Annotated in this window: 49 protein-coding genes (2 of these 49 cut by a window edge); 32 read left to right on the top strand and 17 right to left on the bottom strand. The window is 42.9% G+C overall.

The window, feature by feature from the left end; translation table 11 throughout:
* Together CYCME_RS09420 and CYCME_RS09415 are read left to right on the top strand one after the other, a co-directional pair.
* Window positions 1–307: the 3' end of an SAM-dependent methyltransferase gene (locus tag CYCME_RS09420; protein WP_041932952.1), read on the top strand. It extends 989 nt beyond the left edge of the window; only the last 307 of its 1,296 coding nucleotides appear in the window; its start codon lies beyond the left edge, outside the window; its stop codon occupies window positions 305–307.
* 71 nt (window positions 308–378) lie between these two features.
* Window positions 379–810: a DUF2878 family protein gene (locus CYCME_RS09415; protein ID WP_041932951.1), complete on the top strand. Its 432-nt coding sequence runs from the start codon at window positions 379–381 to the stop codon at window positions 808–810.
* On the opposite strand, the gene CYCME_RS09410 is transcribed toward CYCME_RS09415, so the two are convergent.
* The 6 genes from CYCME_RS09410 to CYCME_RS09385 are packed head-to-tail and all read right to left on the bottom strand — an operon-like array spanning window position 807 to window position 5,454.
* A complete protein-coding gene (locus CYCME_RS09410) occupies window positions 807–1,187 on the bottom strand; it encodes a sirohydrochlorin chelatase (RefSeq protein WP_020932864.1) in 381 nt (126 codons plus the stop codon). The genes CYCME_RS09415 and CYCME_RS09410 overlap by 4 nt on opposite strands.
* Window positions 1,187–1,642, bottom strand: coding sequence for a phosphate-starvation-inducible PsiE family protein (locus CYCME_RS09405; protein ID WP_020932863.1), 456 nt, complete (start codon window positions 1,640–1,642; stop codon window positions 1,187–1,189). The genes CYCME_RS09410 and CYCME_RS09405 overlap by 1 nt, the downstream gene beginning before the upstream one ends.
* Window positions 1,643–1,670: 28 nt before the next feature.
* The gene (locus tag CYCME_RS09400; RefSeq protein ID WP_020932862.1) at window positions 1,671–2,198 is read right to left on the bottom strand and encodes a lipocalin family protein; all 528 of its coding nucleotides are present in this window, start codon (window positions 2,196–2,198) and stop codon (window positions 1,671–1,673) included.
* A 7-nt stretch (window positions 2,199–2,205) separates the two neighbouring features.
* Window positions 2,206–3,666 carry a deoxyribodipyrimidine photo-lyase gene (gene phrB, locus CYCME_RS09395; protein ID WP_223253181.1) on the bottom strand — a complete coding sequence of 487 codons (1,461 nt, stop codon included), beginning with the start codon at window positions 3,664–3,666 and terminating at the stop codon, window positions 2,206–2,208.
* Window positions 3,618–4,520, bottom strand: a complete 903-nt coding sequence (locus tag CYCME_RS09390) for a MerR family transcriptional regulator (RefSeq protein WP_020932860.1) — start codon at window positions 4,518–4,520, stop codon at window positions 3,618–3,620. The genes phrB and CYCME_RS09390 overlap by 49 nt, the downstream gene beginning before the upstream one ends.
* Window positions 4,510–5,454, bottom strand: coding sequence for a YbgA family protein (locus CYCME_RS09385; protein WP_020932859.1), 945 nt, complete (start codon window positions 5,452–5,454; stop codon window positions 4,510–4,512). The genes CYCME_RS09390 and CYCME_RS09385 overlap by 11 nt, the downstream gene beginning before the upstream one ends.
* A gap of 115 nt (window positions 5,455–5,569) precedes the next feature.
* Here CYCME_RS09385 and CYCME_RS09380 point away from each other — a divergent pair, with 115 nt between their 5' ends.
* Together CYCME_RS09380 and hemH are read left to right on the top strand one after the other, a co-directional pair.
* Complete coding sequence (locus CYCME_RS09380) at window positions 5,570–6,478, top strand: TIGR01777 family oxidoreductase (protein ID WP_020932858.1); 909 nt, start codon at window positions 5,570–5,572, stop codon at window positions 6,476–6,478.
* Between the two features lie 14 nt (window positions 6,479–6,492).
* Window positions 6,493–7,512, top strand: coding sequence for a ferrochelatase (gene hemH, locus CYCME_RS09375; RefSeq protein ID WP_020932857.1), 1,020 nt, complete (start codon window positions 6,493–6,495; stop codon window positions 7,510–7,512).
* A 102-nt stretch (window positions 7,513–7,614) separates the two neighbouring features.
* On the opposite strand, the gene CYCME_RS09370 is transcribed toward hemH, so the two are convergent.
* The 3 genes from CYCME_RS09370 to CYCME_RS09360 all read right to left on the bottom strand — a co-directional run bounded on the left by CYCME_RS09370 (window position 7,615) and on the right by CYCME_RS09360 (window position 11,739).
* Window positions 7,615–9,066, bottom strand: a complete 1,452-nt coding sequence (locus CYCME_RS09370; RefSeq protein WP_020932856.1) for an NAD-dependent succinate-semialdehyde dehydrogenase — start codon at window positions 9,064–9,066, stop codon at window positions 7,615–7,617.
* A 348-nt stretch (window positions 9,067–9,414) separates the two neighbouring features.
* On the bottom strand, window positions 9,415–10,692 hold the full coding sequence (locus CYCME_RS09365) for an ISL3 family transposase (protein ID WP_000610830.1): 1,278 nt from the start codon (window positions 10,690–10,692) through the stop codon (window positions 9,415–9,417).
* Window positions 10,693–10,704: 12 nt separating this feature from the next.
* Complete coding sequence (locus CYCME_RS09360) at window positions 10,705–11,739, bottom strand: permease (RefSeq protein WP_000098298.1); 1,035 nt, start codon at window positions 11,737–11,739, stop codon at window positions 10,705–10,707.
* Between the two features lie 111 nt (window positions 11,740–11,850).
* Between CYCME_RS09360 and CYCME_RS09355 the strand changes: the two genes are divergently transcribed.
* From CYCME_RS09355 to CYCME_RS09340, 4 genes are all read left to right on the top strand, one after another.
* Entirely contained in the window at window positions 11,851–12,165 is a 315-nt protein-coding gene (locus CYCME_RS09355; RefSeq protein WP_000349485.1) for an ArsR/SmtB family transcription factor, read from the top strand.
* A 208-nt stretch (window positions 12,166–12,373) separates the two neighbouring features.
* Window positions 12,374–13,336: a dihydrodipicolinate synthase family protein gene (locus CYCME_RS09350; protein WP_016389700.1), complete on the top strand. Its 963-nt coding sequence runs from the start codon at window positions 12,374–12,376 to the stop codon at window positions 13,334–13,336.
* Window positions 13,337–13,341: 5 nt separating this feature from the next.
* A complete protein-coding gene (locus CYCME_RS09345; protein ID WP_020932854.1) occupies window positions 13,342–14,355 on the top strand; it encodes a ketopantoate reductase family protein in 1,014 nt (337 codons plus the stop codon).
* 93 nt (window positions 14,356–14,448) lie between these two features.
* Window positions 14,449–15,354, top strand: coding sequence for a DMT family transporter (locus CYCME_RS09340; protein WP_015005483.1), 906 nt, complete (start codon window positions 14,449–14,451; stop codon window positions 15,352–15,354).
* A gap of 210 nt (window positions 15,355–15,564) precedes the next feature.
* On the opposite strand, the gene CYCME_RS09335 is transcribed toward CYCME_RS09340, so the two are convergent.
* Window positions 15,565–16,434 (bottom strand): bile acid:sodium symporter family protein, encoded by an 870-nt coding sequence (locus CYCME_RS09335; protein WP_015005484.1) that lies wholly within the window; start codon window positions 16,432–16,434, stop codon window positions 15,565–15,567.
* Between the two features lie 216 nt (window positions 16,435–16,650).
* On the opposite strand from CYCME_RS09335, the gene htpG reads away from it, so the two are divergent.
* Window positions 16,651–18,555, top strand: a complete 1,905-nt coding sequence (gene htpG, locus CYCME_RS09330; protein ID WP_020932853.1) for a molecular chaperone HtpG — start codon at window positions 16,651–16,653, stop codon at window positions 18,553–18,555.
* A gap of 605 nt (window positions 18,556–19,160) precedes the next feature.
* Here htpG and queF read toward each other — a convergent pair.
* Window positions 19,161–19,550: a preQ(1) synthase gene (gene queF, locus CYCME_RS09320; protein ID WP_016389693.1), complete on the bottom strand. Its 390-nt coding sequence runs from the start codon at window positions 19,548–19,550 to the stop codon at window positions 19,161–19,163.
* A 134-nt stretch (window positions 19,551–19,684) separates the two neighbouring features.
* Between queF and smc the strand changes: the two genes are divergently transcribed.
* The 17 genes from smc (at window position 19,685) to CYCME_RS09235 (ending at window position 41,431) form a co-directional block, all read left to right on the top strand.
* Window positions 19,685–23,185 carry a chromosome segregation protein SMC gene (gene smc, locus CYCME_RS09315; RefSeq protein ID WP_020932852.1) on the top strand — a complete coding sequence of 1,167 codons (3,501 nt, stop codon included), beginning with the start codon at window positions 19,685–19,687 and terminating at the stop codon, window positions 23,183–23,185.
* 32 nt (window positions 23,186–23,217) lie between these two features.
* On the top strand, window positions 23,218–23,913 hold the full coding sequence (locus CYCME_RS09310; RefSeq protein ID WP_020932851.1) for a cell division protein ZipA C-terminal FtsZ-binding domain-containing protein: 696 nt from the start codon (window positions 23,218–23,220) through the stop codon (window positions 23,911–23,913).
* Window positions 23,910–25,931 (top strand): NAD-dependent DNA ligase LigA, encoded by a 2,022-nt coding sequence (gene ligA / locus CYCME_RS09305; RefSeq protein WP_020932850.1) that lies wholly within the window; start codon window positions 23,910–23,912, stop codon window positions 25,929–25,931. Before CYCME_RS09310 ends, ligA begins: the two co-directional genes overlap by 4 nt.
* A 16-nt stretch (window positions 25,932–25,947) precedes the next feature.
* Window positions 25,948–27,081, top strand: a complete 1,134-nt coding sequence (locus CYCME_RS09300; protein WP_020932849.1) for a sensor domain-containing diguanylate cyclase — start codon at window positions 25,948–25,950, stop codon at window positions 27,079–27,081.
* 257 nt (window positions 27,082–27,338) lie between these two features.
* Complete coding sequence (gyrA, locus tag CYCME_RS09295) at window positions 27,339–29,915, top strand: DNA gyrase subunit A (protein WP_020932848.1); 2,577 nt, start codon at window positions 27,339–27,341, stop codon at window positions 29,913–29,915.
* A 19-nt stretch (window positions 29,916–29,934) separates the two neighbouring features.
* On the top strand, window positions 29,935–31,017 hold the full coding sequence (serC, locus tag CYCME_RS09290; protein ID WP_020932847.1) for a 3-phosphoserine/phosphohydroxythreonine transaminase: 1,083 nt from the start codon (window positions 29,935–29,937) through the stop codon (window positions 31,015–31,017).
* Between the two features lie 32 nt (window positions 31,018–31,049).
* Window positions 31,050–32,213: a phosphoglycerate dehydrogenase gene (locus CYCME_RS09285; protein WP_020932846.1), complete on the top strand. Its 1,164-nt coding sequence runs from the start codon at window positions 31,050–31,052 to the stop codon at window positions 32,211–32,213.
* Window positions 32,214–32,222: 9 nt separating this feature from the next.
* Window positions 32,223–33,305 (top strand): prephenate dehydratase, encoded by a 1,083-nt coding sequence (pheA, locus tag CYCME_RS09280; RefSeq protein ID WP_015005495.1) that lies wholly within the window; start codon window positions 32,223–32,225, stop codon window positions 33,303–33,305.
* Between the two features lie 37 nt (window positions 33,306–33,342).
* Window positions 33,343–34,464 (top strand): histidinol-phosphate transaminase, encoded by a 1,122-nt coding sequence (gene hisC / locus CYCME_RS09275; RefSeq protein WP_020932845.1) that lies wholly within the window; start codon window positions 33,343–33,345, stop codon window positions 34,462–34,464.
* A 1-nt stretch (window position 34,465) separates the two neighbouring features.
* Window positions 34,466–35,335, top strand: coding sequence for a prephenate dehydrogenase (locus tag CYCME_RS13185; protein WP_020932844.1), 870 nt, complete (start codon window positions 34,466–34,468; stop codon window positions 35,333–35,335).
* A gap of 6 nt (window positions 35,336–35,341) precedes the next feature.
* Window positions 35,342–36,643 (top strand): 3-phosphoshikimate 1-carboxyvinyltransferase, encoded by a 1,302-nt coding sequence (gene aroA / locus CYCME_RS13180; RefSeq protein ID WP_020932843.1) that lies wholly within the window; start codon window positions 35,342–35,344, stop codon window positions 36,641–36,643.
* Complete coding sequence (gene cmk / locus CYCME_RS09260; protein ID WP_020932842.1) at window positions 36,640–37,314, top strand: (d)CMP kinase; 675 nt, start codon at window positions 36,640–36,642, stop codon at window positions 37,312–37,314. The genes aroA and cmk overlap by 4 nt, the downstream gene beginning before the upstream one ends.
* Window positions 37,315–37,448: 134 nt before the next feature.
* Entirely contained in the window at window positions 37,449–39,116 is a 1,668-nt protein-coding gene (rpsA, locus tag CYCME_RS09255; protein WP_016389683.1) for a 30S ribosomal protein S1, read from the top strand.
* Between the two features lie 60 nt (window positions 39,117–39,176).
* Window positions 39,177–39,479: an integration host factor subunit beta gene (locus CYCME_RS09250; RefSeq protein WP_015005501.1), complete on the top strand. Its 303-nt coding sequence runs from the start codon at window positions 39,177–39,179 to the stop codon at window positions 39,477–39,479.
* A 120-nt stretch (window positions 39,480–39,599) separates the two neighbouring features.
* Entirely contained in the window at window positions 39,600–39,890 is a 291-nt protein-coding gene (locus CYCME_RS09245; RefSeq protein WP_020932841.1) for a LapA family protein, read from the top strand.
* A 4-nt stretch (window positions 39,891–39,894) separates the two neighbouring features.
* Window positions 39,895–41,034, top strand: a complete 1,140-nt coding sequence (gene lapB / locus CYCME_RS09240; protein WP_015005503.1) for a lipopolysaccharide assembly protein LapB — start codon at window positions 39,895–39,897, stop codon at window positions 41,032–41,034.
* Window positions 41,035–41,167: 133 nt separating this feature from the next.
* Window positions 41,168–41,431, top strand: a complete 264-nt coding sequence (locus CYCME_RS09235) for a ComEA family DNA-binding protein (protein ID WP_041932949.1) — start codon at window positions 41,168–41,170, stop codon at window positions 41,429–41,431.
* 63 nt (window positions 41,432–41,494) lie between these two features.
* Here the strand turns inward: CYCME_RS09235 and CYCME_RS09230 are convergent, their stop codons facing one another.
* Genes CYCME_RS09230 through CYCME_RS09220 form a run of 3 tightly spaced genes read right to left on the bottom strand, consistent with a single transcriptional unit; the run spans window position 41,495 to window position 46,307 of the window.
* Entirely contained in the window at window positions 41,495–43,279 is a 1,785-nt protein-coding gene (locus CYCME_RS09230; RefSeq protein WP_020932839.1) for an acyl-CoA dehydrogenase C-terminal domain-containing protein, read from the bottom strand.
* 2 nt (window positions 43,280–43,281) lie between these two features.
* Window positions 43,282–45,606, bottom strand: a complete 2,325-nt coding sequence (locus tag CYCME_RS09225) for a 3-hydroxyacyl-CoA dehydrogenase/enoyl-CoA hydratase family protein (protein ID WP_020932838.1) — start codon at window positions 45,604–45,606, stop codon at window positions 43,282–43,284.
* On the bottom strand, window positions 45,606–46,307 hold the full coding sequence (locus CYCME_RS09220) for a thiolase family protein (protein ID WP_020932837.1): 702 nt from the start codon (window positions 46,305–46,307) through the stop codon (window positions 45,606–45,608). The genes CYCME_RS09225 and CYCME_RS09220 overlap by 1 nt, the downstream gene beginning before the upstream one ends.
* 68 nt (window positions 46,308–46,375) lie before the next feature.
* Here CYCME_RS09220 and CYCME_RS09210 point away from each other — a divergent pair.
* A protein-coding gene (locus tag CYCME_RS09210; RefSeq protein WP_420480295.1) for an IS3 family transposase occupies window positions 46,376–47,502 on the top strand; the annotation gives its coding sequence in 2 pieces (ribosomal slippage) (window positions 46,376–46,643 and window positions 46,643–47,502; 1,128 coding nt in all).
* A 33-nt stretch (window positions 47,503–47,535) separates the two neighbouring features.
* On the opposite strand, the gene CYCME_RS09205 is transcribed toward CYCME_RS09210, so the two are convergent.
* From CYCME_RS09205 to CYCME_RS09195, 3 genes are all read right to left on the bottom strand, one after another.
* Window positions 47,536–48,012, bottom strand: a complete 477-nt coding sequence (locus tag CYCME_RS09205; protein WP_020932836.1) for an acetyl-CoA acetyltransferase — start codon at window positions 48,010–48,012, stop codon at window positions 47,536–47,538.
* 486 nt (window positions 48,013–48,498) lie between these two features.
* On the bottom strand, window positions 48,499–50,160 hold the full coding sequence (locus tag CYCME_RS09200; RefSeq protein WP_020932835.1) for a long-chain-fatty-acid--CoA ligase: 1,662 nt from the start codon (window positions 50,158–50,160) through the stop codon (window positions 48,499–48,501).
* A 75-nt stretch (window positions 50,161–50,235) separates the two neighbouring features.
* Window positions 50,236–51,477, bottom strand: a complete 1,242-nt coding sequence (locus CYCME_RS09195) for an OmpP1/FadL family transporter (RefSeq protein WP_020932834.1) — start codon at window positions 51,475–51,477, stop codon at window positions 50,236–50,238.
* Window positions 51,478–51,695: 218 nt separating this feature from the next.
* On the opposite strand from CYCME_RS09195, the gene CYCME_RS09190 reads away from it, so the two are divergent.
* The 5 genes from CYCME_RS09190 to rpsF form a co-directional block, all read left to right on the top strand.
* Window positions 51,696–52,490 carry an enoyl-CoA hydratase/isomerase family protein gene (locus CYCME_RS09190; protein WP_041933048.1) on the top strand — a complete coding sequence of 265 codons (795 nt, stop codon included), beginning with the start codon at window positions 51,696–51,698 and terminating at the stop codon, window positions 52,488–52,490.
* Window positions 52,491–52,508: 18 nt separating this feature from the next.
* Entirely contained in the window at window positions 52,509–53,774 is a 1,266-nt protein-coding gene (locus CYCME_RS09185; protein WP_020932832.1) for a nucleotide sugar dehydrogenase, read from the top strand.
* A 179-nt stretch (window positions 53,775–53,953) separates the two neighbouring features.
* Window positions 53,954–56,206 (top strand): ribonuclease R, encoded by a 2,253-nt coding sequence (gene rnr, locus CYCME_RS09180; protein ID WP_223253180.1) that lies wholly within the window; start codon window positions 53,954–53,956, stop codon window positions 56,204–56,206.
* On the top strand, window positions 56,206–56,961 hold the full coding sequence (gene rlmB / locus CYCME_RS09175) for a 23S rRNA (guanosine(2251)-2'-O)-methyltransferase RlmB (protein WP_015005513.1): 756 nt from the start codon (window positions 56,206–56,208) through the stop codon (window positions 56,959–56,961). Before rnr ends, rlmB begins: the two co-directional genes overlap by 1 nt.
* A gap of 317 nt (window positions 56,962–57,278) precedes the next feature.
* A protein-coding gene (gene rpsF / locus CYCME_RS09170; protein ID WP_016389668.1) for a 30S ribosomal protein S6 crosses the window boundary here: on the top strand, window positions 57,279–57,671 show its 5' portion. 36 nt of this gene lie beyond the right edge of the window; only the first 393 of its 429 coding nucleotides appear in the window; it begins with the start codon at window positions 57,279–57,281; its stop codon lies beyond the right edge, outside the window.

Raw genomic sequence — 57,671 nt, 5'->3', positions numbered from 1 at the left:
TAGTTGTATACCGTCTATTAACGCGATTAGCCACAGCCTAACTAAGTCGAGTGATTTGCGAATGACCAATATGGATGATTTCGGTATGCATTACGCAAGAACTTTAAATGAATGGCACAAGTCGTTTAAAAACAATATTCAAGCAGTAAAGGCTCAAGGCTTTAGTGATGAGTTTATTAGGATGTGGGCATATTATTTCAGTTATTGCGAAGGTGGCTTTAAAGAACAGGTAATCAGTGTATCGCAGTTGCATTTAGTTAAGCCTATGGCGCGGGTTCCAATGTCATTAGTAGCACTGGAGACATAACAATCAAGCTGTGGCAAACTGTTTTATTATTTCAGACTGGTTGGCTAGTCCTCGTTTCATGCCACGACAGTTTGCTTTACTTAATCTCAATCGCTTTGATTTTACTTTATTTGCTGCTCGACCTGTATAAGGCAAAGCAGAAAGATTATTTATCGTACGCCTTGCCGAAGCTTTTAATGTTTATAAGCGGTTGCCTGGCAGATTGGAGTTTAGCCAAGCTTGAGTTTATTCACTTTGCTGCTGATGGCCCGACTCTACCTTTTTGGTTAGTGTTACTTTGGCTGCTTTTTTCTATTACGTTTGAACAGTGTTACCGCTGGTTAAGCGGTAAGCTAAAGGTTGCCGCTTTATTGGGAGGCTTATTTGGCCCAGCTTCATATTGGGCTGCCAGTAAACTGTCCTCAGTCAGCATACAGATGCCGGTTGAATTTACTTTATTAAGTGCTGTTTTTTGGGCCGTGCTGTTTGTTGCTTTTATTAAAAAAAGATCGCTGGCCGCTTAAGCGCTCACTAATGTCGAGTTAACCGCGGTTGAAATCAATAAATCCACCATTAAATCAGAAGCGCCTAAGTGAGGCGAAAGGCTAATATTGATGTTTGCATGCCGAGCTGTACACCTATTAATAATATTAGGAATATCTTCTACTACATGCCGACCAGAATTAAGAAAGTAAGGCAAAACGGTAATTGATGTTGCACCCTCTGCAATACACTGCTCAATACCTTCAGGAATCAATACATCGCTTAGCTCCAAAAATGCCGGCTTAACAATATCGTATTGTTCAGCGCAGTTCTTTTTAAGCTTTTCGGCTAGATGGGCCACCTCATCATTCGATTGTTTGCGTCGGCTACCATGCGCAACCAGTAATAATGCATTCATTATTTAATACCCTCATCATCATTTTTTCCTAGTAAATAGTAAGTGAAGCCTAACGCTAAAATAATGCCAGCGAGGGCAAACATATGCATGGGTATGACAAACTTAAAGTCAATAATAATGACTTTTCTTGCCATCGCCATTAAGGCGGTGGCGATCACAAGTCTTAACGGAAAAACATCGGTTCTGAGGTATAAAACAATATTTTGGAAGATCTCAATGGCGATTAAAACCGCTAGAAATGCCGCGAAGGTCTTAAAAATATCCGATAGGTTTAACAATAAAAAAGGAGGTGCTAACAGTTGGTTGTATATCACATAAAAAACATCTGCGACGCCCCAAAAAATGACCAGCACCATCAAGACAGCTAGTATTTTAATAGCCGCTTTTATGGCCTTATGCAAAATGGAGATTAAAGGGTCGTGGTGCTCAGTAGGCAGTTCATCATGTTGTTCCATAATAGGTCTCTTTAAATATATAGGGCTATTACTGGTTAACGAAAATTAACGCTGAGGTGTCGAACCCAATAGATTTTGACATTGATATAAACTGGTTTATCACCTCTGGTTTAACGGTAGGGGTTCTTGCTAACAACCATAAGTAGTCTTTATCTGGGCCCGATATAAAGGCATATTGATAGCCTATGGTATCCAACTCAAAAACAATATACGAACCATAAAAGGGGCCAAAAAATGATACCTTTAAATGCCCTTCATCGGCGTCATTCACAAAATAAGCTTTACCTTGAGCTTCTTGCCAAGCATTATTGTCGGCTGAAAACCCACGGTTAACAACGTTAATACCACCGTCCTCTCTTAAGCTATAGTCTGCGGTAACTTTGCTAAGCCCTCTTTCAAAAGAATGGTCTAGCCGCGCAATTTCATGCCATGTTCCTAAATATCGTTCAAGCTGAAAATTTTCAACCGGTTTTACCCCCTCTGGTATGCCAACACATCCGGACAGGATAAAAACAACACTGAAAAAAAGATAAGCTATGGTTTTTTTTCTAAACATAGAGTGACTATACACCTTTAAAAGCAGACAGCGCTCTTAAGCGACCCCGCTTTAAATCAACAATCGGGCTAGGGTAATTCTCCGGTCTATTCTTGGCGCTGGGTAAATGAATGTCTTTATCTGATAAGTGTGCCAGCTCAGGCAGGTAGTGGCGAATAAAGATACCCTTTGGATCAAACCGTTGTGATTGAGTGACCGGATTAAAAATTCTAAAGTAAGGCACTGAATCAGAGCCTGTTGAGGCACACCATTGCCAGCCCCCATTGTTTGCCGACAGATCACCATCAATTAAATGTTGCATAAACCAACGCTCACCTAAGCGCCAGTCTATCAATAAGTGTTTCGTTAAAAACATAGCCACTATCATCCGCAAACGGTTATGCATCCATCCCCTTGTTAATAGCTGCCGCATGGCCGCATCAACAATAGGAATGCCGGTTTTACCATCCTGCCATGCTACTAATTGCTCTTCATCATGTCGCCATTCAATCTGTTCTGTTTGCAGCTTCAAGGGCTTATGTTTAGACACTTGCGGAAAATCAATCAGGGTGTGTTTATAAAATTCACGCCACAGCAATTCGTTTTGCCAAATATGTACGCCATCACTCATTTCACAATGCAAGGTTGCGTGCCAACATTGTGCAGCGGAGAGTATTCCACTGGCTAGATACGGCGAAAGTCGGCTGGTGCCAGCTAACGATGGCGTATCCCTATCGGTTTTGTAGTGTTGAATAGGCTGCTGACAAAATTCAGTCAATCGAGTTAAGGCTTCCTGTTGACCGGCAGGCCAAAAGGTTTGTATTTTTTTTGAAACCGTTGGCCAGTGTATGTCTGCAAACTGACACTGTCCACTCAACCTCTTCGTTGCGTTGTCGCTTATTTTTTTGCAAGGATTAGGTACAGGGTAGAGGCTAGGCGGGGTCGCAAGCCGCTGCCGAGCTTGTGTTGAAAACGCTGTAAATACTTTATACGGCGTGCCGGTTTTAGTCCGTATACTTGCTGGTGGAAGCAGCAATTGGTCGTGATGCTCTTGATAGGCCACGCCAATGTCTTGGCATCGTTCAATAACGTTTGCATCTCTTTGACTTTCGTTAACGGCCAGCTCCGCGTTAACGTGCACTTGATTTACAGCCCACTGCTGACAAATAGTGGCGATTAAATCAGGAATTTGCTGGTAGTTATCATGCTGAAAAAAGTGCAATTCAATATTTAGCTCAGCTAACTCTTTTTCAAGTTGAACGAGATTGCGGTGCCAAAAGTCCAGTTTTACCGCAGCATCATCATGCTGATGCCATTGTTGTGGTGTGGCAATATATATTGCAATAACCGGCTGTGTCGATTGGCAAGCATGGTAAAGCGCAGGGTTATCAATGGTGCGCAAATCATTACGAAACCAAACTAATTCATGCTGTGCCGACATTAGCGTTTTGTTTTTTCTAGCCAAGTTTTCATCGCAGCGGATTGCCAAGCGTTACTGCTATGGCCGCCTACACAGGCAATACCTAGGCTAGTTAATTGCTCATGGTGAATATCCGACGCCAAGCCAAGGCAGATAATATCGTCTTTCCACAGTGTGCCAAGTTTAGCTAACGGCTTAAATGCTGTTTGCTCTAGGCGTTGATCTGCATATACTATTAATGGCCATTCAGCATTATTATGTAAGCGTGTTAAACCCGCTAAATCCTCAACTTTACCAAAGGCATTAACACGAAGGCCGCTTTGCAAAAGCAGGCTATGCAGCAAATAATAACCCAATGATGTCCCATCAAGGTCTAGGCTTGCTAGATAGCAATGTCCTTGTGGTTTTTGTTTTTCTGTACGCAAGGTCATTATTAGCATTTGCCGTTGCCAACTTTGTTGCCATAGCTGTTGTTCCAGCTGATAGCCCAGTGGTTGCAGTTGCCAGCGCTGGACTAATGTTACCTGCAAAGGGTGGTAGACGTATTCACAGAGTGTAGTAAACGGCACAGATTTGTTTAATCGGTCCAGCATCTGGTTTACACCATGCTTGTTAAGCTCTGTGATGCTCGACAACAATTTATTTTGCTCCACTAACCATTGTTCAGCAACCGGATCAGCCGCAGCATATGACTTACCGCTGGCAAGCAAAGTAGCCACCTTGCTGATCGCTACACCACGGTTTAGCCACGACAATATGTGTTGAATATCCTGAATATTGCCTTGGTTATACACACGATGGCCCTTCGCTGTTCTTTGTGGCTTAATTAAGCCATAACGCCGCTCCCATGCGCGCAAGGTGACCGAGGCCACCCCGGTTTGTTGGCTAACATCACCAATCGTATAAGTTTTTTCAGATAGCATTACGTAAACTCAAATCGTCTGGGTAAGGTTGCAAATATGCCTGTTTTTCAATGTAGGGGTCGGGGTGGTTGTTAAAATGATGCTTCAGCAAGGTAATGGGCACAATTAGCGGCACCTGATTAGTACGGTATTGTTCGATAAGGTTACCTAGCTCTAGTTTCTCTTTAGCGGATAACACTTTTTTCAAATAACCCTGTAAGTGCATTAACACATTGGTATGCGTTTTACGGGTGGCAAGAACGCTTAAATTTTCCATTAACAAACTAAAATAGTGCTCAGCCAAGTCATCAATATCGTGCTTACCCGCATCGGCCAATAATCGACCAAGCTCAACATAATGCGTGGGGGTACGCGCCATTAAGCAATACTTATAACTCGCGTGAAATTCAAGAATGCCTTGATAACTAAGCCCTTGTTTCTTTAGTTGTTGCCAATTGTGATAAGCATAAACCCGCGTGATAAAGCTTTCCCTGAGCACCGCATCTTCTAATCGGCCAGACTCTTCAACGGGTAATAATGGCTTAGCCTCCATAACGGCTTTAGCATAAACCCCACGACCGGGTTCAGCCGCAGGATAACCACCTTCTTGATAGACTTTGACCCGAAACACCCCACAACTAGGTGACTTTTGCATAAATACATAACCGCATAATTCATCTAGCTGTTGCGCTTTATGTTCACTATATGTCTTCAGCTGATCGGTGTAATCTACGCTATTATCGTGAACAGCCACCACCTTAGGCGCCTGCACCTCGCCAATAAGGCGGATGGGTTTTCTAGGAATAGACATGCCGCTGGCCACTTCAGGGCATTCAGGTACAAACTCAAAATAGCGAGAGAGACTATCGGTACAAAGACGAGAGTGCTTATGACCGCCGTCAAAACGCACCTCATTACCCAGTAAGCAACTGCTAATTCCTACTTTTATTTTCATTGTTAATATCCCTTATAAACTGTAAGCAAGAATAGCAGCTTATAAAAAGTTGTACAAGAATGTTATTTTGTACAAATATATGCCATTATAAAGCCATCAATTAAAGGTCATTTCTATGAAACATGTTCTTATAACTGGTGGTACAGGCTTAATTGGCTCGGCTTTGTGTAAATTATTGCTAAGCCGGCAGCATCAGGTCACCGTGCTTAGTCGCCAGCCCGACACAGTGCCCGCTAAATGCGGCCAACAGGTTAAAGGTATTCAGTCGTTAAGCGATATTAGTAATGAGACACCGATTGATTGGGTTTTCAATTTAGCAGGCGAACCCATTGCCGATAAGCCATGGACAAAAAAACGCAAAGCCTTGCTGGAAGCAAGCCGAATTGAGCTAACACAACAGCTTGTTGACTGGATCGCCCAGCGCAAAACCGCGCCAGACTGTTTAATCAGTGGTTCGGCCATCGGCTGGTATGGCAATGGCAAAGACACGGTAATAACAGAGCACAGTGATTTTGTGGATGAATACACCCACCAATTGTGTGAGGCATGGGAGCAACAAGCACTGCGCGCCAAAGAATTTGGTGTACGCGTGTGCACTATACGAACCGGCTTAGTGTTAGCATCAACGGGTGGCTTTTTACATAAAATGCTGTTGCCCTTCAAATTAGGCCTTGGGGGAAAGCTCGGCTCTGGTCAACAATACATGCCTTGGGTGCATATTAACGATATGGTACGCTTGCTGGCGTTCCTTGCTGATAACGAGCAAGCCCAAGGGCCATTTAATGCGTGCTCTACTAACCCAGTACGTAACGATGAACTTACCAAAACCTTAGCGCAGACCCTACATCGTTATGCGTTTATTCCAATCCCTGCTTGGTTACTTAAAGGCGTATTAGGTGAAATGTCTGGCTTATTATTAACAGGGCAACGAGCCATTCCCGAGAAAGCTCATGCAATGGGTTTTAACTTTGCTTATTCTGATTTACAAACAGCGTTAACAGATATTTTACAAACCAAACACTAACAGCGGACGACATAATGACAAACAAAGCAGTATTATTGGCTAACTTAGGATCACCAGACAATACCGATACAGCCTCAGTTCGGCGCTATTTAAATCAATTTCTAATGGACCCCCACGTTATTCAGTTACCGTGGTTATTGCGCCGAATGATTGTTAGCCTGTTTGTATTGCCAACGCGGCCAAAAGCTTCTGCTGAAGCTTATAAAAGTGTCTGGATGGATGAAGGTTCGCCGTTGATTGTTTTATCAGAGCGGCTTAAAAACGCATTGCAATCTCAATTAGATATGCCTGTTGCAATGGCCATGCGCTATGGCAAGCCCAGTATTGAGACGGAATTATTAGCGCTCAGTCAACAAGCCGGTATAGAAGAAGTCCTGTACATCCCACTGTATCCACATTTTGCCGATAGTACCGTCACCACCTCTATTGAAGAAGCCGAGCGGGTTATTAAAGAACACGATCTAAACATCAAGCTTAACGTTGTTGCACCGTTTTATGACCAACCTGACTATATTAATGCCTTAGTAAACAGCGCCCAGCCTTATTTAGAGCAAGCCTACGATCACATCGTTTTTAGTTATCACGGCCTACCCGAATCGCATATTACAAAACGTGACCCAACGGGCCAACATTGCCTGCAAAGTGCAGACTGTTGCCAACGCCCAAGCGAAGCGCATAAAACCTGTTATCGCCACCAAGTGATGCGCACCACGCAATGTTTTGTAGAACAGGCGCAAATAGCACCCGAAAAATACTCGGTTAGTTTCCAGTCTCGGCTTGGCCGCGCTAAATGGTTAGCGCCTAATACAGAGGACCGCTTGCGCGAACTGGCCCAATCAGGCGTTAAAAAAGTATTGGTGATTTGTCCCGCTTTTGTCACAGACTGTTTAGAAACACTCGAAGAAATAGCCATTCGTGCAGACGAGGTGTTTAAGGAAGCAGGGGGGGGCGAGTTACAGTTAATTCCGTGTCTTAATGATCACCCTGCATGGGTTAATACGCTAGGGGCGTGGTGCGAAGCGAAGGAGGGATAAAAAGCTTAAGCTTGGAACAATATCCTTGTATTTAATCGCAGTTTCAATAATGGGTGACTGAGTAAAAGCGACATTAATACTTTAACCTTGGCCCCGAATTGTTTACATGTTGCCTAGGCATAAATACTTGATTTCTACAAACTCATCGATACCATATTTAGAGCCTTCGCGGCCAATACCAGACTCTTTAACGCCTCCAAATGGCGCGACTTCTGATGAAATAATGCCCGCATTGATGCCAATAATACCTACTTCAAGCGATTCAGCAACTTGCCACACACGCTTAATGTTTTGTGAGTAAAAATAAGCGGCTAAGCCAAAAGGTGTATCGTTAGCAAGCTCAATGGCTTGCTGGTCTGTTGTAAAGCGATAGAGCGGGGCAACGGGGCCAAATGTTTCTTCATGAGTGATTTTCATCGCCGGAGAGACATTGCTTAATACGGTGGGTTGAAAAAAGAGCCCGCCTAATTCATGCGACGCTCCACCGGTTAGCACAGAAGCGCCTAATTGAACGGCGTTATCAACGTGTTCTTTAACTTTATCAAGTGCTGCGGTGTTAATCAGAGGTCCTTGCTCTGCGGTCGGCTCAATACCATTTGCAACAGTGAGTTGACGTACTGTTGCGGTTAGCTTTTCGGCAAATTCATCATATATACTGTCTTGAACAAATATTCGATTTGCACAGATACAGGTTTGCCCTGTGTTCCTAAATTTACTGGCCATCACGCCTTCAATAGCGGCATCTAGGTCGGCATCATCAAAGACAATAAAGGGTGCATTTCCACCTAATTCAAGGCTTATTTTTTTGATCGTATCTGCGCATTGGCGCATTAAGGTTTTGCCAACCTCTGTAGAGCCCGTGAATGAGAGTTTACGTACGATGGGGCTTGATGTTAGTTCTTCACCGATGGTGCTGGCTTGTCCGGTGACGACATTGAACACGCCAGGTGGTATTCCAGCTTGATCGGCTAATTCAGCCAGCGCGAGTGCAGAAAAGGGCGTTTCCGATGCTGGTTTAATGATAACGGGGCAACCAGCTGCTAGAGCCGGTGCGCATTTACGTGTGATCATCGCATTTGGGAAATTCCAAGGTGTGATCGCTGCAACAACGCCAATAGCCTGCTTGATGACGATGATTCTTTTATCATTACTGGGGGCGGGAATGGTGTCGCCGTATACTCGTTTTGCTTCTTCAGCAAACCACTCAACAAAACTAGCTCCGTATAATATTTCTCCACGTGCTTCGTTGATAGGCTTGCCTTGCTCTGTTGTCATTATGGTAGCAAGGTCTTCTTGATTGTCGATAATTAATTCAAACCATTTTCTTAGAATACTAGAGCGGTCTTTGGCGGGGCGTTTTTGCCATTTTTCCCATGCAGATTGAGCGCATAAAATAGCGTCTTGAGTTTGTTTTGCAGTAAGCAAAGGGACATGGCCTATAAGCTCATTATTTGCTGGGTTATAAACAGCAAGCCTTTGGTGGTCAGTACTATCTACCCATTGCCCGTTGATAAACGCGTGTTGTTTGAAAAGCTTTCTATTTTCAATGTGCATGATTTTATAGCGGCTTTATAAGACAGAAGATCATAGTAATATAAATTTAAAGGATTAAAAGCTTAAAGCAAATATTATTAGCATCGCGTTTTTAATTCTTACTACTGCAAATATTTAAGGGTAGGCCATGGCTTAATGCTCAATCTTGCAGTAAGGGAGTGTCAAGCTGATTGATTAAATATGAGCTGGGGTTATGATGTTAGAACACCTTGCAAATATCAAATAAAGGAGTAATGGTGAAGCAGTAATAAAAACAGTGGTAGATGTCATTGTGAAGTGCTAAAAAAATAGGGTATACGGATTTAATGGTTGATGGGGCACCTTTACCCCACCAACCTGATACCATTATCAGATGGTTGATAGATCGACTCCGTAGTTGAGTTCCTCTGCGAAGTCCGGCAGTCCGTAACCGATGGTTTTCTTGTAGAAAGGAGAGACCTTCGCAGTCGGTGCCTTCTTCTTGTGCTTCGTGGTGTAGAGCATTCGTGCCCGCATCACCTCGAAGGAGTAACCGCGCCCTTCACGGTTCTTGTCCTTGGCCAGTCGGTTGATGGACTCCGTGTAAGCGTTGGTGACGGGCATGTCCGTCTCGAAGTAGGTCATGGTCTCTTCGCGCCAGTTTCCCACTGCCCTGACCAGATCGCTCCAGACTTCCTTTTGGCCCTTCGGGATGGTGGCTATCCACTCGTCCAGGGCGGCTTCTGCCTGGAGCCGTGTGGTGGCGTCCCAGATGCCGTAGAAGCGCTCCTTGTGCTCGTAGGCGGCCAGCAGTTGCGGGAACGCGCCTGTCCAGGTCTCCATGATGAGGCGCTCCCGGTCTGAGACTTCGTGAGCGCGTTTCAGCAGGATTTTCCGGTCTCCCTTGAGAGTCCGGCTCTGGGACGGTTTCAGCTCCTTTCTGAGGCCCTTGCGCACTCTCTCTAGGGCATCGTTGGCCATGCGCACCACATGGAACTTATCGACCACGATACGGGCCTGGGGCAGCACAGCCTTGACCGCTGCCCGGTAGGGGTTCCACATGTCCATGCTGACGATCTCGACCTTCTGCCGGTCTTTCAGCTTCATCAGGTAGTTGGTCACCACGTCCTGGCGGCGGGTGGCCAGCAGGTCGAGCAGGGTTCGCTCCTCAATGTTGGTCAGAATGCAGCGGTAGCGCTTGTTCAGGTATAGCTCGTCAATGCCCAGGATGCGGGGCGTCTCGAAGCGGTGCCAGCGCCCCAGGAACTCGGCGCGGGCGTTGAAGATGTCGCGCACCGTCTTCTCGTCCAGGCCGGTCTGTGCCGCCACAAAGGTGTAGGGGTGGTTGAAGGATTCCTTCTCCACGTACTCATGCAGCCGCAGTGTCATACGGAATCCGTCCACCATCTCCGGTAGCTGGGGCCTGAATGTTGTCTTGCAGGCCCGGCAGGTGTATCGGCGGCGGACCACCCAGAGAGTGACCCGCTTGCCGTGGATGGGCAGATCACGATAGGGAACGTCACGCTTGCCGAACCGCACGAACTCACCCTGCACGCCGCACCCCTCGCAGGCTACTGGTGTAGGTGCTTCAAGCCGAAAATGTATGTCTTCATTCTGCTCATCAGAATCCACCAACTGGTACCCAGGAAGGCTTAACGAATTAATCATCTCCCGCCTTGATCAGAAAAACAGGTAGGTGGCGTAACCGGCAATCATCGCCATAGCAAAAATGACTGCTAAAAACGCCGCTAAAAGCTTCAGCGTGAACAAAGAGCGCAACAGAATGAGCTCAGTCAGGCTGGCTCCGGCACTGCCGATGATCAACGCTAGCACCGTCCCGGCACCCACGCCTTTGGCCATCAGAGCCGCTGCCAGAGGTATGACGGCTTCAGCGCGAATATACAACGGCACGCCGATGACAGCGGCAACTGGAATGGCAAAGGGATTATCTGGGCCTGCATACTGCTCCAATAAGTCAGTGGGCATGAAACCATAGATCACGCTGCCAATCGCAATACCGATGAGCAGGTAAGGCAACACATCGATAAAGTCCGACCAAGCTTCCCGCCACACACCACTGTACTTCCCTTCTTTCTTAACCGTGACAGTGGGTTGACTGTCACAGCATTCGCTAGACGTAGAGACTGTTGTCTTCCTATCAGCCCCGCAAGAAGCCGTCTTCGGAGTGGTGTCGCAGCTGTTGGTGCCGCAACTCGATGCGGTCGATGTAGCACTGCACGGGCTTGCTGATGAACTACATCCACTGCTCTCTTGTGTCGCCGTCCGGCGCACATAACGCTCGAAGCCAAGCGTGTGAAGCAGCCATCCGGCACCTACCGCGACCACCAAAGCGGCGAGCACATAGATAGCAGTAAGTGTCCATCCAAACGTGGCAACCAGCAGGCCGACGACGATAGGATTCAGCAACGGAGATGAGAAAAGAAACACCATCATCGGCCCAAAACCGGCCCGTGCCCGAATCAACCCTTTCAACATGGGGATAGTCGAGCAACTACAGAAGGGCGTTATAGCTCCTAAACCAGCAGCAAGAAAATAGCCTCGCTTCCCACTGGAAGTCAGTAACGCTTCCACCTTGGATGGTGGGATGTGACGTTGAAGAACTCCGACCAGCAAGCTAATGCCAATGAATAAAACCGATAGCTCGATAGCGAGAAAGGCGAACATGCCTAGAGCGTCTTGGAGTTGAGATGACATTCAATATTACTCCTATATTTCTAGTATTGTCGAAATGATGTACGCAGCCTACTTGCGTTTATCCGACCTGTCAACTATAATTCTAGAAACATCGAATTATTGGGGCGTGCTATGGATCACGAAAAGGTTGCAGCCAGCTTAGCTGAGCTAGGGAATAGTCACCGACTGTCCGTGTTCCGCTTTCTGGTCAAAGCTGGCCATGATGGGGCTTCGGTCGGAGATATCCAGAAGGGGCTGGGTATTCCTGCTTCGACGCTATCACATCACCTTGCGCGCATGGCCAAGGTAGGGCTGATCCGGCAGGAGAAACATAGCCGCACGATTGTCTGTATACCCGAGTATGGGCACCTAGAGAATTTGATCGGTTTCTTACAAGAGGAATGTTGTGCAGGTGTCCGGATTGCGCATGAACCAGAACCGCTTTGACGCTTGCCCAGCTCTCGCTGTCCTCCCTAGTCAGCATCGCTATGAAGACTCAGGCGAAGGTGGAAACAGAAAATTGGCAGTAGAGTAGGCTGAAGAGGATCAATCAGATAATCCGCTGAGAAAGATTTTCTTCTTTACATCTTTGGCATTTTATCAACCAGAAATTCCGGATACCCAAAAAATAATAAAGACTAAACAGGGGAAGAGCATGAATTACAGCAGAGAAACAGCGAAACAGTGGGCGAATGAACACATTAAGGGTTTGTTTATGTGTCCTATTTCACCAATGAATGATGACTTTACTTTTGATGAAGAAGGGATTCGTGAAAATATTGAAGCATTTATTGAAATGGGTGTGGATGGTCTAGTAGTGGGTGGTTTCATCGCCGAGTGCTGGAATGCAACGCTAGACGAATGGTACCGTTATCATGAGGTGGTTGCCGAAGCAGTTAATGGGCGGATTCCCTTATTTTCAATATTATTGGACCCCAGTGCTTATCAAACAATTGAAAAGATGAAGCGCCTAGAAGTACTTGGCTATGACGGTGTAGAAGTGATAAACCCCGTTGTTCAACTCAAAAGTGATGATGAAATTTATAATTGGTTTAAATTTATCACCGATAGCTCGGATTTGGCGGTTGTGCTATACAGAACGCCGGTTTCCGGCAAAGTACTCGGCTGGGATTTACTACAACGTTTGGCAGACCTGGAGACTGTTGTAGGAACAAAACAGGGCGTTATGAATCGCGTGGAAACGTTAAAAATTCGCAGCATCATTCGCCCTGATTTTATTGTAGCTGACCCGTTTGAATCTGTTTTTTGTGATGACCTGCGAAAGGGTGGGCAAACAGTATTTGGTGAGCTGTCTTATATTTTGTATGGCAAAAAACGTCATATCGTCAAAGATTATATGGCCTTGTCGGCAGCAGGCAAGTGGGAAGAAGCTTATCAAACAAGTGCACAGTTAAACGATATTCGAGAATTTTATAATGAAGTGTTTATTTGGGATGTAGTGCAAACATTCACCTATGCCAGTGCCTTAGCTAGTATGAAGGCATGGTTTGAAGAGATTGGTTTAAAAGCCGGGCCTATTCGTCCCCCTATCGAGCAATGCACGCCTGCACTAAAGGCGCGTATTCAGTCAACATTAAAAGAATTGGGCGTGAGTTAAATATAATGAAAAAAAAATTGCATATTTGCATACATGGCGCAGGCGGTTTGGGCTCTGTAATAGGGGGGTATTTAGCTAAATCTGGGCATCAAGTAACATTAATTGGTCGGCAAGCACATGCAGATGCTATCAATCAAAAAGGCCTGCAAATGGTTGGGCGCTTAGGTGACATGTTAATTAAGGATAATTTAAGTGCCGTTACCGTGCCGGATCAAGTAGAAGGCGTTATTGACTACTATATTTTATTAACCAAGGCCAAAGATGCACGGACCGCCTTAAATGATGCCGAAGTTTTAGTTAATCAAGTTAACTGTGCGTTAACGATGCAAAATGGTGTTGGTAAAGAGGCTTTGTTGATTGAACGTTTTGGTGTTGAAAAAGTGATTGGTGGCTCAACGATTGAAGGGGGTACTTTGCTTGCGCCAGGGAAGGTTAATAATCATGTCAGCGCGCCAATAACAGCCTTTTTTGGTGAACTTGATGGCGGCACTACAGAGCGAACCGAGCTATTAGCCGAGGCCTTTAGTGGGGCAAATTTAAAAGCAGAATCTGTTGACGATATTAATCACGTTTTATGGGAAAAAGCGGTTCAGGTATCTGGCGCGTCGGCCTGGGCTGCTAGTACGTTAAGTGCAAACCCAGCGCTAGATTACGCTGATGGTATTTCAGTACGCGAAGGGGCTGAGCATTATGTAACGATTGCCAAAGAATTAATTGATGCCTACAAAGCAATGGGATATGTTCCACAGGATTTTTATGCGCCTTTTTCTTTTCTTAAAGTATTGGATGACGCTACGTTTGAGGATGCTGTTCAAGTTTGCCTTGATTTAGGTGTGCATATGAAAACCTTGCGTCGGGGTATCCGGACATCAATGCATGAAGATGTTATTAATGGCAAATTGACAGAAGTAGATGCTTTGTTTTTACCTTTAATTGAAGCAGCAAAGGAAAATAACGTGGCAATCCCTACCTTCGTTGGTGCATATCGTGTTATTAAAACTATCGACAGCCTACGTTAGAGGTAAAAAAATTACAGGGCTTAGGTGCATTTGTTTAGTGCTTATAAGGCAAGTAGCGTGTAAGGTGTCGAGCCAACTTAAGAATTGATAGTCATGGATAAAGAAACAATAAAAGCATTACTGTATTTAAATGTTGCCAGTATTTTATGGGGAGGTAATGTTTTTTTTGGCAGTTACTTAAAAGACTTTTTAGGTCCATGGAGCATCATGAGCGTGAGAATGCTGATTGGTAGCTTTATATTTTTGTTTTTACTGCACCAAGCAGGGCATCTCAAAGGAGTGACCCGCTTACTCGGCTGGAAAGAGGTGTTTTTAATTGCATTGTCGGGAACAGTTGCCTATCAAGCAACCGTGTATTTTGGTTTGCGCTATACAACGGCCATTAATGTGGGTTTGATTAATTCGCTAGCGCCGATTGCTGTGGCTTTTGCAGCAGCGTTTTATTTAAAAGAAAAGTTGGGCCGCCAACATTGGATAGCGGCGTTTGTTTCGGTTATTGGCTTGGTATTTATTTTGAGTAAAGGGAGCATGGAGAGCCTTTATGCGTTGAGATTTAATAAGGGTGACTTATTTATTTTAGGGTCCATTTTTATTTGGGCCGTTTATAGTATTGCGGCGAAACTGGCAATGGCGAAGGTTACCCCTCTAGTAGTAACAGCCTTGGGTATTTTATTATCAACTTTCATTGTGATCCCGTTGGGGGTGTATGAAGCCAATTACCTTATTAAGCCGGTTATCAATGCTGAGGTTATTATGGCAGTTGTGTTCATAGGTATTGGTCCTACGGTGCTGTCTTTGCTGTTTTGGAATAAGGGAGTGATGATTATTGGCCCAGCTCGTGCGTCATTATTCCTTAATATGGTTCCAATTTATGTAATCGTCTTGTCGTCAATTTTATTGGACGAAGTACTGCACGATTACCAGTTAATAGGTATGGTATTAATTATTGGTGGCAGCTTATATGCCAATAGGCAAAAGGTTGTTAGTAAGAAAGACTGATATTTCTTTGTGCTGACTGGGTGATGAGTGATTATTTGAATGAAGCCGAGTTGTATTGGTGTTATCTGGTTTTGTTAAGTCGGGTTAACATACTGTAAACACATTATTGTGTAAGGCTTCTGATGAAACCTTACGGTAAAAACTTTTCAATACATGTACTTAGGTCTGCTATTTGACGAATGGGCGAGCCAATAGTCAGATAATGTTCTGTTATATGTGAGCTTTTTGCAGCCGATCAACTCTGCTTGTCGTTAAGGCGTAGAGCCATAAAATGATAACCATGGTGACCCCATAAATAGAAGGGACCATCGCCACATCGGCATTGTTGAGTAAAAAAGGGCTAATAGCAATGGTGACACCTAGCATTGCATTTTGCGCACCTACTTCAATGGAAAGCGTTTTGGTTTGGGGCCTTTCAAGTTTTGCAAATTTAGCGATACCGTAGCCCAGTAATATAGACAGGATATTCAGGCAGATAGTTAATAGACCCACTTGTACGAAGTGTTCAAACCAAGACCCACCGTTTTGCATAAAAATCCCAACAATCAGGAAAGGCAAGAAAGCACCACAGCCTCTTCGCACCCATTGTTTAGAGGCTTTCGCAAAGCGCGGCGCATATTGTAATACCAACATGCCGCAGCTGACAGGAATGACGGTAATCAACATGATTTGGCTGGCTGTTTTCAGAAGAGGTAAACTCAGCTGAATGGTTTCATCGTTAAAGTAGATCATGCTTAGGTTAAGAATAACCGGTAACGTAAAGACGGTGATTAGGCTGGAAATGCTGGTCATCGTGACAGATAGTGCTAAATCGCCTCGTGCGATCAGGGTAAACATATTAGATAACACACCACCAGGGCATAGGGTTAATAACATAATGCCAATGGCTATAGCGCCACTTAGATTTAATGTATAACACAATATAAATCCAAGCAGTGGCAACATAATTAATTGCCCTATTAAGCCTGCCAAAGCGGCCTTTGGAATGGTAAAAACTCGGCTAAAATCTTGGATAGTGAGTCCAAGGCCCATGCCAAACATCAGTAAAGTTAAGAGAATAGTAACAAGGTAGCTGATCATGATATTTTTTTTATAGTTATCTTTTATCAGTATAGTCTTATATGTAAAGCAATGCTAATCAAGCCAGTTTTTGCTCAGCGCTTGGGCTGTTAATAGGCTTGCTGATTGATTTCGCGTTGTGAAATTTTAAGGCCTTGGTGAGAGGGCTTGAAAAATATTTCGCAAGACCCCATATCTGGATTTGCAAATAAACTTGATGGATAAAAGGTAACTTTAATGAGTGAAACAATAGAAAAGAATGAAAAACAAACGCTAGGCTTTGAGGCGGAAACGAAACAAGTATTAGATTTAGTGATCCATTCGCTTTATAGCAACAAAGAGATTTTTTTACGTGAATTAGTCTCAAATGCATCAGATGCTGCAGATAAATTACGTTTTTCGGCACTGTCTAATGAAGAATTATATGAAGGTGATGGTGAGCTGAAAGTTCGTTTGTCAGTTGATAAAGAGGCGCGAACGCTAACAATTTCCGATAACGGCATTGGTATGACGGTAGAGGAAGTAAAGAAAAACATCGGCACCATTGCGCATTCAGGTACTAAAAAGTTTTTTGAGTCATTAACGGGTGATGAAGGCAAAGATAGCCAAATGATTGGCCAGTTTGGTGTCGGCTTTTACTCTGGTTTTATCGTAGCTGATAAAGTGACAGTGGTAACACGCAAAGCAGGCGAAGATAAAAGCATGGGCGTTCAATGGGAATCATCAGGTGAAGGTGAATACACTATTGAAACCGTAGAAAAAGCGGCACGAGGCACCGATGTTATTTTGCATTTGAAAGAAGGTGAAGACGAGTTTTTAGAGTCATACCGTCTACAGGCCATTATTCATAAGTTTTCTGAGCACTTGGATATTCCGATTGTGATGAAAAATGAAAACAAGGATGAAGAGAAAGAAGATGAGCCAGACGATATTACCGTTAATAGTGCTAAAGCGTTATGGACAAAAGCAAAAAATGATTTAACCGAAGAAGACTATCATGAGTTTTACAAACAAACACTTCACGATTATCAAGACCCACTTGCCTATACACATAGTAAGGTAGAAGGTAAAAATGAATATACATTGCTGTTGTATGTGCCTGCAAAAGCACCATTTGATATGTGGGATAGAGAAGCAACCAGTGGTGTAAAACTATATGTAAAGCGTACTTTTATTATGGAAGGTGGCGAATTAATGCCACGTTACTTGCGTTTTGTTAAAGGTATTATTGATTCAGACAGCCTGCCGCTTAACGTTTCGCGTGAACTACTACAGCAAAGCAAGCAGATTGATCTATTAAAAGCCGGCGCGGTTAAAAAAATATTATCGTTGATTGAAGGATTGTCTAAAAACCACCCTGAAAAATTTGATACCTTCTGGGCAGAATTTGGCGCAGTCTTGAAAGAAGGGCCTATCGAAGATGTAAAAAATAAAGATCGGATTGCTAAATTATTACGTTTTGCTTCCACAAAAACTGAGGGTAAACAAACCGTAACCCTGGCTTCTTATATTGAAAATATGCAAGAAGGCCAAGACAAAATTTATTATCTAACGGGAAGTGCCTACTCAACTGTTAAAAATAGCCCACACCTTGAAGTGTTTAAAAAGAAAGGTATTGAGGTGCTGTTATTGACCGATCATGTTGATGAATGGTTAGTTCAGCATATGCCAGAGTTTGACGGCAAGTCTTTACAATCAGTCGCTAAGGGTGATCTTGATCTGGATTCATCAGATAAGGATGAAGCGGATAAAAAGACCGATGATAAGAAAGAAGATGAATCGCTAAACAGCGTGCTTGAGCAAATCAAAAGCACGTTAGATGGTAAGGTTAAGGGTGTGCGTGTTAGTTCAAGGCTAACCGATTCACCTGCTTGTCTGGTTGCAGATGAACATGAGATGGGCGCACACATGGAGCGCATTATGAAAGCGGCAGGCCAGGACATGCCGACCAGTTTGCCAATCTTCGAAATCAATGCAGACCATGCGCTTATTCAACGCCTAAAGGATGAAGCGGATGATGAGCGCTTTGCTGACTTATCGAACTTGTTATTTGAACAAGCGTTGTTGAGTGAGGGTGGTCAGTTAGAAGACCCGGCAACATTTGTACACCGCTTAAATAAATTACTGCAATCTTTATTGTAAAAAGTAAAGTTCTTTTTCAATGCTAAAAAGAAGGCGGCCAAATGGCCGCCTTTTAAGTATGTGAGATATACCTCACAAGGGAAGGGGCTAAAATTTTAAATACAGGTTGAGTCCTGGGTTGTAGTAATTAAGACGGTTTAAGGCATTATTAAACCGATGGCCTGATTGGTAATTATTGTAGTGATAATGCTTTGGCCGGTAACTGTTATAATTATAATACTTAGGGTGGTTGTTATAGTTTGAATAACGGCGGTCGCGGTAATTATGCTGTGAATGCTTATTCGAATGTTTTCTTGCCTTCCAATGTTGCTTTGTCGAGTAGCCGTTTTGGTGTTTATTATGTGAATAGTGCTTGTTATGGTGGCTTGAAAAGCCAGTGTTACGATCGGTATGATCTGAGCGATCAGAATGTCTTCTGTCAGCTAACGTGTCCGCGCTTATTGTTAACAAAGAACAAAAAATAATAGCGGAAATAATATGTAGTGATTTCATCATCTTATCCTTAACTGCAAAAGCAGTTCTGTTAATGTGCAGTTAAAGGATAAGACTTAGTGATGAATTGAAACTGAATGCTGGCCTTGATGCAGAAAAGTTCGTTCGTTTTTTTACGGCAGTTGCACAGGCGTGCTAGGTTCCCAGTTACTATCCTTATGTTCAGCGACGACCGTGGTATAAACACCACCTCGTACATTAAACTCGGCTGAAAGGCGCATAAAACGTGGCTCACAGGCTTTAACCAAGTCTGCCAAAATGGAGTTGGTTACCGCTTCATGGAAGGCGCCTTTGTCTCGGTAAGACCAAATATAAAGTTTAAAGGATTTTAGTTCGATACAGCTTTCGTTAGGCACATACTCAAGCGTCAGTGTTGCAAAATCAGGTTGCCCCGTTTTTGGGCATAAACAAGTGAACTCAGGAGTGTCTATGCGGATCGTGTAGTCACGCTCAGTATTTGGGTTAGGAAAGGTTTCTAAGTCGGTATTAGGTTGTGTGCTCATTAAAATATCATGGATGTTGTCTTTAAAAGCGCATTTTACATTGAATATAAAGCGAAGGGTGTTAATCGGCTTTTTTATCGGCTAAATTTACCAGTATTCTTTGTGAAAAAAGTACATTCCTGTATTGTTATTCGATGCGCTTGGAAAAAATAAAACTATCCGGTTTTAAATCATTTGTTGATCCAACGACCATTCCTTTTTCTAGTGATTTGGTCGGTATTGTTGGGCCTAATGGTTGTGGTAAATCAAATGTGATTGATGCCGTTAGGTGGGTGCTTGGTGAAAGTTCAGCAAAGCATCTGCGTGGTGACCAAATGGCTGATGTGGTTTTTAACGGTTCAACAACGCGTAAACCGGTTGGCCAAGCATTTGTCGAACTTATTTTTGATAATACCGATGCCACCATAACAGGTGAATTTGCTGGCTATCAACAAATATCCTTGCGGCGACAAGTGAATCGGGAAGGGCAATCGGTATACTTTTTAAATGGCACGCGCTGTCGGCGTAAGGATATTACAGATTTATTTCTGGGTACTGGTCTCGGGCCACGTAGTTACGCAATTATTGAACAAGGTACCATTTCACGCTTGGTAGAAGCGAAACCAGATGAACTGCGTGTGTTCCTTGAAGAAGCGGCCGGCATCTCGAAATATAAAGAGCGACGTCGTGATACTGAAAATAGAATGCGCCGTACCCGAGAAAACTTGGAGCGTATCGCTGATCTTTGTGATGAGATTGAAAAGCAATGTCGTCATTTAAAGCGTCAGGCCACTACGGCAGAACGTTACAAGCTCTTAAAAGCAGAAGAGCGCCAATTTAAAGCGCAGTTATTGGCATTACGTTGGCAGCGGCTTGATGAGCAAGATGAGGGGCAGCTTAAAGCCATTAAATTGCTTGAGCTAAAAGTGGAGCAGACGCTAGCCGCACAGCGAGAGCTGGAAAAAAATATAGAGCAGCAACGTGAGCAGCATAGTCTGCAGCAGAAACAGCTCGGCGAAGTTCAGGCGGAGTTTTATGCGACCGGGTCAGAGATCGCCAAGGTTGAACAAGCCCTGCAACACCAACAAAGCTTAAAAAAGCAGCATGAGTCAGAATTGGAAAATGTTAGCAAATTGCTGACGCTGTCGACACAAGAGCAAGACGAAGGTGATAGAAAATTGGCAGAAACAAATGATGCCATTAAGAAAAGTGAAGCTGAACTGGTTGAGGTAAAGCAACGGTTAGAAACAGCGAATAAAACGCTAGCTGATCAAGAACAAGCAATGGCAGATTGGCAGCAATCATGGGATGAATTTACTTATCGAGTAGCCGAGCCTAAAAGAAGCATTGATGTAGAAAACGCTAAAATAGCTCAGCTTGATAGACAACTTTTGCAAGCGTCGAAACAATTATCTAAGTTTACAAACGAGCAAAAAACACTTCAGGAAGCTTTGGAACGTGTTGACTTAAGCGACCTTGAAAAACAACATGCTCTGTCTGAAACTCAGCAACAAAAGAGTCAATCAGCAGTGCAAGAGAATCGCGAAAAAATGGCTAGCATGCAGTCGTTAATTCATCAAGAAAGTGAGCTTTTAGCCGACTTGCGTGCTGAAAAGTCACGTTTAACGGCAAGGGTTGAATCAATAACTGTTTTGCAGCGCTCTAGTTTAGGTGAGCCAGATGAAACGGAAAGGCAGTGGTTAAAGGGCCTAGGCTTAGCGCAAGCACCTAAGTTAATTGAGAAAATAGACGTGGTAACTGGCTGGGAAAAAGCAATAGAAACAGTCTTGGGGGTAAGGTTACAGGCAATTTGTACTGAGGGTATGGATGCTGTCGTTGATGCTGGCATGCAATACCCAGTTGATGGCTTAACATTCTTTGATACAACGGTTAAGTCTCAACAATCACCTTGTAAAACGTCGTTAGCGAGCCTGATTACCTCTGATTTACCCGCAATGGCTTTGCTGAAAAATGTTCATTTTGCTGAAACGCTGGAGCAGGCAAAAGTCTTAATGAATGAATTAAAAGAGCATGAATCAGTTATCACTAAAGAGTGTGTTTGGCTGCATGTGGATAGTATTTATTTTCAGCATAATGCGCAAAAAGATAGTGCCTTGGCGCTAGAAAAAGAGAAAAAAGAGTTAACTCAACAATTGCACGTGGTGTCGACTAATGTTTTAGATAAAGAAGGTTGGTTAATAAAGGCGCGAGACGAGGTGTCTGAGCTCGAGAAGCAAGGTATTGAGTTGCGCCAACAAGAAGGCAATGCAGTCAGGCAAGTGTCGCAGTTGTGGATGCAGATAAATGAACAGCGTTCAAAACTGGAGATGGCGACGCAAAGGCTGGCAGAGCTAGAGGTTGATATTAATCAGCTCGTTGAGAACCAAGCGACCGATCAAGAGCGTTTAACAGAAAGCAAACGCGTATTGGAGCAGGCCATTGGTCAATCAGCACAAATAGAAACACAGCGTGCTGCATTACAAAAAGAGCGTTCAGTTAAAAAAGACCTCTTAGATAGGATAAAGCAACAAGTGCATAGTTCGCGTGAACGAGTGCATTCATTGATGTTAAAGATCGAAGCGCAACGTTCATCACAAGCGCTGATTGTTCAAAATGCTGAGAGGGTTAACGAGCGTTTGCTTCATGCAAAAGAAAAAGTGGCGGAATTGCAGGCTCAATTAACCATGAGCGATGAGCCAATAGAAGAAAAGGAAGTGACTTTGGCTGATCTACTTAAAAATCGAGTTGCTATTGAAAAACGTCTTGTAGAAGTCAGGACTACGGCTGAATCGACAGAACAAACAATTAGAAACTTGGAAACAACGCGTCATGAATTTGAGCAACTAGTGCAACAGGCAAGGGACAACACGTCTGCCGCAAAAATAGAACATCAGGCTATCTTGGTGCGAAAACAAACCTTAATTGAGCAGCTTGAATCATCGGGCGTTGAGTTGGCTGACACATTGAATGAGATGCCCAAGGATGCAAATGAGACTCATTGGCAAGAGCAGGTGGATGCGCTTGCTGAAAAAATAAATGGTTTGGGTCTAATCAACCTGACGGCAATTGAAGAGTATGAAACACAGTCTGAAAGAAAGCAGTACTTAAATGATCAGCAGCTTGATTTGACCGAGTCGTTGAGGATATTGGAAGAAGCGATTGATAAAATTGACCGAGAAAGCAAAGCGCTTTTTAAAGAAACGTTTGACAAAGTAAATGCAGGTTTTGAAAAACGGTTCCCAAAACTATTTGGTGGTGGGCATGCGTATTTGCAGCAAACAGGCGAAGATTTGTTGGAAACCGGCGTAACGGTAATGGCGAGGCCACCGGGCAAACGTAATAGCTCAATCCATTTGTTGTCAGGTGGCGAAAAGGCACTGACGGCCGTGGCCTTAGTCTTTTCAATCTTTGATTTAAACCCATCGCCTTTTTGTATGCTAGATGAAGTGGATGCGCCATTAGATGAGGCAAATGTTGGTCGTTTTGCTGAACTGGTTAAAGAAATGTCAGATAATGTTCAAATGATTTTGATTACACATAATAAATCAACGATGGAAATGGCTCAGCAGCTAGCTGGGGTCACCATGAAAGAACCGGGCGTATCGAGATTGGTTACCGTTGATTTGGAAGAAGCCGCTAAAATGGCAACTGGTTAAACGCTAAATAAACGAATTTTTAAGGATGGAAAATGGAAGAAAACTCGTTAAGGTTAATATTGCTCTTAGTGGGTATGGTCATATTGTTGGGGATATATTTTTATGACGTGCTAGAAAAAAAGAAAGCGACCGTTCAACAAGAAGAGCTAGATGACTCGGCATTTGATGAGCGAGTGGATCCGGTGATAGGTGGTGAACCGTCCTTTTCTGCGGTATTGGATGAACAGCAGGCCCCGACCATTCATGAGCATGTGGACGTGCCTGAAGCGCAAGAGTCAGACCCTTCACCCGTTGATCCAGTGGAGGATGTGCCAGTGGCAGAGCAGGCATTGGTCATTCAACTGGTTGTTTTGCCTCATAGTGGCGGCTCGTTATTGGGTACAGCTTTGATAGATGCGTTTACAGCCTTAGGTCTTGAGTTCGGTGATATGGGGATTTTTCATTATTACCAGCGACATGATGGTGTTGAGGCGCAACAGTTTCACGTGGCAAATATATTAGAGCCAGGCACTTTTCCTGTGGGTAATATGACTGAGTTTGAATCAACAGGGATCATATTATTTTTTCAAGTCAGTGATGTCGCGCAACCAAGTGAAGCGTTTGAAAATATGTTGAATGTGGCGCGTGAATTAAGTCAGCGCCTAGAGGCGAGGTTGGTCGATGCTGAAATGAACGAGTTGAGACCAGATAACATTATGAAAATTCAGTCACAGCTTTCTAATTTATGACAATGCATGACGATGTTAAGCGACGTGTGCAGACGCTACGTGAAGAGATAAATCAACATAACCAGAATTATTATCAGTACGACGCACCAAAAATTCCTGATGCCGATTACGATGCCTTATTGCGAGAGCTTCAGTTATTAGAGGCTGAAAACCCAGAGCTAATGAGTGATGATTCGCCGACGCAGCGCGTCGGTTCAGCCCCGTTAGACTCATTTCAGCAGGTAGAGCATGCGGTGCCGATGCTGTCATTAGATAATGCCTTTGACGATGATGAGTTTGAGGCATTTGATAAGCGAGTGCGAGAGCGAGCTGACGGGGTTGAAGACATCGAATACCTTGTCGAGCCGAAATTGGATGGCTTAGCTATTTCTTTGTTGTATGCGGACGGTGTGTTAGTACGCGCTGCAACAAGAGGGGATGGTAAACGAGGCGAAGACGTTACCGAAAATGTTAAAACTATTGGTGCCATTCCACTCAGTTTAAAAGGCGATAATCTACCATTGAGTCTAGAGGTCAGGGGTGAAGTGTTTATGCCGTTGTCTGGTTTTCAGCAGCTGAATCAACAGGCATTGGCGTTAGGTGAAAAGCCTTTTGCTAATCCAAGAAATGCCGCTGCAGGTAGTTTGAGGCAGCTAGATTCAAAAATAACAGCAACCCGTCCACTGGCTTTTTATAGCTATGGTATTGGGGTGGTAGAGGGTTACGAGCTACCGCAGACACAACAGGCGCTGTTTCAGCTGTTGGCTACATGGGGTTTGCCAGTGAGTGATCAGGTGACGACGGCAAGGGGCATGCAGCAATGTCACCAAGCCTATCAAGTGTTGGCGCAAAAAAGAGCGCTATTACCTTATGAGATTGACGGGGTCGTTTATAAAGTTAACGATTTTGCCTTACAGAAAGCCATTGGTTTTGTGTCAAGAGCGCCGCGTTGGGCAATAGCACGTAAATTTCCAGCACAAGAAAAAATGACCGAAGTAATAGGGATTGATGTGCAAGTGGGTAGAACAGGAGCCATTACGCCGGTTGCTCGATTGGCACCTGTTTTTGTTGGTGGGGTTACCGTTACGAATGTCACGTTACATAACGAAGGTGAAATGCGCAGGAAAGATGTTCGTGTGGGTGATACGGTGATTGTCAGGCGTGCCGGCGATGTGATTCCAGAAATTGTTTCTGTTGTATTGGAAAAGAGAAAGCCTGCATCGCAGCTTTTTGAAATGCCAATGTCTTGTCCTGTGTGCGGGTCAACAGTGGAGCGCGCGGAGGGAGAGGCGATCGCACGTTGTCCAGCTGGCTTGTTTTGTCGTGCTCAAGTGAAAGAGTCGATCAAGCATTTTGCCTCACGTAAGGCGATGGATATAGATGGGTTGGGTGACAAGATTATTGAGCAATTAGTCGCTCAGGATTTAGTTAAAACGCCGGCTGATTTGTATCGATTAACTCACGAGCAGTTGTCGAGTTTGGAGCGAATGGCCGATAAGTCTGCCAGTAATATTATCGCGGCACTTGAAAAAAGCAAGGTAACGACCCTGCCGAAGTTTCTGTATGCGTTGGGTATTCGAGAAGTAGGCGAGGTGACTGCGGCAAGCTTATCGAGCTATTTTGGACAGCTGGATGTGATACAGAGTGCCACTGTTGAAGAGTTGGAGAAGGTGCCTGATGTTGGGCCTATTGTTGCACAACATATCGTGGCTTTCTTTGAGTTGGCGCATAACCGTGAGGTAATAGCGAGCTTGAAAAACTTAGGGGTTAGTTGGCCCAATGTTGAAGCAGTTCCCCAAGATGATCAGGCTTTATCAGGTAAAGTCTTTGTGTTGACCGGTACATTGTCGACGATGGGGCGTATTGAAGCGAAAGAAGCCTTGCAATTATTGGGTGCAAAAGTGACTGGAAGCGTCTCGAAAAAAACCGATTATGTTGTTGCCGGGGAGGATGCTGGTTCAAAGTTGAAAAAAGCCCAGTCGCTAGGGGTGACGGTACTATCAGAAGACGATTTAATAAAGCTAATAGCAAAGGACTGAATATAACTGTAACGCTATGGATGCCGATTTAGAAACGCAAGTTTGCGTGTTACAAAGCCATATGGATGGCATGATTTCGCGTGCGCAAAAGAATGAGGAAATGTTGAAACGTTTTCAAGACTTGGAAATGCGTTTATTGTCACTGAATTCTTTACGTGAATTAATTGAGCATATTAACGACGATGCCCAATTAGCCTTTAATCTCGACTCTTTATCGTTGGTGCTCGCAGATGAAGATGATGAGATAAAGCAGTTTCTTACCGAGGATGGTTTTAGGTTTGATGAATACCCGAATATTATTTTTTTATCTAAGGGAGGGGTGTTTAAAGATGAGCTGGGTTTGTCTCAACGAATTTTGCTAGGCGCTGCTAATGATGTCCTACCCCAGGTTTTTTGGCCAGCTAATAAAACAGCGCCAAAGACAGTAGCGATTATTCCTCTTGTGCGGCGTGGTATTTATCTGGGCTGTATGGTGTTTGGTAGTGAAGATGAGGGACGTTTTCAAGTAGAAATGGCGACATATTTTTTGGAGCGTCTAGGTAAGGTGATGAGCGTGTGCATGGAAAACACGCTGAATTATGAACAGCTCAGGCGCACTAGCCTATTTGATACGCTGACAGGGGTGAATAATAGGCGGTTCTTTGAACAACGGATGGATGAAGAGATACTTCGCTGCTTAAGAACGGGTGATAGTCTGTCGTGTTTGTTTATTGATATAGACTTTTTTAAGGCGGTGAACGATAACTTTGGGCATCAAGTAGGTGATCTGGCGCTTCGACACGTGGCGGAGACATTACGTGGTCAATTGCGAGCAAATGACATTCTGGCGCGTTATGGTGGTGAAGAGTTTGTGGCGATATTGCCAACTGCCTCTGAGAAGAAGGGTATTGAAGTAGCAGAAAGGATGCGGCAGTCGGTTGCTAATGCCTCAATAGAAATGGCCGGCGAAAGTTCACTAGCGCTGACCGTTTCAATTGGTGTTTCAACGTTTGTTGTTGCAGAACCAGGGTTATCTAAGCCTTTGGGGGCTAGTCAGTTAATAGACGTTGCCGATAAGGCTTTGTATCAGGCAAAAAAATCTGGGCGTAATCTCGTGCGTAGTGGTGGAGAAGTAAAGTCGTGCTCAGTTGTTGATAAAAGAGCCGAGTAGCCGCAGGGTTTGTTTCTATGGTTCAGTATAGGGCGTAGCGGCTTCTTAAGGCCATATTTTATGGCGATGTAATGGCGAAAGCTTAGAAGCATTGTTTTGTGCGGGCAAACAAAGTTATCAAGAGCACCGTTTTTCGGGTATAATTTCGGCTTTATTTAGCATAAATTTTTTGGCGATAAAAAGCTGATGTGAAGTATATTTTTATCGCTTTCTTAATGTTTTTTTGAATTATTTGGCATCCTAGGAGATACCGATACATGTCTGAGCTTGTAAAAGAAACGATCCCCGTCAATATTGAAGATGAGATGCGCCAGTCTTATTTAGACTACGCGATGAGTGTTATTGTTGGGAGAGCCTTGCCAGATGTACGTGATGGCTTAAAGCCAGTGCACCGTAGGGTGTTGTACGCAATGAATGTGTTGAACAACGATTGGAATAAACCTTATAAGAAATCCGCCCGTATTGTTGGGGATGTTATTGGTAAATATCACCCTCATGGTGATACCGCTGTGTATGACACCATCGTTCGGATGGCGCAGCCTTTTTCTATGCGTCATATGTTGGTGGATGGTCAGGGTAACTTTGGTTCAGTTGATGGTGATTCTGCAGCGGCGATGCGGTATACCGAAATCAGAATGTCAAAGTTGTCGCATGAAATGTTAGCTGACCTAGATAAGGAAACAGTTGATTTTACTGCTAACTACGATGAATCAGAGCACGAACCCAGTGTGTTGCCTGCGCGTGCTCCTTTACTGCTCATTAATGGTTCGTCTGGTATAGCGGTGGGCATGGCGACGAATATTCCGCCACATAATCTTGCGGAAGTAACCTCAGCATGTCTGCGTTTGATTGAGGAGCCTGAAACAACCATTGATCAATTGCTGGAATATATTCCAGGGCCTGATTTTCCAACGGCAGGTATTATCAATGGTGCCACCGGTATTCGCGAAGCTTACCAAACAGGCCGCGGAAAAATTTACCTACGTGCGCGTTACCATGTTGAAGGCGAAGAAAGCTCAAATAGTAAGCTGTCTATTATCGTCACTGAATTGCCGTATCAAGTAAATAAAGCACGCTTGATGGAGAAAATTGCTCATCTTGTCAAAGATGGCAAGCTAGAAGGTATTTCAGGCCTGCGTGATGAGTCAGATAAAGACGGCATGCGTATGGTGATAGAGCTTAAACGTGGCGAAGTGCCTGAAGTGATTATCAATAATTTATATCAACACACGCAACTTCAGAATGTGTTCGGTATTAACATGGTGGCGCTGATCGATGGTCGCCCTAAATGTTTGAATCTTAAGCAAATCCTTAATGCGTTTATTGATCATCGACGTGAAGTCGTAACGCGCAGAACAATTTATGACTTACGTAAAGCGCGTGAGCGTGCTCATACCCTAGAAGGGTTAGCGATTGCGTTGTCGAATATTGATGAAATGATCGCGATGATTAAGGCAGCAAAGACCCCCGCCGAAGCAAAGGTGAGCTTGCTGGGAGCAGCTTGGGAGCCTGGTTTAGTAGCTGACTTATTATCAAAAGCAGACTCAAGCCGTTCTCGCCCAGATAAGCTTGAAGAGCAATATGGCATTGTTGATGGGCGTTATCATTTATCTCCTGCGCAAGCGCAGGCTATTTTAGAGTTGCGCCTGCACCGTTTGACAGGGCTTGAGCAAGATAAGATTCTTCAAGAATATAAAGATCTTCTTGTTGTAATTGATGACCTTTTAGATATTTTGGCGAACAGGGATCGCTTGATGTCAGTGATCAGTGAAGAGCTGAAAGCACTGATAGAAGAATATAAAGAAGAGCGTAGAACAGAAATTGTTGATAAGTTTTTAAACCTCACGGCAGAAGATTTAATTACCGAAGAAGATATGGTGGTGACTTTGTCGCATGAGGGTTATGTGAAATCACAGCCGCTTACTTCATATACTGCGCAACGTCGTGGTGGAAAGGGTAAAACAGCCGCAAACACAAAGAATGAAGACTTTATTGATAAGCTGTTTATTGCCAACACACATGACACGGTTTTATGTTTCTCGAGTAAAGGGAAAGTCTATTGGTTGCGCGTGTTCAATTTGCCGGTGGCCAGTAGGGTTGCGAGAGGTAAACCGATTGTCAATTTGCTGCCGCTAGACAGTGACGAACGTATTAACGCTATTTTGCCAATTCGTGAGTTCAATGAAGATGAATATATTTTCATGGCTACTGAATCGGGCACGGTTAAAAAGACCCATATTAAAGAGTTTGAAAAACCACGTGCGAACGGCAAAATTGCTATTGATTTGCGTGATGACGATACCTTAGTTGGCGTTGCTGTCACCGATGGCGAAAAAGACGTTATGTTATTTGCTAGCTCAGGCAAGGTAGCTAGTTTTAAAGAGGCAGATGTTCGGGTGATGGGACGTACAGCAAGTGGTGTTCGGGGTATGCGTTTAAAAGATGAAGAACATATTATTTCATTGATTATTTCAGAACCAGGCACTGTTTTAACATTAACCCAAAATGGTTACGGTAAGCGCACAAAAATTGAAGAGTATCCGATTCATAAGCGTGGTGGGCAAGGGGTTATAGCAATGCAAACCAGTGAACGTAATGGTGCGTTGGTCGGTGCTGTCTTGGTAGATGAAAGCGACGAGCTAATGCTGATCACCGATGGCGGTACATTGGTTAGAACGCGAACCAGTGAAATATCAATTTTAGGGAGAAATACACAAGGTGTTCGTGTTATTCGTCCCGCTAAGAATGAAAAAGTCATCGGTTTAGATCGTATTGCTAGCTTAGATGATGAAGAGGGTGAAGAAGTCGCCCTTGATGAAGAAATTACAGATTAATTGTTTTAAGGAGAGTTAGATGTCCCGTGTATATAATTTCAGTGCCGGCCCGGCTGCAGTACCTGTAGACGTATTGAAAAAAGCCCAACAAGAAATGCTTGAGTGGCATGACTCGGGTATGTCTGTTATGGAAATGAGTCACCGTGGTAAAGACTTTATTTCAATTGCAGAAAAAGCAGAAGCCGATGTTCGAGAACTAATGAACGTTCCTGAGAACTATAAGGTTCTATTTTTACAAGGTGGTGCAACAACCCAATTTTCAATGGTGCCGATGAATTTACTTCGCGGTAAAGAAAAAACCTGTTATGTCAATACAGGTGCTTGGTCTAAAAAAGCCATTAAAGAAGCTAAAATTCATAGCAATGTGCACATTTCGGCCAGCTCAGAATCGACTAACTTCACTACAATCCCAGCAGTAGACAGTTGGGATGTTGATCAAAATGCGGCCTACTTGCATTACACCAGTAATGAAACCATTGGTGGTGTTGAATTTCACTCTATACCCGATGTAGGTGATATAGATTTGGTTGCGGACATGTCATCAAATATTTTATCTAGAGAGTTTGATGTCAGTAAGTTTGGTGTCATTTATGCTGGCGGTCAGAAAAATATGGGGCCATCGGGTATAGCGCTTACAATAGTGCGCGACGACTTGATTGGCAATGTGAAAGCCGGTTCGCCGTCCATGATGGATTATAAAAACCATGCAGATGCAGGGTCAATGTTTAATACACCTGCCACCTACAGCTGGTACTTAATGGGCTTAGTGTTTGAGTGGATAAAAGAGCAAGGCGGTGTGTCAGCGATAGAAGCACAAAATGTTCGTAAGGCTGAAAAACTTTATGCTGCGATTGATAACTCAGATTTTTATGCAAACCCTGTCGAGTTGACCTCACGATCAAGAATGAATATTCCATTTACCTTGGCAAATGCTGAATTAGAAGGCTTATTTTTAAGTGAAGCTAAATCAGCTGGCCTAGTCACTTTAAAGGGTCATCGATCAGTAGGGGGTATGCGTGCCAGCATTTATAATGCAATGCCAGAAGAAGGGGTTGATGCATTGATCAGTATGATGGCTGAGTTTGAAAGAACAAAGGCATAGACAAACAGTTAATAATTTATAGGTTAGTAAACATGTACAAAATACAAACATTGAACAACATTTCTGTAAAAGGCCTTGAGAAATTTCCAAGAGAGACCTATGAAGTGGCCTCTGAAATTCAAAACCCAGATGCTTATATGCTGCGTTCTTTAAAGCTGCATAATGTAGATATACCTGAAAGTGTTTTAGCAATTGGACGAGCCGGTGCCGGTGTTAATAATATACCCATTGAGAAAATGAGTGCACGAGGTGTTCCTGTGTTTAATGCACCAGGCGCTAATGCAAATGCGGTAAAAGAATTAGTTTTAACAGGTATGCTTTTAGGTTGCCGAAATATATGTCAGGCGTGGGAATGTGCAAAAAACCTTACAGGCGATGACGAGTCCATTAGTAAAGAAGTAGAGCAAGTTAAGAAAAAATTTGTAGGCTTTGAATTACCAGGTCGTACATTAGGCGTTATTGGCTTAGGTGCGATTGGCACATCCGTGGCGAATATGGCGCGAGATTTAGGCATGAACGTTGTAGGATATGACCCAGCGTTGACTGTTGAGCGTGCGTGGCAGCTATCATCATCTATTGAATCTGCAAATACAGTCGATGAGTTGTTAGCAAAGTCTGATTTTGTGACGATCCACGTGCCGTTTAATGAGGGAACAAAGAACCTCATTAATGCACGTCGTATTAACACGATGAATGATAATGCGATTATTTTGAATTTTTCTCGCAACGGAATTGTAAATGATGAAGACGCTGTTGAAGCGTTAAATGCCGGTAAGCTGTATTCATACATTTGTGATTTTCCAAGTAACCTATTAAAAGATCACCCGCGTGTCATTACCTTGCCACACCTTGGGGCTTCTACAGGGGAAGCTGAAGAAAATTGTGCAATTATGATTGCTGATCAATTAAAGGATTTCCTAGAAAATGGAAATATCAAAAACTCGGTGAATTTTCCACAAGTCAAGATGCCACGAGTGAGTGGTTACCGTATGGCTATTGCAAATTCTAATGTACCTAATATGGTTGGGCAAATTTCGAGTATTCTTGCGGAAACAGGTCATAACATCTTAGATTTATTGAATAAATCGAGAGGCGACTTGGCGTATACCTTATTAGATGTGGATACAGAAATTACAAAAGACGTCGTTGATCAAATTAAAGCCATTGATGGTGTTCTATCTGTTAGAACGATTTAAGAGGTGAGCATGGGTGTTAATGATTCATTATCTGAGTTAAGAGGCGCTATCGATGAGCTAGATAGTCAATTATTAACCCTGTTTAATCAGCGAGCTGATTTGGCAAAAGCGGTTGCAGCTGTAAAGTTACGTGAAGGAGAAACGGTAGATTTTTATCGTCCAGACCGTGAGGCTTCGGTCTTAAGGCGTGTTAAGGAGCAAAACCCAGGGCCTTTAAAAGATGAGCATGTGGCACGAATTTATCGTGAATTAATGTCATCGTGTTTGGCGCTGGAAAAGCCGCTGACGGTGGCTTACCTTGGTCCGTCAGGCACCTTTACGCAAGAAGCTGCCTTAAAACATTTTGGACATGCTGTACGCACTGTTGAGACGGCGACCATTGCTGATATTTTTCATGAGGTGGAAAATGGAGAGGCGCACTATGGTGTGGTGCCGGTCGAAAATTCTACAGAAGGTGTGATTAGTCATACGCTAGACATTTTCATGAATTCAGCCCTACAGATTTGCGGAGAAGTAGCGTTAAGGATTCATCATCATTTGTTGACCAATGTTGAAGCACTAGACCAAGTTAAGGTGGTTTATTCGCACCAACAATCCTTAGCGCAATGCCGGCAGTGGCTTATGTCGCATTTACCCGGCGTAGAAACTATAGCGGTAAGCAGTAATGCTGAAGCGGCAAGGCTTGCGAGTGAAGAAGGGGCTGCGGCGATTGCGGGTGAAATAGCATCTGATTTATACCAATTAAATATGTTGGCCAGCAATATTGAAGATGAGCCAAATAATACAACACGGTTCTTGGTCATCGGTCAGCAAGAAGTACCACCAAGTGGCGATGATAAGACCAGCATGATGATTTCTACAAAGAACATTGCTGGTGCTTTGCAAAGTGTATTAGCACCGTTTGCATATGCTGGTATTAGTCTAAATAAAATAGAATCTAGACCGTCAAGGCAAGCAGCTTGGGACTATGTATTCTTTGTTGATATTGATGGTCATCAAGACGATGAAAAAGTGTCCACAGTATTACAAGAATTGCTGCCTAATGTGAATCTATTAAAAGTATTGGGCTCTTATCCCAAAGCGGTTATTTAAAAATAAAGCAAAGGGTTGCCGGAAAGCAATAATAATAATGTCTATAAAAAATAATTTTTGTGATTTGGCGTTTGAGCCTATTAATGGCCTGTTCCCCTATCAGCCCGGGAAGCCTATTGATGAATTACAGCGTGAGCTGGGACTTGATAATATTATTAAGTTAGCCTCAAATGAAAACCCCTTGGGCCCAAGTGAGAGGGTTAAAAAAGCGATACAGAACTCGTTGAATGATATTTCAATGTACCCTGATGGCAACGGTTTTTATTTAAAAAAAGCCTTGTCAGAAAAACTCGGTGTAAACGCTGATATGATTACACTGGGTAATGGTTCAAACGATGTTCTAGATGTTATTGCTCGGGTGTTCTTAAGCATGGGGCGAGAATGTATCTACTCTGAATATGCGTTTGTTGTGTACTCCATAGCTACGCAATCTGTAGGTGCTACTGCACGAGTCGCTAAAGCCCGTTTGCCTGATGAGCTTGACGCTTATGGGCACGATCTTGAGGCGATGGGGAAGTTAGTTAGTGAAAAAACGTCAGTTATTTTTATTGCTAACCCAAATAACCCCACAGGAACGTGGATAGAGCCAGACCAATTGGAGCAGTTCTTAAAGAAAATACCTAAGCACATTATTGTGGTTCTTGATGAAGCATATTGCGAATACTTGGAACCACAAAATGTCGTTGATACAACCCGTTGGCTACAGCGCTATCCAAATTTGATTATTACCAGAACTTTTTCAAAAGCATATGGGCTAGCTGGGCTGAGAATAGGTTATGCGGTCAGTCATCCGGATATTGCCGATTTGCTCAATAGGGTGAGACACCCATTCAATGTAAATTCTTTGGGCTTAGTTGCTGCCGAGGCTGCGTTACAAGATGATGCCTACATTGATAAAAGCCGTGAATTAAACAAACAAGGTTTACAACAACTCGCTAATGGTTTTGAGAAACTAGCGCTGAGCTATATCCCTTCTGCTGGAAACTTTATCTCGCTAAATGTCGGTGAAAAAGCGGCAGATATTTACACGAAATTACTGCATGAGGCGGTCATTGTACGCCCTATAGCAGGGTATAACATGCCTGACTATCTTAGAGTATCAGTTGGCTTAGCCGAAGAAAATGAGGTTTTATTAAGTGCGCTGAAGAAGGTGATCTAGCATGTTTAAGAAAATGTGCATCATTGGTGTTGGCTTAATTGGCGGCTCTATTGCAAGGGCATCAAAGAAAAACAACTTATGTGAAGAAGTTATTGGCGTAGGGCGAAGCGAGAAGCATTTACAAAAAGCAGTTGAATTAGGTGTTATTGATGGGTATGAGCTGTCCATTCCATTAGCGACAAAAAACGCTGATATTATCGTTATATGCTCACCTGTTGGGGCTTTTGAATCAATTTTCCAGCAACTAAAAACCACATGGTCAAAAGAGTGCTTGTATACGGATGCTGGCAGTACAAAAGCTAGCGTTTTAGACGCTTTAGAAAACGTTTTTGCTGGGGTGCCCAGTAACTTTGTGCCAGCGCATCCGATTGCAGGCTCGGAAAATAACGGTGTAGAAGCATCCAGTGATCGTTTATTTGAAGGAAAACGTAGTATCCTTACGCCCACTGAGTCGACAGATCAGCAGCTCACTGACCTATGTCAAACATGGTGGGAGAAAATGGGTGCAGAGGTGTCTATAATGAGTCCTCGGCATCACGATGAGGTGTTTGCTGCGACAAGTCATTTACCCCATGTATTAGCGTTCTCATTAGTAGAAGTACTGAAAAACAAACAAGATGAACGTGAGATATTTGAATACGCTGCCGGTGGATTTAAAGATTTTACACGTATTGCATCAAGTGACCCAGAAATGTGGGCGGACATCTGCCTAGCAAATGGGCCTGAGTTACTTAATGTAATGAAAGAGTTAGAGCAACTTAACCAGAAGATATCATCGTTAATCGATGCAAAAGATAAACAAGGTTTATTAGAGATATTTAAATCAGCACAAAGTGCGCGGAAATATTTCTTAAGCCTTCAAAAAAAGTAAAATTCAATGAATACAATGTTATCAAGCCTCAGTCAGGGACTAAAGGGGCAATTTCGTGTCCCTGGCGATAAATCAATTTCACATCGAGCTATTATGTTAGGTAGCTTGGCAGAGGGTGTCACGCAAGTCAGTGGTTTTTTAGAAGCCGAAGATGCCTTGGCAACCTTAAAAGCATTTCAACTTATGGGTGTTGATATTGAACGATTAGGTGAAGGTCGGCTACGAATAAATGGAGTCGGTTTGCATGGGCTTAAAGCGCCGCAAGAGGACTTATATGTTGGTAATTCAGGAACCTCGATGCGCTTATTATCGGGTATATTGGCTGGCCAAAAATTTGACAGCACGCTGACAGGTGATCATTCATTAACCAAACGTCCAATGCGTCGGGTCTTAGACCCACTATCATTGATGGGTGCAGCAGTTGAAAGCACTGATGCAGGTACATCACCTTTAAAAGTTCATGGTGGCGCGCCCTTGCGTGGTATTCAATATAAGATGCCAATGGGTAGCGCCCAAGTGAAGTCGTGTTTGCTATTAGCGGGTTTATACGCAGAAGGGACAACAGAGGTGATTGAGCCTGCAATTACTAGGGACCATACAGAACGTATGTTGAAGGGCTTCGGCTACTCGGTAAAAACGGAAGGCAATGTGGTTTCAATAGAAGGGGGAGGGACACTAAAAGGTATGTCAATTGATGTGCCGGGTGATATTTCTTCGGCAGCATTTTTTCTTGTGGCGGCCTCGATTACACCCAATTCAGATATTACACTCCAACATGTTGGCGTGAATGCAACACGGACAGGCATTATCGATATTTTATTAAAGATGGGCGCCGATATTCAGCTACTAAATGAAAAAGTAGTGGGTGGAGAAAAAGTAGCAGACATACGGGTCAAAAGCTGTCAATTAAAAGGTATAGAAGTACCTGAAAATTTAGTTGCTTTAGCCATAGACGAGTTTCCAGTCATTTTTGTTGCCGCTGCTTATGCTGAGGGTCAAACAATCGTAACGGGCGCCGAAGAGTTGCGTGTAAAAGAGAGTGATCGGATTCAAACAATGGCTGATGGCTTACAAACATTAGGCGTAGATGCCCAGGCTACAGCCGATGGTATGATTATTAATGGAGGGGCTGTGCAAGGTGGAGAAGTAGAGAGTTTTGATGATCATCGAATCGCGATGGCGTTTGCGGTAGCTGGTCTACAGTCAAGGGGAGCTATTAAAATTAATAATTGCGAAAATGTAGCGACGTCCTTCCCTAATTTTGTTGAGTTAGCGACTCAATGTGGTTTTGAGTTAGCGGCAAAATGAGTAATATAATTCCAGTTTTAACAATTGATGGTCCAAGTGGTTCAGGAAAAGGCTCTATTTCCAAGCGTATTGCTGAAAAATTAGGCTGGCGTTATTTGGATAGTGGTGCACTATATCGCGCACTGGGTGTAGCAGCGATCAGGTCTAAAGTGGATCTTAAGAATGAAGACGCGCTTGCAGATTTGGTTAGAGATATTGAATTAGAGTTTAAGCGAACAGAACTGGGAAACTGGTCGGTTTTGCTAAACGGGCAAGAAGTACAGAATGAATTACAAACCGAACAGGTTGGGGATGTTGCTTCAAAAATAGCGGTATTTAAGAGAGTGCGAGATGGGTTGTTAGCTAAGCAACAATCTTTTTTGAAGCCGCCAGGCTTAGTCGCCGATGGAAGAGATATGGGGAGTGTTGTATTTCCAACTGCGACACACAAAGTGTATTTGACAGCAAACGCGGCCGAGCGTGGAAAAAGGCGTTATAAGCAGTTGATTGAAAAAGGAATAAGTGCTAACCTGACTGATGTTATTCAAGATATTGAGCGAAGAGATGAGCGAGATAAAAATCGCCGTGCTTCTCCGTTGGTAGTGCCGACAGATGCTGTTTACATAGACTCATCTCTTTGCACTATAGAAGAGGTTGTACAGCAAGTTCTAAATTTACTGAAAAACAAATAAAACGTATCCGACAGTTTGGGTACTCTCGTTACCGAGAAATAAAGGTGGTTTGAGCTCGAATGACTCAAGCCTTTTTTTAACTTAACCCTTTTTTTAAGGTCTTAGGACGTTAAAAAATTTATAAAGAGAACATCATGAGCGAAAATTTCGCAGAACTATTTGAAGAAAGCATTAAGTCCGCTGAACTAACACCGGGCACACTGATCACCGGTTTAGTAGTGGATATTACTAACGACTCAGTTATTGTTAACGCAAACCTGAAATCAGAAGGCAATGTGCCACGTTGGCAGTTTGTTAACGCCTCTGGTGAGCTAGAGGTTGCGATTGGCGATGAAGTTGAAGTTGTATTGGATATGGTGGAAGACGGCTTAGGCTCAACACTATTATCGAGAGATAAGGCGAAAAAAGCTGCAGCCTGGAAATTCCTAGAAAAAGCAGCAGAAGAAAAAGAAACAGTAACAGGTGTTATCACTGGCAAAGTACGTGGTGGCTTTACTGTTGAAGTAGGTGGCTTAAGTGGCTTCTTACCAGGATCACTTGTGGATGTACGTCCACTTAGAGATACAACCTTCTTAGAAGGCAAAGACCTTGAGTTTAAAGTCATCAAATTAGATGAAAAACGTAACAATGTTGTTGTCTCTCGTCGAGCAGTTCTAGAAACAGAATACAGCGCAGAGCGTGAAGCATTATTAGAAAACTTGAAAGAAGGCGCTATCCTTAAAGGGGTTGTAAAAAATCTTACCGATTACGGTGCATTTATCGATTTGGGCGGCGTAGATGGTTTGTTACATATTACCGATATGGCTTGGAAGCGTGTTAAACACCCATCCGAAGTGATCGAAATCGGTCAGGATATTGAAGTTCTTGTGCTTCGTTATGACGAAGAGAAGAAACGTGTTTCACTTGGCATGAAACAGTTGGGTGAAGATCCTTGGGTTAATATTTTAGACCGTTACCCAGTTAACTCTAAACTGAGTGGTAAAGTAACAAACTTAACAGATTACGGTTGCTTTATTGAAATTGAAGACGGCATCGAAGGTCTTGTTCACGTGTCAGAAATGGATTGGACTAACAAAAATGTTAACCCAGCTAAAATCGTATCATTAGGTGACGAAGTTGAAGTGATGGTGCTTGAAATTGATGATACTCGCCGTCGTATTTCATTGGGTATGAAACAATGTAAAGGAAACCCATGGGAAGACTTCTCAGCGATTCATAAGAAAGGCGACAAAATTAAAGGCCTTATTAAGTCTATTACTGACTTTGGTGTCTTTATTGGATTGGATGGTGATATTGACGGTTTGGTACATTTGTCTGATATTTCTTGGGATGAGAAAGCTGAAGAAGACCTGCAAAATTACAAAAAAGGAATGGAAATTGAAACTGTTATTCTAGCGATTGACTCTGAGCGTGAGAGAATCTCATTAGGCATTAAGCAGTTAGAACAGGATCCTTTCCAAGAGTTCTTGGCATCGAATGATAAAAATAGTCTTGTCAAAGGAACGGTAAAAGAAGTTGATGCGAAAGGCGCGGTTATTCAATTAGCAGAAGGTATTGAAGGCTACTTACGTGCTTCAGAGCTTAATAGAGACCGAGTGGATGATGCTAGAAACTTACTGACCGAAGGGGATGAGGTTGAAGCTAAATTTATTGGGGTTGATCGTAAGAACAAAACCATTAATTTATCTGTAAAAGCTAAAGATGATGATGAAGAGAAAGCAGTATTGAGCGACTACTCTGCTCAAAATGCTAGCACACCGACATTGGGTGATATCTTTAAGAACTCCATGGAAGATAAGTAAAAAGAGTCGAACATTAGGCGGGATAATGTATTCCGCCTAATGTCTACTTAAGGTGATAACGTGACAAAATCAGAATTAATTGAAAAATTAGCAGATCAGCAAGTACATCTGCCCTATAAAGATGTTGAGTTGGCTGTAAAATGCATCTTAGAAAGAATGAGCAGGGCGCTATCCTCTGGTGAAAGAATTGAAATTAGAGGGTTTGGTAGTTTTTCGTTGCACTATCGTCCACCAAGAATTGGTAGAAATCCGAAAAATGGCGAATCGGTTGCCTTATCAGGGAAGTATGTTCCTCACTTTAAACCGGGGAAAGAACTAAGGTCTCGGGTAGATAATGCAAAAGAAAGTTACAGAATTAAATAAAAAAAGCCCCTTTTAAGGGGCTTTTTTTTGCTCGAAGAAAAGAACTAAATATAATTTTAGCTTGTTATAATCAAGTACACATTGTTTGATAAGCTACATATAAAGGCTAAGAAGGTGCGTATGAAATTCATATATTTATTAGTTTTCGTGATTGTTCTAGTCGTGGGCTTTGTACTATCCGTTTTAAACTCCGCGCCTATCAAAATTAACTATTACTATGGCTGGCTTGAGATGCCACTCTCTTTTGCGTTACTGTCAGCATTTATATTAGGTGCCGTACTGGGGTTAAGCTCAAAAATTTGGAGTAATTTGATGTTACGACAACGTTACTCGAAATTGTCAAAAGAAGCGGCAGTTGCCAAAAAAGAAGTTTCTAGTTTAAGAACATACCCCGCTAAACAGATAAATTAATTGAATGTTTGAATTTGCAATAATGCTGCTACCGGTAGCAGCAGCCAGTGGATGGTACGTAGCATTTAGACATTATAATGCGAAGTTAAAAAAGCCTTCTAACGAATATGAAGGCTTTTTTAAAGGCATCAACTATTTGTTAAATGAGCAGCCTGATAAGGCGATTGATGTTTTTATTGATTTATTAGAAGTAGATGATGAAACCATAGAAACGCACCTTGCATTGGGTACGTTATTTCGTCAGCGCGGTGAAGTAGAAAAATCCATCCGTCTACATCAAAATCTTATTGCGAGGCCTCAAATTAGCCTAGATACGCGAGCCAATATTTTAAATGAACTCGGTTTGGATTATATGCGTGCCGGACTACTTGATCGAGCCGAGAATATTTTTCTTGAATTAGAAAAAATGGAGCTTCATGAAGTTAATGCGGTTCGACAATTATTGTCTATTTTTCAACAAGAAAAAGAATGGTTAAAAGCGATAGACTATGCGACAAGACTAGAATCAATCGAATTCAAAAAGCAACCTTTACTACTGTCCCATTTACACTGTGAAGCAGCACTATTGTATCGTTTTGAAGAGGATGCGGATATTATCAAAAGCCACTTGAGAAAAGCGCTTAAAATCGATCCATTGTGTGTCAGGGTTAATATTATTAGTGCGGAAATTGAGGTGGCTAAAGGTGAGTATAAGCAAGCATTGAAATTATTGTTAAAAATAATGGATCAAGATAGAAAGTTTGTGCCTGTATTTATTGATTTAATACTTAACTGCTATGACCGACTAGGCCGGTCAAAACAAAAATTTGATTTCTTGTCTGAACTTCAACAGAACAATGAATCAACCATTGTTGTCAGTCGCTTTTTAGATGTGCTGTTGGAACACAAAGGCTTGGAAGAAGCATCTGCTTTCATGCATAAAAAGTTACGTCAACATCCGTCGAAAAGTTATTTGAAATTGTATGCAGGGATTACACGTCCGGATAAAAATACCGAGCTTGAGTTCTTAAAAAGTATTATTAAACAGTTTGATAATGATGTACAAAATTTTCAATGTAAACAGTGTGGGTTTACTTCAGTTGATTTAAATTGGTGTTGTCCAAGTTGCCAAGACTGGGGGGTTATTGAACCGATCGAAATATAAAAGGTATTCTGTAAGTCTTTACCGATAACACTTTAAGGTTTTACGTATAGACGTAGGCTATCTAAATAGACGAAAGTAAATACGGTTGTATGGAATAAGGATGTTTAATCAACGTGAATGAATAAGGATATTTATGAAAAAGATTATTATATTATTGGTTTCATTAAGTTGTTTTTGCTTTTCTTTCATGGCATTGGCAGTAAATATAAACACAGCGGATGCCGATGATATTGCAAAAGAACTTAAAGGTGTTGGCCCAGCTAAAGCAGAAGCGATTGTTAATTACCGTGAAAAAAATGGTGCCTTCAAAAGCCTGAAAGAACTGACTAAGATAAAAGGTATAGGCGCGTCTACGGTTGATAAAAATCGTGAAAATATTCAACTGGATGTAATGTAGAGCTTTTTATGGAGTGAAAAAGCCCTGTTAATTCAGGGCTTTTTTATGCTCATACCTTGATGGTTAAAACTGCTCTTCCTTAAGGCTCATGGTGCTATTACAGCCAGCCAAGATGTTAGACAGTAGAGAGCCTGTTTGAGGCAAGAGGCGTTGCATATAAAATAGGCCTGTGTTGAGTTTTGCATCGTAAAAATCGGCACTCATTTCGCCTTTACGATAGGTGATTTGTTCAGCCATTTTTGCCCACATATAACCAAGAGCGACTAAACCAAACATATTTAGGTAATCGCTAGCAGCGCTAGCAGCTTCATCTGGGTCTGATAACCCTTTTTGTGCAATAAAGAGAGTTGCTTGTTGTAATCTTGAAAATGATTTCTGTAAGGGTAATATATAGGCTGTTAACGGCTTATCGTTAGCATATTGCTCAAGAAAGTTAGAGATGGGGTGAAAGAAATGCCGTAAATATTTACCCATTTGCTCGGGTAATTTTCGACCGACTAAATCAAGCGCTTGAATACCATTTGCACCTTCATAAATTTTACTAATTCTTGCATCTCGTAAATACTGTTCCATTCCATTTTCACGGATATAACCATGGCCACCGTATACTTGTATACCTAGGCTAGTGACTGTTTCTCCAATATCAGTAAGAAATGATTTAAAGACCGGTGTTAATAAAGAAACAAGCTCATCTGCTTCTTGCCTTTGTTGTTTGTTATCAGCATGCTGGGATAGGTCAAGTTTGTAAGATAACCAGCTACTTAAGGCTCGCGCACCTTCTGTGTAAGCCTTCATTGTCATCAGCATGCGTCTAATGTCAGGGTGAACGATCAGTGGGTCGGCAGCTTGTTCGGGGTACTTTGCCCCACTAAGAGCTCTGCCTTGAAGACGTTCTTTAGCGTAATCTTTAGCACTGCAATAAGAGGCTTGAGCAATGGCCAAGCCTTGAATACCAACATGGAGCCTAGCGCTGTTCATCATAACAAACATCGCTTTCATCCCTTTGTTTAGCTCGCCAACAAGAAAACCTTTCGCGTTATCAAACTCTATAGAGCAGGTGGATGAGGCGTTAATGCCCATTTTATGTTCTATTCCGCTACAAAAAACACCGTTGAGTTCTGCCAGGGTTCCATCATCATGAACGTTGAACTTGGGCACTAAAAACAAACTAATTCCTTTGATTCCTGAAGGGGCATCTGGGGTTCTTGCTAATACTAGGTGTATTATGTTTTCTGTTAAGTTATGCTCGCCAGCGCTAATAAAGATTTTACTGCCGGAAAGGTGATAATTACCCTCACTTTGTGGAACCGCTTTTGTTCGAATAAGCCCTAAATCTGTGCCACATTGAGGTTCTGTTAAACACATTGTGCCACTCCATTGCCCGGAGACCATATTAGATAGAAATTTTTCTTTTAAATCTTCGTGGGCAAATTTTTCGATAGCGTTATAGGCACCAATAGTTAACCCCATGTACATGGTGAATGACATATTGCTTGAAATAAGCATTTCATCAACGGCATTGGCAATATAATGAGGTAAGCCCTGTCCGCCGTATTTAGGATCACAGGTTAAATTCCCCCAGCCAGAGGCTGTCATTTCTTGATAGGCTTCTTTAAAACCATCAGGCGTTGTAACGACGCCATCATGGTATGTGCAGCCTTGTTCATCACCCGCTTTATTTAAAGGAAATAATAATGTTTCGGACACCTTTCCAGCCTGTTCAAAAATAGCATCTGTCAGGTCTGTCGTCATCTCTGAGAAAGTAGGTATGTTACTGAGTTCGTCAGTTTCTAAAAATTCATTTATTAGATACTTAATGTCGTCAATCGGCGCTTTTAATGTAGCCATGTTTAGTTCCTCAGCGGTTTGCCAGTTTCTAGTGTGTGCTGCATACGATCTAATGTATTAGTATTTTTGATCAGTGTTACAAAGGCTTGGCGTTCGAGTGCATATAAATCATCTTCAGTATGTAGTTCAGTAATATCTGTGTCACCTCCACTCAATACCATAGCTAATTGGTCGGCAACGGTGCTGTCGTAGGGTGTTGCCTTACCTGTATTAACAAAATTGTTAACGGCTAAATTAAGCGCTATACGTGCGGTGCTGCCGGGTAGTGATACCTCAGCTTCTTCAGGAGCAAGGTAGCCCTCAACCAGTTCTAAGGCTTTGTGTTTTGCGTCAAATAATAAGCGTTCACGATTCATCGTGATGCCATCTGTTGGGCGCATGAATAAGTGGCTTTTCGCTTCTTCTGCTGAGCTGGAGACGGTGGCAGTGCTGATTAATTCGAATGCTTTGCTGATCGCTGGCATGGGACCTTTAGCCCGTTTTGGGTTTAGCATCCAGCGGGTTAATAGTTCTTTACAGCCTCCCCATGATGGAATAAGCCCAACGCCTACTTCAACTAAGCCGAGGTAAGACTCTGCGTGTGCTTGAATGGCATCACAATGAAGCAAGCTTTCGCAGCCGCCTCCAAGAGCCATTCCAGATGGTGCACCAACAACAGGAAAGGGGGCGTATTTCATGGCTTTGTAGGTATCTTGCCCTGATTTCACCATCTGATTTATTTGTGGCCAAGCGGCTGTGTTAGCAGCAAATAAGGCTAAACCAATGTTGGCGCCAACAGAGTAGTTGTCGGCTTCATTGTATAAAACTAAGGCTTTGTAATTAGTTGGAATGACCTCAACTGTACTACCAATCAGAGCTAAAATATCAGGGTCAATCGAATTCATTTTGCTGTGAAACTCTAAACAGAGAACACCATCACCAATATCCCATAGACTTGCGGATGAATTCGACTTGATAGGGCGTTGGCTTTGCTTGATATCGGTTAATGTTAAAACCCCCTCGTGTTTTTCTACCGGACGATACTCACCGGCAAGGTTTAAGCTTAACGCCTGCTCGTTTTCAAAGGAGTAAAAGGTTTTTCCTCGTGCTGCTAACAAGAACGGTGGGATGGGTTGTTGGTTATCGTTTAGTTTATTGATAAACCAATCAACCCCGACTTTATCGAGCAGTTCGAACGGGCCATACTTCCAGTTATAGCCTAGCTTCATAGCTCGATCGATGGATTCAATATTGTCGCTTATTTCTGGAACTAAAGAAGCTGAGTAACACAAGGTTTTTGATAAAACTGACCAAGCAAATTGACCACCTTTGTCATCGAATGAAACCATTTTTCGTAGATCCTTTTTAACTGAAGGTTTTAGTGACTCTAATGTTGTTTGCTTGTGTGGGGCATATTCTCCAGTTATTAAGTTAATAGACTCTTTGGTTTTTTTACCGTTTAACGTACTGAGTCTATAAAATCCACCTTTTCCCTTGCGGCCTATATAGCCATCGGTAATCATTTTTTTTACGATGTCTGGAATAACCGTTTGTTCTTGAAATGGGTCGTGCTTAGGTAAGGAGTGAACCATGGACTCTAAAACATAGGGCATGATATCAATGCCCACTAGGTCCATTAAGCCAAAAATGCCTGTTTTAGGAACGCCCATTGGTGTGCCCGCTAGGCTGTCGGCCTCATCTACGGTTAGCTTTAGGCGAATGGCATCTAGTAAGGCAGTTTGTATCCAATATGTACCAATTCTATTAGCAATAAAGCCGGGTGTGTCATGGCACTTGACGACCCCTTTGCCTAGTTTGTAATCACAAAAATGACTTAAGCATTCCACAACTTTTGGCTGTGTATCTGGCCCGACAACCATTTCTAATAATCGCATATAACGAGGTGGGTTGAAAAAATGCGTGATGAGAAAATGACGTGAGAAGTCTTTGGATGTTCCAGCTGTTAAATCGCTAAGAGGGAGTGTGGAGGTATTAGATGAAATGATGCAGTCCGGTTTACGTATTGCGTCAATTTTTTTGTATAAATCTTGTTTCAAATCTAAGCGTTCAACAATTACCTCTATTATCCAATCTACAGTGGCTAAATCATTGAAATTGTCCTCTAGGTTTCCAGGTGTAATGTTTTTGGCGTTACGTTTATGCATTAACGCAGCTGGTTTTGTATTCAATAATTTTTTCAGGGCAGTTTGAGCAATGATGCTGCGATCTTCGGCACCCTCAGGAACGATGTCTAATAACAAAACTTTTTTACCGGCATTCGCAATCTGGGCTGCAATGCCGCTGCCCATTACGCCTGCGCCAATGACGGCGATGCTGTCTATTTTCATTAGAGAGACTCCAGGATAGTTGCAATACCTTGCCCGCCGCCAATACATTGAGTGGCTAATGCATAGTGTTTGTTTTCGCGCTTTAATAAAGCGGCTGCTTTTCCTGTGATTCTAGCGCCTGTCGCACCCAGAGGGTGACCGAGAGCAATGGCGCCACCATCAATATTAACTCGATTAATATCAACCTTAAGTTCTTGAATACAAGCGATAGACTGACTGGCAAAGGCTTCATTAATTTCAATGATGTCTATATCTGTAATCGTTAAGGATGCTCTTTGTAAGGCCTTTTTGGTCGCGAAAATTGGTCCTAGGCCCATTGTTTCGGGAGCGCAACCGGATACAGCAATGCTGTTAATTCGAGCCAAAGGCGTTAATTTATTTTGTATGGCGTACTCTTCGCTGCAAACTAATGTTGCTGAAGCGCCATCAGTCAGCGGGGAAGAGTTGGCCGCCGTTACGGTTCCGTCAGTAGAGAAAGCGGGCTTTAATCCTGCCATCTCTTCGATGCTGGTATTTGCTCGGATGCAGCCATCCATCTCAACAATGATTGAATCACAGTCTATGGGGATGATTTCATCTTTAAAGCGGCCTTGTTGCTGAGCGGCGGCAGCTTTTTGTTGGCTAGCAATGGCAAACTCGTCTTGTTGTGAGCGTGACAATTGGTATTGTTTCGCAACGTTTTCTGAAGCGGTTCCGCTCATTAGGACAGTAAAAGCCGTTAGTTAAGGAGTTATTTTCTGTATTATTATTTAAATAGAGGACACAGAAGATGAGCAGAAAAAGACGTAACCATTCACCAGAATTTAAATCAAAAGTAGCATTAGCCGCATTAAAAGGCGACCAAACACTGTCTGAATTATCCCAGCGGTACGGGATTAATAGCAACTTAATTGTTAAGTGGAAGAAACTACTATTAACACAAAGCAGTGAAGTCTTTGCTTCAGGTAAAGGTTTAGCGCCAGATAGAGAAGCTGAAATACAAAGTCTACAGGCTAAGATAGGCCAGTTGACAATGGAGAATGATTTTTTGTCCAAAGCGCTCGATCATTAGACCGGGCGCACAGAAAGGTCATGATTAATCCAAACTCCGTGTTGTCACGTACCCGGCAATGCCAACTACTCAATATTCATCGATCAAGTACGTATTACCGTGCAAAGCCCATCTCAGACGATGATCAGGCGACGATGAGGAAAATTGATAAGCTTCATCTGGATAAACCATTTTTAGGCTCACGAAGGCTTACCGACACCCTAAAAGAAGGTGGTGATCGTATTGGGCGTAACCGTGTTATTCGTTTGATGCAGTTAATGGGTATTCAAGCAGTTTATCCAAAACCACGAACCACTAAACGTAACCCTGACCATAAAGTCTACCCATACTTGCTCAGAAACATGAGTATTAACCAACCTAATCAAGTTTGGGCAACGGACATCACCTACATTCCGATGGATAAAGGGTTTAGCTACCTCACAGTGATCATGGACTGGCACAGCCGAAAGGTATTAAGCTGGCGACTATCAAACAGTATGGACGTGAGTTTTTGTATAGATGCCCTTGAAGAAGCCATTCACCACTATGGTTGCCCTGATATCTTTAATTCAGATCAAGGCAGCCAGTACACCAGTGGTGAATTTACACAGGTGTTAAAACACCACCAAATTAGAATCAGTATGGATGGTAAAGGCGCTTGGCGCGATAATGTGTTTGTTGAACGTTTATGGCGTAGCGTGAAATATGAAGATGTGTATCTCAATGCATATGAGTCGATGACGCATGCCAGATCATCATTAGGAAAATGGGTAAATTACTACAATCAACAACGCAAACACCAAACTTTAAAGGCAACACCCGATCAGGTATATTATGAAACCATCATGCCGTTAATCGCGGCATGATTAACTGGGAAAATAACTCCTAAGCAGGTTGTCCTAATTAGTGGAACCACTTCTTTCAGCTGTTTCCCCCATGCTGATATAGGCTGCTGGTAGGGTGTTGAATAAGGCTGGGTTTGGCATAGGGTTATACCCGCCCATGGGAATGCGACTCATTGATTCAACGCCAGCACAGATAAAGGCTTCTCCTGCATTCATTTGAATAGCACCGGCAGCCATATGAATGGCTTGCATAGAAGAGCCACAAAAACGATTAACTGTGACCCCGGCAACACTGTTGGGTATTCCTGCCATTAAACCACTCAGTCTGGCGATATTAAGACCTTGTTCGCCCTCTGGGAAAGCACAGCCCATTATAATGTCTTCTAGTGAGCCTGAGTCGATGCCTGTTTTGCTAACTAGGCCGGCGATCACTTGAGAGACCAGGGTGTCTGGCCTTAGGGTTGCTAAAGCGCCCTTATGGGCAAAAGTTTGGGGTGATCGTACGTAAGCTGCTATAACAACATTTTTCATGATTTGCTCCATCTGATGGCAGGTTGAATGCTGAGAGTTTTTGAGACGGTGGGTTAGGTTTGTTTACGTTTTGCATGTTTTTTTCAGTCCCATGTCGACGCTCAGTGAACGGCCTAATGTGGCCTGCTGAGCTGATAAGTAGAGGGGTTATATGTGTTGTTTGTTCTGTAGGACTGTTATATGACGCCGTAAAAACGTTGATATTAATGAATGAATAGCGAAAAGGTTTAGCGCAAAGCGTTAGCCACTTATGTGTGTAACCGTTATAAGGAAAGGTGAGGTTAAAAATAGGACTTTTAGAGTTTTTAAAGCGGCTCGTTTTATAGCGTGCTAGCGTATAAGTTCTAACATTTGCAATGCCAGTTATCGTTATTGCTATGTATAACGTGTCATGTTTCATATTATGCCTAATATGCAATATGCGCCTGCCTTATAGTAACGTCAATTGAACAAGCGGGTAGATACAAAAACGCAGCTTGGCATTGACTATAAAGACCGAAGTTCACGCCTTAAAACCTTACCGACATTGGTTTTAGGTAGTTCATGAATAAAAACAATTTTATCGGGTGTTTTATAGGCGGTAAGGCTCTTTCTGCAATGTGCCAGTAGTTCGCTTTCTGTTAATGATTGGTCTTTTTTGACAACAAACGCTTTAACAGCTTCACCACGTAGGTCATCGGGTACGCCAATAACGCCACATTCTAAGACGCCTTTATGTTCAACAATAACGCTTTCTATCTCGTTTGGGTATACGTTAAAACCAGAGACTAAAATCATGTCTTTTATACGGTCGACAATGTAGAAAAAGCCATTACCATCCATTTTTGCAACATCACCGGTTTTAAACCAGCCATCGTTGGATAGGACTTCTGCGGTATCTTCTGGGCGATTCCAATAACCCTGCATAACTTGTGGGCCTTTAACGCAGAGTTCCCCCGCTTTACCATCTGGAAGCGTATCACCCTGGTCGTTTATTAGTTTGCAATAGGTTGATGGAATGGGGAGTCCAATACTGCCGTTAAATTCTTCCAAATTTAAAGGGTTAATACAGACAGCGGGTGAGGTTTCGGTTAAGCCAAATGCTTCTACAAGCGTGCATCCCGTTATTTTCTTCCATTGAGCAGCGACGGCTGGTTGTACCGACATGCCGCCACCTAATGATATTTTAAGTTGGGTGAAGTCTATATCTGCAAAGCCAGGTGTATTAATAAGAGCATTAAAAAGCGTATTCACTCCAGTTATGGCGGTAAATGGGGTGTTGCTAAGTTCTTTAACGAAGCCTTTGAAGTCTCTTGGGTTGGTAATTAATATATTGTTTGCGCCCGCCTCCATAAAGACCAGACAATTAGCAGTAAGGGAAAAAATGTGATAGAGCGGCAAAGCAGTAATAATAGCTTCACGGCCCGGTAGTACGTCATTTTTTATCCATTCGGATGCCTGTAACATGTTAGCAACCATGTTTTTATGCGATAACATGGCGCCTTTGGCAACACCAGTTGTGCCGCCTGTGTATTGCAGAAATGCAATATCATGATGGCTAAGTGGTGTTGGTACAAAGTCCTGGTTTGATCCTTCAGATAAGACGGTTTTGAATGAAATGGCGTTGGGTAGAGTGTAAGGAGGGACCATTTTTTTTAGATATTTAACCGCCCAATTGATGAGAATAGATTTAGGGAAGTTAAGCATGTCGCCCATTTTGGTAACAATAATATGCTCAATATCGGTATCAGTTACAGCTGCTTGAACTGTGCTGGCGTAGTTTTCAACAACAATAATCGCCTTGGCACCAGAATCTTTTAGTTGGTGGTGTAATTCACGAACGGTATAAAGCGGGTTAGTATTAACGACTGTTAGGCCAGCTCGCAAAACACCAAAAATTGAAACAGGGTTTTGCAGTAAGTTTGGCATCATAATGGCAACACGTTCTCCTTTTTCCAGCCCAAGTTTATTTTGTAAATAGGCGGCAACTGATTCTGTAGCATCGCTAAACTCGGCATAGCTAATTGTGGTGCCGAAATTGCTAAAGGCTGGGAGGTTTGCATACAACTCCACACTGTGTTCAAAGATCTCGACGAGAGAGTTATATTGATGAATATCAATATCTGAATTTACACCATCGGGGTAACTGGTTAACCAAGGCCTATCCATGATGTTCTCCTTTGTCGATTAGGCGTTTAAGTATGTTGATATCGGTTTTTATAATGGCTATAAACGTCTACTGGTCTACATATTCCAGCGCAGTTGTACGCTGATAATATCAGCATCAGACTCATAGTCTCCTCTAACAGCGCTAAGTTCTGCTGGGTTAAGTCCAGTGACTTCAGAAGATCTATTGATTTTTGTGTCCGGTACGAAGAGGTGAGCATAGCCCGCGTCAAGAGATAAATTATCGGCAAGTTGGTAACTAGCGCCAATGGCTAACCAATATCGGTCATTATCAGGGAAGCGTGAAGAACGGGAAGATGCATTTCTTGCAGCGCCTTCATCGTAAGCTGCGCCTATGCGGTATGTCCAAGGGCCCTCTGTTGAATAGGTAGCACCAAGAGACAGACGAATATTGTCTTTAAGTCGTAAGATATCGGTGCTATCTGCTTTAAGTGGGTTATCAAACATAATGACTAGAGCGGGCACAGAGCTCCAGCCGACCCAAGTGGCATCCGCCATAATATCAATACTATCATTCCATTGGTGGTGGATGCTTAATGATGCACTGGCGGGCAGATCAGGTTGAACGTCTAAATGGGTATCTGCTAAAACAAGGTCTAAATTTAAAGCGGATGTAATATTACGGAAATCGGCATCGCCTTTAAAGTCATGCTTTATTTCTGATCGATAGGAAAGCCCAATGCGTGTTTTATTGGTTATGTTGTACAGTGCTCCTAGGTTAAAACCATACGATATGTCATCGGCCTCTAAGTGAGAAAAGCCGTCAGGAATAGCTCCTAAAACAGAAAAATCTACCTTATTATTTAAAGTGGCCTCAATGTATTGAATGCTGATGCCAAAGCCAAGTGAGAGGTTCGTTGTGGCTTTCCAAGCTACGGAGGGGTTGATATTAACGGTAACAATTTCAGACTCAATCGCCTGATACTTTCCAATCCAGTCAGCGCCATATTTTGTTGCAAGTCCAAACGGTGAGTTAATGCCTACGCCCACTTTGACATCATTATCTAGGCTGTGGACATAGTAAAAATTGGGTACATAGGCAAAACGTCCGCCGTCTTCTGAGCCATCTGCAAAGTTGCTAGCGCCAGCAGAGTTAGTGCTTCCGTCGTCATCAAAATCAAATGAAGGCGCGATAAAGTGCATGCCGAGTACCATTTGGTTGCCATTAATACGCGTCATGCCCGCTGGGTTAAACCAAATGGTCGAGGCGTCTTCAGCAGAAGCTGCACCACCTGCAAAGGCGTTCCCCAAACCAAGTGCGCTTTGTTCGGCGACACCGAAAGCGGCTGAGTGAGACATTGGAGAAAAAAAGGTAATGTAAACAGGGTGGATAAAGCAAAAACTTTAATAGAGCGAGTATTCATGTTACATCCTCCAGTCATTTACTTTTGTAATTAGTATTTTTATAAGTAACGTAATCCTTTTTTATGCCAATTATTAGAAAAGGTCAAATTTAGTTGCAAAAGAATAAGATCAAGGACACCATGCTTAATATTAAAATTATTAGGAATGAACAGATGTCGTCAGTTTTAGTGGAAAAGAAAGACGGTGTTGCTTGGCTTATTTTGAACCGACCTGAAAAGCTAAATGTGGTTGGTTCAACAATGCCGGCTGACTTACTGTGCTGTACTGAGGAGTTGAAAAATGATGAGAGCATTAAGTGTGTCATTGTCACCGGTGCGGGAGATCATTTTATGGCTGGGGGCGACATTGATTACTTCAAATCACTTGTAGATGCTTACGCAATAGAGGGTGAGTCAGCATTACCGGGTGATATGTTTGATAATTTGCATCAGGCAATATTGAATCTTGTCATGATGGAAAAGCCCGTTATTGCCTGTGTTAAGGGAGCTGTTGCAGGGTTTGGGTTAAGTTTAATGTTAGCGTGCGATATGGTGGTGGCGGCGGATAATTCAGTGTTCTCCGTTGCATATTGTAAAATTGGCACTACACCTGATGGTGGCATGAGTTATTTCTTACCGCGAGCAGTTGGTCAAAAAAGAGCGCTGGAATTATCACTAACTGGGCAACGTTTCTCCGCAGAGCAAGCTGAACGTTGGGGAATGGTTAATCGAGTTGTCGCTGTCGAGTTGCTAGAGACAGAGTCAATGGCTCTTGCCGAGTCACTATGTAAGGGGCCGAAAGATGTTTTAGCAAGAACCAAGCGGTTATTTAACCAGACGTATGAGACCAGTCTAAAAGATAGATTAAATGAAGAAGCGGATAACTTTTTTTTGAGTATGTTAAAAGAGGATTTCGTCGAAGGGGTTACCTCATTTTGCGAAAAGCGCCCAGCAATTTTTAAAGAATAAATAGAGGGTTAGTGCAAAATGACATTTAATGTCGCCGTGATAGGCCTTGGTTATGTTGGTTTGCCATTAGCCGTTGAGTTGGGTAAACAGTTTCCAACGGTTGGCTTTGATATTGATAATGAGCGTATTTCTGCATTACATAAAGGCTCTGATGTTACCTTGGAAATATCAGCTGAAGAGATCAGTGCTGCGAAGCAATTGAGATTTACAGCAAAGGCAGATGAAATATCGGCTGCGAATATCTACATTATTACGGTTCCCACGCCGATAGATAATGGTAATAACCCAAATTTAACACCGATTAAAGAAGCGACAAAAGTGGTGGCTAACTACCTGGGCAAAGGGGATGTTGTTATCTATGAGTCTACAGTGTACCCGGGGGCAACAGAAGAGGTTTGTGCGCCAATTCTTAGGCAGATATCAGGGCTGACATATAACGAAGAGTTCTTTTGTGGTTATAGCCCCGAGCGCATTAACCCGGGGGATAAAACACGTAGTTTAACGTCTATTGTTAAAGTAACATCTGGCTCAACGCCGGATACCGCAGCGCTAGTGGATCAGCTTTACCAGTCAATTATTTCAGCCGGCACTTACAAGGTTAGTAGCATCAAAGTGGCTGAAGCATCCAAAGTTATTGAGAATACACAGCGCGATATTAATATAGCCCTTATGAACGAATTGGCGCATATTTTTAGCCGTCTTGGTATAGATACAGAAGAAGTGCTTGAGGCTGCAGGGACAAAGTGGAACTTCTTACCCTTTAGGCCAGGTTTAGTTGGCGGGCACTGTATTGGAGTTGATCCATATTATTTGGCGCATAAAGCAGAAACACTTGGGTATCACCCGCAATTGATTGCTGCTGGACGACGGATCAATGACAATATGGGGTCGTTTGTAGTCAGTGAAGTGCTGAAACTTATGGCCAAAAAGCGTTTGAGTATTGTTGGTGCTAACGTGTTAATAATGGGTTTATCGTTTAAAGAAAACTGCCCAGACCTACGAAATACCCGTGTAATAGGCATGGTTGAGGAGCTTGAATCATACAATGCTAACGTCGAGGTGTACGACCCTTGGGTAAACGTTGATGACTTAAAAAATGAACAACAACTTAAGGTGATAAAGCAGCCGACTAAAGGATCGTACGATGCCATTATTATTGCTGTGTCGCACGATCAATTTAAAGCCCTGGGTGTGAATGCTGTTAGAGCCTTTGGGAAGCCTAATCACGTGTTGTATGACATCAAGTATTTGTTTGCTTCAAATGAGACAGATGGGCGGTTGTAACAAACAGGAATGAATGTTTGTGTTCTCGACGCGCATTAAGGCTGATCAGTAAAATACGCTACTAATTTGAATTTGCCTGTTATGTGTGGCCAATACTTGCATCGCTTTATTGGCGAGGGGGGTATTAAAAGTAGCTTAAGGTAACTATGGCTTGCAAACTGAGCGTGTGGGCTTTAGGCTTGTCAACTCTATTATTAACTTTCCCATTAGTGTCTAAACAGAAGCGAAGCAATAAATTGTCAAACAACGAGACAACGTCTTTAGGTAGTAAAGAACCTATCAATAAAACCCAACTTATCAATTATTTAACTCAGCAAAAACGTCCGCAAAGTTGGATAGATATTGTGAGTGGGTTGAATGTCCAATCAAAGCGTGAAAAGAAAACAGTGTCGCGCCATTTATCTGAGATGTTGAAATCCGGCCAGTTGCTATTTAATCGAAAAGAGCAATATTGCTTGGTGCAACAAAGTGATCTTGAAACGGGCATAGTCATAGGTCATGCGGACGGTTTTGGGTTTTTAAAACGTGATGCGGGTGGTGACGATATGTTTATCCCTCCACATGAGATGCGAGCGTTAATGAACGGTGACCGCGTGGTAGTTAGCCGTGGAAAATTGAACCGTCAAGGAAAGCTTGAGGCGCGAGTGGTTGAGGTTCTGGAGCGGAAAGTTAAGACAGTCGTTGGGCGATTTTTTGATGTGATGGGTATTTTTCATGTTGAAGCAGAAAATAAACGGATTTTCCAGCATATTTTTATTCCCCCCGAGGCGACGTTAGGTGCTAAAGACGGCCAGATAGTGATGGCTCAGATCACCCATTACCCTTCTTCACGTACGCAAGCTATCGCCAAGGTGATTGAAGTGATGGGTGACCATATGGCGCCTGGCATGGAGATCGATATGGCCATTCGCTCTTACGAATTGCCAAACAGTTGGTCGCAGGCGGTATTGGATGAGGCGCAGCGTTTCGATACCAGTGTTGTTGAGGCCGACTTGGCCGACCGTAAAGATATTCGTAAATTACCTTTTGTAACCATTGATGGTGCAGATGCTCGCGACTTTGATGACGCGGTGTTTTGTAAAAAAATGGCGAAAGGTTGGAAGCTATGCGTGGCGATTGCCGATGTGTCTCATTATGTAAAGCCACAAAGTGCAATTGATACAGAGGCGTATGAGCGTGGAACATCCGTATATTTTCCCGAAAAAGTTATCCCAATGCTGCCCGAAGTATTATCAAATGGTTTGTGTAGTCTAAACCCACAAGTAGATCGTTTATGTGTGGTTTGTGAAATGCGAATCGATGAGCAAGGAACGGTTACATCAACCAAGTTTTATAATGGCGTAATGTATTCACATGCACGGTTAACCTATGATGAAGTCGGGTTGATTTTTGACGAGGCAGCACCTGAATTATTGCTTAAGCATAAAAAATTACTGCCTCATTTAAAAGAATTAAGGGCGCTCTATGAAGTAATGAAAGGTGCTGCAGATGAACGTGGTGCGCTTGAGTTCGATACATTTGAAACACGCTTTGTTTTTGATAAAGGTCGAAAAATCAAGGCAATTGAGCCGGTTGTTAGGCATGATGCCCATCGGCTTATAGAAGTGTTTATGATTGCAGCGAATGCATCAACAGCTAACTTTTTAGCGAAACACGAAATGCCTAATTTGTTGCGTATTCATGAAGGCCCCAGTGTTGATCGTTTGTTGAAATTGAGGGGGTTCTTGTCAGAGTTGGGTTTGAGTCTAGATGGCGGAGAAGAACCAAAACCGCAACACTATAAACAGTTAATTGCGAGCATACAAAACAGGCCAGATGCCCATTTGATTGAAATGGTGATGCTGCGCTCAATGTCTCAAGCGATGTATGGCCCAGAACAACAAGGGCATTTCGGCTTGGCGTTAGAACTGTATGCGCACTTCACGTCGCCTATTCGCCGTTATCCTGACTTATTAACGCATCGTGCCATTAAGCACGTTATCGCAAAACAAAAGGCAGGGAGCTTTACCTATTCAAAGAGTGATATGACGCTATTTGGTGAGCATTGTTCTTTTTGTAGTAGGCGAGCAGACGAGGCAACACGTGATGTGGAGAGTTGGCTGAAATGTGAATTTATGATGGACAAGATTGGCCAAGAATTTAGTGGTGTTGTCTCTTCAGTGACCTCCTTTGGTTTGTTTGTAGAACTAGATAAGATTTTTATCGATGGTTTGGTTCACGTTACTGGCTTAGGTGATGATTATTACCACTTTGATGCCAGTAAGCATCGTTTGTTAGGCGAGCGTACCAATAAATCATTTCGTTTGGGCGATCGACTAAAAGTAAAGGTGGTTAAAGTAAGCTTAGATGATAAAAAAATTGATTTGGCATTGGCGGGTGTAGAGCAAAAGAAAAAAATTGTGACTAAACGTCGTAGGAAGAAGAAACGCTAATGGCTGAAGTGCAAAAAATTCATGGAATTCATGCTGTTCAAGCGCTTATTAAAGCGAGGCCTGATCATATCGTTAATGCATGGATGGATCGACAGCGCAAAGATGCAAAGCTGCAAGCAATAAAACAAAGTCTGGATGAGGTTGGTATTCGCGTTGACTATGTTGATAAGAAAACATTAGAGAAATTGTCCAGCAATGCAAACCATCAAGGTGTTTTGTTAACCGCTAAATTGCCACAAGAACGAACAGAAGAGCAACTTAAGAAGGCGCTTAAAGAACAACAAGACCAAGCATTTTATTTAGTGTTAGACCAAGTGACCGACCCGCATAATTTAGGGGCTTGTTTAAGAACAGCGTTGGCCGCAGGGGTGCAAGGGGTTATTGTGCCAAAAGATAATGCCTGTCGCTTAAATGCGACTGTTTGTAAAGTAGCCAGTGGTGCTGCTGAATTGCTTCCGGTCTATCGTGTGACCAACTTAGTGAGAACCTTGAAATACCTTAAGACTGAAGGGGTTTGGGTTAGCGGGGCTGCTGGAGAAGCAACAAAAGATGTTTTTGAGGCTGAATTGACCGGGTCTGTAGCGATTGTGATGGGAGCAGAAGGTAAAGGCTTGAGGTCTTTAACGCAACAGCAATGCGACCAATTAATTAAAATACCGATGTCCGAAAAAGTGGAAAGTCTAAATGTTTCTGTTGCTACGGGTATTATTTTGTATGAAGTGCTTAGACAAAATCAACGATCATTGAATTCATAAAAAATCAGTCAGGCATCAACCCTTATAAGTGTTCATCAGAATAAGCAAAAGAGCCTGTTGAATAAAACAAGTCTGTTTGGTTGGTTTTTGGGTCGTTGATGAGCCGACAAAGTTTGCTTAAGGCGTTTAAGCAGTAAAGGGCTTGTTTAAAAACTGAGCCGTTTCTATGGTTAACAGTTTAACTATTAGAGCTAACTTGATTTGCAGTACTGATACCTGTAAAATCGCGCGTTCGAAATTGTAGCTTGTATGATCAGACTACAATCCTTGCCTTACCTGAGTGTGTCAGGAAGGCTGATAATCCTAAAGGAAATAAAATGAGACATTACGAAGTTGTATTTTTGGTTCACCCGGATCAAAGTGCGCAAGTTCCTGCAATGGTTGAGCGTTATAGCGCATCAATAACAGAGCGTGGCGGAAACATTCATCGAGTAGAAGATTGGGGCAGAAGACAGCTTGCATACCCCATTAACAAAATCCATAAAGCACATTACACATTGATGAACATCGAGTGTGATCAAGCGGCTCTAGAAGAATTAGAAAAAGCCTTCAAGTTTAATGATGCTGTGATTAGAAATATGATCATGCGTCGTGATGAAGCAACGACAGGTACCACACCACTTGCCAAGTCAAACGAAAAAGAAGCGGCTAAACCCTATGTAAAGCCAGTTGAAAAGAAAGCTGAATCATCAGCCGAAACAACAGAAACG

Origin of the sequence: Cycloclasticus zancles 78-ME, from assembly GCF_000442595.1 — a bacterium.
Classification (GTDB): Bacteria; Pseudomonadota; Gammaproteobacteria; order Methylococcales; family Cycloclasticaceae; genus Cycloclasticus; species Cycloclasticus pugetii.
Note: the sequence above shows the minus strand (reverse complement) of the source record. Positions and strands in the feature narration are given on the sequence as shown.

What these genes read in the sequence shown, in the direction of transcription:
- CYCME_RS09350 (WP_016389700.1), top strand. Translation starts at nt 12,374, where the DNA reads ATGAATTACAGCAGAGAAACAGCGAAACAGTGGGCGAATGAACACATT.
- ligA (WP_020932850.1), top strand. Translation starts at nt 23,910, where the DNA reads ATGACAATGCATGACGATGTTAAGCGACGTGTGCAGACGCTACGTGAA.
- hisC (WP_020932845.1), top strand. Translation starts at nt 33,343, where the DNA reads ATGTCTATAAAAAATAATTTTTGTGATTTGGCGTTTGAGCCTATTAAT.
- CYCME_RS09230 (WP_020932839.1), bottom strand. Translation starts at nt 43,279, where the DNA reads ATGGCTACATTAAAAGCGCCGATTGACGACATTAAGTATCTAATAAAT.
- CYCME_RS09220 (WP_020932837.1), bottom strand. Translation starts at nt 46,307, where the DNA reads ATGAGCGGAACCGCTTCAGAAAACGTTGCGAAACAATACCAATTGTCA.
- CYCME_RS09340 (WP_015005483.1), top strand. Translation starts at nt 14,449, where the DNA reads ATGGATAAAGAAACAATAAAAGCATTACTGTATTTAAATGTTGCCAGT.
- lapB (WP_015005503.1), top strand. Translation starts at nt 39,895, where the DNA reads ATGTTTGAATTTGCAATAATGCTGCTACCGGTAGCAGCAGCCAGTGGA.
- CYCME_RS09185 (WP_020932832.1), top strand. Translation starts at nt 52,509, where the DNA reads ATGACATTTAATGTCGCCGTGATAGGCCTTGGTTATGTTGGTTTGCCA.
- CYCME_RS09285 (WP_020932846.1), top strand. Translation starts at nt 31,050, where the DNA reads ATGTACAAAATACAAACATTGAACAACATTTCTGTAAAAGGCCTTGAG.
- rlmB (WP_015005513.1), top strand. Translation starts at nt 56,206, where the DNA reads ATGGCTGAAGTGCAAAAAATTCATGGAATTCATGCTGTTCAAGCGCTT.
- CYCME_RS09335 (WP_015005484.1), bottom strand. Translation starts at nt 16,434, where the DNA reads ATGATCAGCTACCTTGTTACTATTCTCTTAACTTTACTGATGTTTGGC.
- CYCME_RS09390 (WP_020932860.1), bottom strand. Translation starts at nt 4,520, where the DNA reads ATGCTATCTGAAAAAACTTATACGATTGGTGATGTTAGCCAACAAACC.
- CYCME_RS09405 (WP_020932863.1), bottom strand. Translation starts at nt 1,642, where the DNA reads ATGGAACAACATGATGAACTGCCTACTGAGCACCACGACCCTTTAATC.
- pheA (WP_015005495.1), top strand. Translation starts at nt 32,223, where the DNA reads ATGGGTGTTAATGATTCATTATCTGAGTTAAGAGGCGCTATCGATGAG.
- htpG (WP_020932853.1), top strand. Translation starts at nt 16,651, where the DNA reads ATGAGTGAAACAATAGAAAAGAATGAAAAACAAACGCTAGGCTTTGAG.
- CYCME_RS09310 (WP_020932851.1), top strand. Translation starts at nt 23,218, where the DNA reads ATGGAAGAAAACTCGTTAAGGTTAATATTGCTCTTAGTGGGTATGGTC.
- CYCME_RS09400 (WP_020932862.1), bottom strand. Translation starts at nt 2,198, where the DNA reads ATGTTTAGAAAAAAAACCATAGCTTATCTTTTTTTCAGTGTTGTTTTT.
- CYCME_RS09195 (WP_020932834.1), bottom strand. Translation starts at nt 51,477, where the DNA reads ATGTCTCACTCAGCCGCTTTCGGTGTCGCCGAACAAAGCGCACTTGGT.
- CYCME_RS09345 (WP_020932854.1), top strand. Translation starts at nt 13,342, where the DNA reads ATGAAAAAAAAATTGCATATTTGCATACATGGCGCAGGCGGTTTGGGC.
- queF (WP_016389693.1), bottom strand. Translation starts at nt 19,550, where the DNA reads ATGAGCACACAACCTAATACCGACTTAGAAACCTTTCCTAACCCAAAT.
- cmk (WP_020932842.1), top strand. Translation starts at nt 36,640, where the DNA reads ATGAGTAATATAATTCCAGTTTTAACAATTGATGGTCCAAGTGGTTCA.
- CYCME_RS13185 (WP_020932844.1), top strand. Translation starts at nt 34,466, where the DNA reads ATGTTTAAGAAAATGTGCATCATTGGTGTTGGCTTAATTGGCGGCTCT.
- CYCME_RS09385 (WP_020932859.1), bottom strand. Translation starts at nt 5,454, where the DNA reads ATGAAAATAAAAGTAGGAATTAGCAGTTGCTTACTGGGTAATGAGGTG.
- CYCME_RS09355 (WP_000349485.1), top strand. Translation starts at nt 11,851, where the DNA reads ATGGATCACGAAAAGGTTGCAGCCAGCTTAGCTGAGCTAGGGAATAGT.
- aroA (WP_020932843.1), top strand. Translation starts at nt 35,342, where the DNA reads ATGAATACAATGTTATCAAGCCTCAGTCAGGGACTAAAGGGGCAATTT.
- smc (WP_020932852.1), top strand. Translation starts at nt 19,685, where the DNA reads ATGCGCTTGGAAAAAATAAAACTATCCGGTTTTAAATCATTTGTTGAT.
- CYCME_RS09370 (WP_020932856.1), bottom strand. Translation starts at nt 9,066, where the DNA reads ATGCACATTGAAAATAGAAAGCTTTTCAAACAACACGCGTTTATCAAC.
- CYCME_RS09200 (WP_020932835.1), bottom strand. Translation starts at nt 50,160, where the DNA reads ATGGATAGGCCTTGGTTAACCAGTTACCCCGATGGTGTAAATTCAGAT.
- CYCME_RS09190 (WP_041933048.1), top strand. Translation starts at nt 51,696, where the DNA reads ATGTCGTCAGTTTTAGTGGAAAAGAAAGACGGTGTTGCTTGGCTTATT.
- CYCME_RS09235 (WP_041932949.1), top strand. Translation starts at nt 41,168, where the DNA reads ATGAAAAAGATTATTATATTATTGGTTTCATTAAGTTGTTTTTGCTTT.
- gyrA (WP_020932848.1), top strand. Translation starts at nt 27,339, where the DNA reads ATGTCTGAGCTTGTAAAAGAAACGATCCCCGTCAATATTGAAGATGAG.
- rpsA (WP_016389683.1), top strand. Translation starts at nt 37,449, where the DNA reads ATGAGCGAAAATTTCGCAGAACTATTTGAAGAAAGCATTAAGTCCGCT.
- CYCME_RS09365 (WP_000610830.1), bottom strand. Translation starts at nt 10,692, where the DNA reads ATGATTAATTCGTTAAGCCTTCCTGGGTACCAGTTGGTGGATTCTGAT.
- CYCME_RS09360 (WP_000098298.1), bottom strand. Translation starts at nt 11,739, where the DNA reads ATGTCATCTCAACTCCAAGACGCTCTAGGCATGTTCGCCTTTCTCGCT.
- CYCME_RS09245 (WP_020932841.1), top strand. Translation starts at nt 39,600, where the DNA reads ATGAAATTCATATATTTATTAGTTTTCGTGATTGTTCTAGTCGTGGGC.
- hemH (WP_020932857.1), top strand. Translation starts at nt 6,493, where the DNA reads ATGACAAACAAAGCAGTATTATTGGCTAACTTAGGATCACCAGACAAT.
- serC (WP_020932847.1), top strand. Translation starts at nt 29,935, where the DNA reads ATGTCCCGTGTATATAATTTCAGTGCCGGCCCGGCTGCAGTACCTGTA.
- CYCME_RS09300 (WP_020932849.1), top strand. Translation starts at nt 25,948, where the DNA reads ATGGATGCCGATTTAGAAACGCAAGTTTGCGTGTTACAAAGCCATATG.
- CYCME_RS09225 (WP_020932838.1), bottom strand. Translation starts at nt 45,606, where the DNA reads ATGAAAATAGACAGCATCGCCGTCATTGGCGCAGGCGTAATGGGCAGC.
- CYCME_RS09380 (WP_020932858.1), top strand. Translation starts at nt 5,570, where the DNA reads ATGAAACATGTTCTTATAACTGGTGGTACAGGCTTAATTGGCTCGGCT.
- CYCME_RS09205 (WP_020932836.1), bottom strand. Translation starts at nt 48,012, where the DNA reads ATGAAAAATGTTGTTATAGCAGCTTACGTACGATCACCCCAAACTTTT.
- CYCME_RS09410 (WP_020932864.1), bottom strand. Translation starts at nt 1,187, where the DNA reads ATGAATGCATTATTACTGGTTGCGCATGGTAGCCGACGCAAACAATCG.